General features: G+C 65.9%; 53 protein-coding genes (2 of these 53 cut by a window edge). 45 read left to right on the top strand and 8 right to left on the bottom strand.

The features are described 5' to 3' along the window. On the bottom strand, position 1 holds a 1-nt sliver of the coding sequence (locus BJL86_RS08670; RefSeq protein ID WP_067470999.1) for a peptidylprolyl isomerase. 1,025 nt of this gene lie to the left of the window's left edge; only 1 of the gene's 1,026 nt is visible here; the start codon is cut by the window's left edge — 1 of its three bases falls inside, at position 1; its stop codon lies beyond the left edge, outside the window. 212 nt (positions 2 to 213) lie between these two features. Between BJL86_RS08670 and BJL86_RS08665 the strand changes: the two genes are divergently transcribed. Next, complete coding sequence (locus BJL86_RS08665; RefSeq protein WP_067471001.1) at positions 214 to 897, top strand: MBL fold metallo-hydrolase; 684 nt, start codon at positions 214 to 216, stop codon at positions 895 to 897. Between the two features lie 83 nt (positions 898 to 980). After that, positions 981 to 2,258, top strand: coding sequence for a histidine--tRNA ligase (gene hisS / locus BJL86_RS08660; RefSeq protein WP_067471003.1), 1,278 nt, complete (start codon positions 981 to 983; stop codon positions 2,256 to 2,258). Here hisS and ypfJ read toward each other — a convergent pair. Beyond that, positions 2,255 to 3,169: a KPN_02809 family neutral zinc metallopeptidase gene (ypfJ, locus tag BJL86_RS08655; RefSeq protein WP_067471005.1), complete on the bottom strand. Its 915-nt coding sequence runs from the start codon at positions 3,167 to 3,169 to the stop codon at positions 2,255 to 2,257. The genes hisS and ypfJ overlap by 4 nt on opposite strands. Positions 3,170 to 3,438: 269 nt before the next feature. Here ypfJ and aspS point away from each other — a divergent pair, with 269 nt between their 5' ends. Then, the gene (gene aspS / locus BJL86_RS08650) at positions 3,439 to 5,253 is read left to right on the top strand and encodes an aspartate--tRNA ligase (protein WP_067471007.1); all 1,815 of its coding nucleotides are present in this window, start codon (positions 3,439 to 3,441) and stop codon (positions 5,251 to 5,253) included. A gap of 104 nt (positions 5,254 to 5,357) precedes the next feature. Here the strand turns inward: aspS and BJL86_RS08645 are convergent, their stop codons facing one another. After that, entirely contained in the window at positions 5,358 to 6,698 is a 1,341-nt protein-coding gene (locus tag BJL86_RS08645) for an alkaline phosphatase family protein (protein WP_082908274.1), read from the bottom strand. A 219-nt stretch (positions 6,699 to 6,917) separates the two neighbouring features. On the opposite strand from BJL86_RS08645, the gene BJL86_RS08640 reads away from it, so the two are divergent. From BJL86_RS08640 to secG, 42 genes are all read left to right on the top strand, one after another. Further along, positions 6,918 to 8,333, top strand: a complete 1,416-nt coding sequence (locus BJL86_RS08640; RefSeq protein ID WP_067471330.1) for a replication-associated recombination protein A — start codon at positions 6,918 to 6,920, stop codon at positions 8,331 to 8,333. Between the two features lie 109 nt (positions 8,334 to 8,442). Then, positions 8,443 to 11,103: an alanine--tRNA ligase gene (gene alaS / locus BJL86_RS08635; RefSeq protein ID WP_067471009.1), complete on the top strand. Its 2,661-nt coding sequence runs from the start codon at positions 8,443 to 8,445 to the stop codon at positions 11,101 to 11,103. A 6-nt stretch (positions 11,104 to 11,109) separates the two neighbouring features. Next, positions 11,110 to 11,586: a Holliday junction resolvase RuvX gene (gene ruvX, locus BJL86_RS08630; protein WP_067471011.1), complete on the top strand. Its 477-nt coding sequence runs from the start codon at positions 11,110 to 11,112 to the stop codon at positions 11,584 to 11,586. 65 nt (positions 11,587 to 11,651) lie between these two features. Next, positions 11,652 to 12,821 carry an endolytic transglycosylase MltG gene (locus BJL86_RS08625; protein ID WP_067471013.1) on the top strand — a complete coding sequence of 390 codons (1,170 nt, stop codon included), beginning with the start codon at positions 11,652 to 11,654 and terminating at the stop codon, positions 12,819 to 12,821. A gap of 4 nt (positions 12,822 to 12,825) precedes the next feature. Next, on the top strand, positions 12,826 to 13,668 hold the full coding sequence (locus BJL86_RS08620; RefSeq protein WP_067471015.1) for a shikimate dehydrogenase: 843 nt from the start codon (positions 12,826 to 12,828) through the stop codon (positions 13,666 to 13,668). A 39-nt stretch (positions 13,669 to 13,707) separates the two neighbouring features. Continuing rightward, positions 13,708 to 14,172, top strand: coding sequence for a prepilin peptidase (locus BJL86_RS08615; protein ID WP_082908275.1), 465 nt, complete (start codon positions 13,708 to 13,710; stop codon positions 14,170 to 14,172). A 46-nt stretch (positions 14,173 to 14,218) separates the two neighbouring features. After that, positions 14,219 to 15,427: a chorismate synthase gene (gene aroC / locus BJL86_RS08610; protein WP_067471334.1), complete on the top strand. Its 1,209-nt coding sequence runs from the start codon at positions 14,219 to 14,221 to the stop codon at positions 15,425 to 15,427. 20 nt (positions 15,428 to 15,447) lie between these two features. Then, positions 15,448 to 16,041, top strand: a complete 594-nt coding sequence (locus BJL86_RS08605; RefSeq protein ID WP_067471017.1) for a shikimate kinase — start codon at positions 15,448 to 15,450, stop codon at positions 16,039 to 16,041. 10 nt (positions 16,042 to 16,051) lie between these two features. Continuing rightward, a complete protein-coding gene (gene aroB / locus BJL86_RS08600) occupies positions 16,052 to 17,173 on the top strand; it encodes a 3-dehydroquinate synthase (protein ID WP_067471019.1) in 1,122 nt (373 codons plus the stop codon). After that, entirely contained in the window at positions 17,170 to 18,291 is a 1,122-nt protein-coding gene (locus BJL86_RS08595) for a M24 family metallopeptidase (RefSeq protein ID WP_067471022.1), read from the top strand. Before aroB ends, BJL86_RS08595 begins: the two co-directional genes overlap by 4 nt. A gap of 61 nt (positions 18,292 to 18,352) precedes the next feature. Then, positions 18,353 to 18,916, top strand: a complete 564-nt coding sequence (gene efp, locus BJL86_RS08590) for an elongation factor P (protein ID WP_067471024.1) — start codon at positions 18,353 to 18,355, stop codon at positions 18,914 to 18,916. A gap of 2 nt (positions 18,917 to 18,918) precedes the next feature. Next, positions 18,919 to 19,509, top strand: a complete 591-nt coding sequence (gene nusB / locus BJL86_RS08585; protein ID WP_067471026.1) for a transcription antitermination factor NusB — start codon at positions 18,919 to 18,921, stop codon at positions 19,507 to 19,509. 84 nt (positions 19,510 to 19,593) lie between these two features. Next, positions 19,594 to 20,178: a bifunctional pyr operon transcriptional regulator/uracil phosphoribosyltransferase PyrR gene (gene pyrR / locus BJL86_RS08580; protein ID WP_462675113.1), complete on the top strand. Its 585-nt coding sequence runs from the start codon at positions 19,594 to 19,596 to the stop codon at positions 20,176 to 20,178. Then, entirely contained in the window at positions 20,175 to 21,113 is a 939-nt protein-coding gene (locus tag BJL86_RS08575) for an aspartate carbamoyltransferase catalytic subunit (RefSeq protein ID WP_067471028.1), read from the top strand. Before pyrR ends, BJL86_RS08575 begins: the two co-directional genes overlap by 4 nt. Then, a complete protein-coding gene (locus tag BJL86_RS08570) occupies positions 21,114 to 22,436 on the top strand; it encodes a dihydroorotase (RefSeq protein WP_067471030.1) in 1,323 nt (440 codons plus the stop codon). After that, positions 22,433 to 22,930 (top strand): PH-like domain-containing protein, encoded by a 498-nt coding sequence (locus tag BJL86_RS08565; RefSeq protein ID WP_067471032.1) that lies wholly within the window; start codon positions 22,433 to 22,435, stop codon positions 22,928 to 22,930. Before BJL86_RS08570 ends, BJL86_RS08565 begins: the two co-directional genes overlap by 4 nt. After that, positions 22,927 to 24,138: a glutamine-hydrolyzing carbamoyl-phosphate synthase small subunit gene (gene carA, locus BJL86_RS08560; RefSeq protein WP_067471034.1), complete on the top strand. Its 1,212-nt coding sequence runs from the start codon at positions 22,927 to 22,929 to the stop codon at positions 24,136 to 24,138. The genes BJL86_RS08565 and carA overlap by 4 nt, the downstream gene beginning before the upstream one ends. Next, positions 24,139 to 27,504 carry a carbamoyl-phosphate synthase large subunit gene (carB, locus tag BJL86_RS08555; protein ID WP_067471036.1) on the top strand — a complete coding sequence of 1,122 codons (3,366 nt, stop codon included), beginning with the start codon at positions 24,139 to 24,141 and terminating at the stop codon, positions 27,502 to 27,504. It abuts the gene before it with no gap. After that, on the top strand, positions 27,501 to 28,376 hold the full coding sequence (gene pyrF / locus BJL86_RS08550) for an orotidine-5'-phosphate decarboxylase (RefSeq protein ID WP_067471038.1): 876 nt from the start codon (positions 27,501 to 27,503) through the stop codon (positions 28,374 to 28,376). Before carB ends, pyrF begins: the two co-directional genes overlap by 4 nt. A gap of 214 nt (positions 28,377 to 28,590) precedes the next feature. Further along, positions 28,591 to 28,914 carry an integration host factor, actinobacterial type gene (mihF, locus tag BJL86_RS08545; protein WP_067471040.1) on the top strand — a complete coding sequence of 108 codons (324 nt, stop codon included), beginning with the start codon at positions 28,591 to 28,593 and terminating at the stop codon, positions 28,912 to 28,914. 135 nt (positions 28,915 to 29,049) lie between these two features. Next, a complete protein-coding gene (gene gmk, locus BJL86_RS08540) occupies positions 29,050 to 29,667 on the top strand; it encodes a guanylate kinase (RefSeq protein ID WP_075844920.1) in 618 nt (205 codons plus the stop codon). 17 nt (positions 29,668 to 29,684) lie between these two features. Then, complete coding sequence (gene rpoZ, locus BJL86_RS08535; RefSeq protein WP_067471044.1) at positions 29,685 to 29,975, top strand: DNA-directed RNA polymerase subunit omega; 291 nt, start codon at positions 29,685 to 29,687, stop codon at positions 29,973 to 29,975. Positions 29,976 to 29,980: 5 nt separating this feature from the next. Then, a complete protein-coding gene (gene coaBC / locus BJL86_RS08530) occupies positions 29,981 to 31,267 on the top strand; it encodes a bifunctional phosphopantothenoylcysteine decarboxylase/phosphopantothenate--cysteine ligase CoaBC (RefSeq protein WP_067471045.1) in 1,287 nt (428 codons plus the stop codon). Between the two features lie 121 nt (positions 31,268 to 31,388). Continuing rightward, positions 31,389 to 32,600, top strand: coding sequence for a methionine adenosyltransferase (gene metK, locus BJL86_RS08525; protein WP_067471048.1), 1,212 nt, complete (start codon positions 31,389 to 31,391; stop codon positions 32,598 to 32,600). Positions 32,601 to 32,647: 47 nt separating this feature from the next. After that, complete coding sequence (locus BJL86_RS08520; protein ID WP_067471050.1) at positions 32,648 to 34,726, top strand: primosomal protein N'; 2,079 nt, start codon at positions 32,648 to 32,650, stop codon at positions 34,724 to 34,726. A 121-nt stretch (positions 34,727 to 34,847) separates the two neighbouring features. Next, a complete protein-coding gene (gene def / locus BJL86_RS08515; protein ID WP_067471052.1) occupies positions 34,848 to 35,438 on the top strand; it encodes a peptide deformylase in 591 nt (196 codons plus the stop codon). 4 nt (positions 35,439 to 35,442) lie between these two features. Next, positions 35,443 to 36,390, top strand: a complete 948-nt coding sequence (fmt, locus tag BJL86_RS08510) for a methionyl-tRNA formyltransferase (RefSeq protein ID WP_067471055.1) — start codon at positions 35,443 to 35,445, stop codon at positions 36,388 to 36,390. Beyond that, positions 36,387 to 37,913 (top strand): RsmB/NOP family class I SAM-dependent RNA methyltransferase, encoded by a 1,527-nt coding sequence (locus BJL86_RS08505; protein WP_082908277.1) that lies wholly within the window; start codon positions 36,387 to 36,389, stop codon positions 37,911 to 37,913. The genes fmt and BJL86_RS08505 overlap by 4 nt, the downstream gene beginning before the upstream one ends. Positions 37,914 to 37,930: 17 nt before the next feature. Next, positions 37,931 to 38,590, top strand: a complete 660-nt coding sequence (rpe, locus tag BJL86_RS08500; RefSeq protein ID WP_067471057.1) for a ribulose-phosphate 3-epimerase — start codon at positions 37,931 to 37,933, stop codon at positions 38,588 to 38,590. Further along, a complete protein-coding gene (gene ribD, locus BJL86_RS08495; protein ID WP_067471059.1) occupies positions 38,590 to 39,690 on the top strand; it encodes a bifunctional diaminohydroxyphosphoribosylaminopyrimidine deaminase/5-amino-6-(5-phosphoribosylamino)uracil reductase RibD in 1,101 nt (366 codons plus the stop codon). Before rpe ends, ribD begins: the two co-directional genes overlap by 1 nt. A 5-nt stretch (positions 39,691 to 39,695) precedes the next feature. Beyond that, positions 39,696 to 40,322 carry a riboflavin synthase gene (locus BJL86_RS08490; protein ID WP_067471341.1) on the top strand — a complete coding sequence of 209 codons (627 nt, stop codon included), beginning with the start codon at positions 39,696 to 39,698 and terminating at the stop codon, positions 40,320 to 40,322. A gap of 34 nt (positions 40,323 to 40,356) precedes the next feature. Next, positions 40,357 to 41,709: a bifunctional 3,4-dihydroxy-2-butanone-4-phosphate synthase/GTP cyclohydrolase II gene (locus BJL86_RS08485; protein WP_082908278.1), complete on the top strand. Its 1,353-nt coding sequence runs from the start codon at positions 40,357 to 40,359 to the stop codon at positions 41,707 to 41,709. Next, the gene (ribH, locus tag BJL86_RS08480) at positions 41,706 to 42,185 is read left to right on the top strand and encodes a 6,7-dimethyl-8-ribityllumazine synthase (protein ID WP_067471061.1); all 480 of its coding nucleotides are present in this window, start codon (positions 41,706 to 41,708) and stop codon (positions 42,183 to 42,185) included. Before BJL86_RS08485 ends, ribH begins: the two co-directional genes overlap by 4 nt. Before the next feature lie 89 nt (positions 42,186 to 42,274). Beyond that, positions 42,275 to 42,787 (top strand): PH domain-containing protein, encoded by a 513-nt coding sequence (locus BJL86_RS08475; protein ID WP_067471063.1) that lies wholly within the window; start codon positions 42,275 to 42,277, stop codon positions 42,785 to 42,787. 14 nt (positions 42,788 to 42,801) lie between these two features. Next, positions 42,802 to 44,871, top strand: coding sequence for an excinuclease ABC subunit UvrC (gene uvrC, locus BJL86_RS08470; protein WP_067471065.1), 2,070 nt, complete (start codon positions 42,802 to 42,804; stop codon positions 44,869 to 44,871). Positions 44,872 to 44,881: 10 nt separating this feature from the next. Beyond that, positions 44,882 to 45,790: an RNase adapter RapZ gene (rapZ, locus tag BJL86_RS08465; protein ID WP_075844919.1), complete on the top strand. Its 909-nt coding sequence runs from the start codon at positions 44,882 to 44,884 to the stop codon at positions 45,788 to 45,790. Positions 45,791 to 45,802: 12 nt separating this feature from the next. After that, positions 45,803 to 46,828, top strand: a complete 1,026-nt coding sequence (locus BJL86_RS08460; RefSeq protein ID WP_067471069.1) for a gluconeogenesis factor YvcK family protein — start codon at positions 45,803 to 45,805, stop codon at positions 46,826 to 46,828. Positions 46,829 to 46,944: 116 nt separating this feature from the next. Continuing rightward, positions 46,945 to 47,928 (top strand): DNA-binding protein WhiA, encoded by a 984-nt coding sequence (gene whiA, locus BJL86_RS08455; protein WP_067471071.1) that lies wholly within the window; start codon positions 46,945 to 46,947, stop codon positions 47,926 to 47,928. A gap of 255 nt (positions 47,929 to 48,183) precedes the next feature. Continuing rightward, a complete protein-coding gene (gene gap / locus BJL86_RS08450) occupies positions 48,184 to 49,200 on the top strand; it encodes a type I glyceraldehyde-3-phosphate dehydrogenase (protein WP_067471073.1) in 1,017 nt (338 codons plus the stop codon). A gap of 121 nt (positions 49,201 to 49,321) precedes the next feature. Further along, positions 49,322 to 50,533, top strand: a complete 1,212-nt coding sequence (locus tag BJL86_RS08445; RefSeq protein WP_067471346.1) for a phosphoglycerate kinase — start codon at positions 49,322 to 49,324, stop codon at positions 50,531 to 50,533. A 28-nt stretch (positions 50,534 to 50,561) separates the two neighbouring features. Next, on the top strand, positions 50,562 to 51,365 hold the full coding sequence (tpiA, locus tag BJL86_RS08440) for a triose-phosphate isomerase (RefSeq protein ID WP_067471075.1): 804 nt from the start codon (positions 50,562 to 50,564) through the stop codon (positions 51,363 to 51,365). A 205-nt stretch (positions 51,366 to 51,570) separates the two neighbouring features. Further along, positions 51,571 to 51,810 carry a preprotein translocase subunit SecG gene (gene secG / locus BJL86_RS08435; RefSeq protein ID WP_067471077.1) on the top strand — a complete coding sequence of 80 codons (240 nt, stop codon included), beginning with the start codon at positions 51,571 to 51,573 and terminating at the stop codon, positions 51,808 to 51,810. Between the two features lie 128 nt (positions 51,811 to 51,938). Here the strand turns inward: secG and pgl are convergent, their stop codons facing one another. The 5 genes from pgl to tkt form a co-directional block, all read right to left on the bottom strand. Further along, positions 51,939 to 52,694 carry a 6-phosphogluconolactonase gene (pgl, locus tag BJL86_RS08430; protein ID WP_067471079.1) on the bottom strand — a complete coding sequence of 252 codons (756 nt, stop codon included), beginning with the start codon at positions 52,692 to 52,694 and terminating at the stop codon, positions 51,939 to 51,941. 30 nt (positions 52,695 to 52,724) lie between these two features. Further along, positions 52,725 to 53,645, bottom strand: coding sequence for a glucose-6-phosphate dehydrogenase assembly protein OpcA (locus BJL86_RS08425; RefSeq protein ID WP_231887081.1), 921 nt, complete (start codon positions 53,643 to 53,645; stop codon positions 52,725 to 52,727). Then, positions 53,642 to 55,204: a glucose-6-phosphate dehydrogenase gene (zwf, locus tag BJL86_RS08420; protein ID WP_231887082.1), complete on the bottom strand. Its 1,563-nt coding sequence runs from the start codon at positions 55,202 to 55,204 to the stop codon at positions 53,642 to 53,644. Before zwf ends, BJL86_RS08425 begins: the two co-directional genes overlap by 4 nt. Positions 55,205 to 55,297: 93 nt before the next feature. Beyond that, positions 55,298 to 56,398, bottom strand: coding sequence for a transaldolase (tal, locus tag BJL86_RS08415; protein WP_067471083.1), 1,101 nt, complete (start codon positions 56,396 to 56,398; stop codon positions 55,298 to 55,300). Further along, on the bottom strand, positions 56,398 to 57,671 hold the 3' portion of the coding sequence (tkt, locus tag BJL86_RS08410; protein ID WP_067471085.1) for a transketolase. 844 nt of this gene lie beyond the right edge of the window; the window shows 1,274 of its 2,118 coding nt (coding positions 845–2,118); the start codon falls outside the window, past its right edge; it ends in the stop codon at positions 56,398 to 56,400. Before tkt ends, tal begins: the two co-directional genes overlap by 1 nt.

Here is a 57,671-nt window from a genome sequence, read left to right as displayed (position 1 = left end):
CTAACTCTCCCGGTCTGCTCGGCTAGCGTTGTAGCTAGCTAATAGGGTGCAATGAGGAGGTCCGGGTGCCACTCGGAGCCAGCGACACCGCACCTCGTCCAGCGAACCAGCCTAGCGCCAACAGGCTTAGTCCCGTGGAACCAAGGGCTATGTTCCGGCAAAGGATCGGGTAATTTTTCTCGCTCAGGCGATAAGACAAGGAGAGTGGACGGCATGAAGATCCTCGGTTTCCCAGCAGGAATGTTCCAGACCAACTGCTACATCGTCGTTGGAGAGGATTCGCGCTGCGTCGTCATCGACCCCGGTCAGGACGCTGCGCCACGGGTTCACGAGCTTCTGGAATCCGGCGGGCTCACCCCGGAGGCAGTGTTGCTCACACACGGTCATCTCGATCACACCTGGAACGTCCGTGAGGTCGCCGATCATTATGAGATCCCGACGCTGATCCATCCCGACGACCGATTCATGCTCACCGATCCGGCCAAGGGGATGTCCGCGGACACCGCGAGCTTTCTCCAGGGACAGGAGTTCGCCGAGCCGAAGGTGGTGGTGGAGATGTTTGACGGCGAGGAACTCGAATATGCGGGCCTTCGATTCAGCGTCGACCATGTCCCGGGGCACAGCGAGGGCTCGGTGTCCTTCACGACGACCGCCGATATCGAGGCCGACGGCGGGGCGATGTCCGATGTGACCGTGATGTTCGGAGGGGACGTGCTGTTCAATGGCGGAATCGGGCGAACCGATCTGCCCGGAGGGGACCACGAGGTGCTCCTCGCCTCGATCGCGAAGAAATTCCTGTCCAGGGACGATGACGTTGTCGTCCTGCCCGGCCACGGACCGCAGACGACGGTCGGCCAAGAGCGAGCGGCTAATCCCTTCCTACGCGGCCTCGGCTAGCCCCAGCACGCATTCTCTCACGCCGGCGGTGTACGCTACCTGGTGTTTTAAGGTTAAAGTTCCCTCTCCTGGAAAGGTCCTCGGTGTCTGGTTCTGAGTCGAAGGGCAAGAAGACCAAGCTCAGCGCGCCCAAGGGTGTCCCGGATTACGTGCCGCAGGAATCGGCCGAGTTCCTCGCGGTGCGCGGCGCCATCCTCACCGCCGCCGAGCGCGCCGGGTACGGGTACATCGAGTTGCCGATCTTCGAAGACACCACACTCTATGCGCGCGGGGTAGGTGAATCGACCGACGTCGTCAGCAAGGAGATGTACACCTTCGCTGACCGCGGCGACCGTTCGGTGACGCTGCGACCCGAGGGCACCGCGGGAGTGGTCCGCGCGGTCATCGAGCATGGTCTCGACCGCGGGCAGCTTCCGGTCAAGTTGCGCTACGCCGGGCCGTTCTTCCGCTACGAACGGCCGCAGGCCGGCCGCTACCGCCAGCTCCAGCAGGCGGGGATCGAGGCTATCGGTATCGACGATCCGGCGCTCGATGCCGAAGTCATCGCCATCGCAGACGAGGGCTACAAGCGTCTCGGTCTCACCGGTTACCGGCTCGACCTCACCTCGCTCGGAGATGCGCAATCGCGCCTGCCGTACCGGGAGAAGCTCCAGTCTTTCCTCTCCGAACTGGATCTCGACGACGCGACTCGGGAGCGCGCGGCGATCAATCCGCTGCGTGTGCTCGACGACAAGCGCCCGGAGGTACGCGAGCAGCTCGCCGACGCCCCGCTCATGCTCGATAACCTCTCCGACGAGGCCGCGGAGCATTTCGCCGAGGTGCGCCGCCACCTCGACGCGATGGGTGTCGCCTACACGATCAACCCGCGGCTGGTGCGTGGGCTCGACTACTACACAAAGACCACGTTCGAATTCGTCCACGAAGGCCTCGGTGCTCAATCCGGCATCGGCGGTGGCGGACGTTACGACGGGCTCATGGCGCAGCTCGGCGGACAGGAACTCTCGGGAATCGGCTTCGGAATCGGTGTCGACCGAACGATGCTTGCGCTGCGCGCCGAAGGCGTCGACGTGGCTCCGGCTTCCCGGGTCGACGTGTACGGCGTTGCGCTCGGGACCGAGTCGCGTGCGGCGATGGTCCCGCTCCTTGCCGAGCTTCGTGACGCCGGGCTGCGCGTCGACATGGCCTATGGAAACCGCGGCATGAAGGGCGCGTTCAAGGGCGCGGACCGCTCCGGCGCCGCGCACACGCTGGTACTCGGCGAGCAGGAAATCGCCGAGGGCAACTGCATCATCAAGAACATGGCGGACGGCCAACAGCGCACCGTCGCGTTGGGCGAGGTCGTCGCGACGCTCGCCGGCTAGATCTGGGCGTCAAAGGTGTTGCAGGAGTCGACGGAGCCGTTGCGGTACCCGTTGACGAACCACGTGCGCCTCATGTCGGACGAACCATGGGTCCACGAGCTCGGGTCGACGCGGCCCGAGCCGAGGCTCTGGATGTGATCGTCGCCGATCGCCTCCGCGGAACGGACGATCTCGTCGATATCGGACTCGGTGAGGGACTCGAGCAGCGGCAGATCGCCTCCCGGGGCGGCGGTCGTCGTCGCATAGTGCGCCCAGATACCGGCATAGCAGTCCGCCTGCAGCTCGACCCGGACCGCTCCCGAACTCTCGCCCTGCGGGTCCTGTTGGGACCGTTGTATATCGCCGAGCAGTGTTTGCACGTGGTGGCCGAACTCGTGCGCGACCACGTACATCTGTGAGGCGGGGGCGTTCGATCCGCCTAACTGCCCCGCGAGTACCTGGTCGAAGAACTCCGGGTCGAGATAGACGTTGTTGTCTGCGGGACAGTAGAAGGGCCCCATGGCCGAATCCCCGGTGCCGCAACCGGTGGAGATCTGCCCGGAGAACAGGTTTGTGTGCGCCTGCTCGTAGCGCATGCCGGTCTGCTCCGGTAGCTGCGCGGTCCACACGTCCTCGATGCTCTCGGTCGTCGCGACGATGCGGCACACGGTGTCGGTGTTGGCCACCTCGAGCGTGCAGGAATCGATCTGCTCCTGGAACTGCTGCGCCGAGGCGTCGGTCCCCATGTTTCCGCCACCTCCCAGGGCGCCGGTATTGACGCCGAGTTCGGATGGGTTGATCCCGAACATCACGGCTATGAGCACGACCACGATGCCGCCGACGCCGCCGCCCACGGCGACCCCGCGACCGCGCCCGCCGCCTCCTCCGGACACGCCCGAGGTGTCGAGATTGCCCTGCCTTCTGAACGTCATGGGGATTCTCCTCGTGTGGAACGTCGGCGCGGGTGCGCGGGATGGGATCGGGCCGGTGCCCCGGCGGGTGCTGCCCGCCGTGATGCGCCGTAGGATTGGCTATTGTACTGAGCGCGCCGCGTGGGCTTGAGTCACGCTAATTAAGCCACGTCCGGCGTCATAGGAAAACCAGAACACCTAAAAACCAACGACCGTCGACGGTAGACCGCGGCCGGGCAGTGCGCCGGCCGGCAGGACGAGCGCCGGCGGGAGTGAGGAAAGGAAGCCTCGTGCTGCGTACCCACTCGGCAGGACAGCTGCGCGCCGGCGATGAGGGCACCACCGTGACCCTCGCCGGCTGGGTGGCCCGTCGCCGCGACCACGGTGGCGTGATCTTCGTGGATCTCCGCGACTCCACCGGAATCGCCCAGGTCGTGTTCCGCAACGAGGATGTCGCCGACGCAGCGCACCGCCTGCGTTCGGAGTACTGCATCCTCGTTACCGGAACCGTCGAGACCAGGCCCGCCGGTTCGGAGAACCCGAACCTGCCGTCGGGAGACGTCGAGATCAACGTCGAGAAGCTCGAGGTGCTCGGCGAGTCCGCTCCGTTGCCGTTCCAGCTCGACGACGAGGTCGGCGAAGAGGCGCGCCTGCGCTACCGCTACCTCGACCTGCGCCGCGAAGGTCCCGGCAAGGCGCTGCGCCTGCGCTCGAAGGTCAACGCCGCCGCCCGCGAGGTCCTCGGCGAGCATGATTTCGTCGAGATCGAGACGCCGACGCTGACCCGCTCGACCCCCGAGGGCGCCCGCGACTTCCTCGTGCCGGCGCGCCTGCAGCCGGGCACGTTCTACGCGCTCCCGCAGTCGCCGCAGCTGTTCAAACAGTTGCTCATGGTGTCCGGCATGGAGCGGTACTACCAGATCGCGCGCTGCTATCGCGACGAGGATTTCCGCGCCGACCGCCAGCCCGAGTTCACCCAGCTCGACGTGGAGATGAGCTTCGTCGACCAGGACGATGTGATCGCCCTCGCCGAGGACATCCTCGCGAACGTGTGGAAGACCGCCGGCTACGAGATCACCACGCCGATCCCGCGGATCACCTACGACGAGGCGATGCGCCGCTTCGGCTCCGATAAGCCCGACCTGCGTTTCGATATCGAGCTCGTCGAGTGCACCGAGTACTTCAAGGACACGACGTTCCGCGTGTTCCAGGCGCCGTACGTCGGCGCAGTCGTGATGGAAGGCGGCGCCTCGCAGCCGCGCCGCCAGCTCGACGCGTGGCAGGAATGGGCAAAGCAGCGCGGTGCGAAGGGACTGGCGTATATCCTCGTCGGCGAGGACGGAGAGCTGTCCGGCCCCGTCGCGAAGAACATCACCGACGCCGAGCGCGCGGGTATCGCCGAGCACGTCGGCGCGAAGCCCGGCGACTGCATCTTCTTCGGCGCCGGCGGCGTGAAATCCTCGCGCGCCCTGCTCGGCGCGGCGCGCGGCGCCATCGCCGAGAAGCTCGGACTCATTCGCGAGGGCGACTGGGCGTTCACCTGGGTCGTCGACGCACCGATGTTCGAGCCCGCCGAAGAGGCCACAGCTTCGGGCGACGTCGCGCTCGGCAACTCGGCGTGGACCGCCGTGCACCACGCCTTCACCTCACCGAAACCGGAATTCCTCGATACGTTCGACACCGATCCCGGTTCCGCCCTCGCCTATGCCTACGACATCGTGTGCAACGGCAACGAGATCGGCGGCGGTTCGATCCGTATCCACCGCCAGGACGTGCAGGAGCGCGTGTTCGGCGTGATGGGCATTTCGGCAGAGGACGCCCAGGAGAAGTTCGGCTTCCTGCTCGACGCGATGTCCTACGGCGCCCCGCCGCACGGCGGAATCGCGTTCGGCTGGGATCGGATCTGCTCGTTGCTCGCGGGCACCGATTCGATCCGCGACGTCATCGCGTTCCCGAAGTCCGGCGGCGGCGTCGATCCGCTCACCGACGCACCCGCGCCGATCACCCCGGCACAGCGCAAGGAGTCCGGCATCGACGCAAAGCCGAAGGCGCGCGGACCGAAGCCGGCCGAAGGCGCGGCGGACGGCGAAGAAACGGCGAAGTAGCCACCGGCCTCCTCCCGCCATTGGCGCATATGACGGCGGAGGCGCGTGGCCCCCTGGGGGTTCACGCGCCTCCGCAGTCATTTATGGGTTGTGTCGGTCCTGCGCTAGAACGAGAAGGCCTCGGCGGCGGGGGAGGCATCCATGTCCTGCCACGACAGCCCGAACGCATGGGCCGCAGTGGCGGCGACATCCCGGGTGGTCACCGGACGGTCGATGACCTGACCTCGACGCACCGAGGCGTGCCCCCCTGTGATGAAGAACGGTATCGGCAGGGTGACCTCGTGGCCGTGATTGCCCGGGATCGGATTCGACACCGGGGTCGGGTCGGAGAAGCGCCACCCGTGGTTGCACGTCGCAACGAGATCTCCGCCGCGCTCGCCGAGGCGGAGCTCGTCCCCGGTGTAGACCTTGTTGACACCCGGGTGGGCGAGAACGACCTCACGAAGCCGTGCGATCGCTGCGTCCTTGCCCTCGGGGGCTCCAAGGTAGGCGAACGTGTCGGCGCCGCCGTTCTGCGCGATCCCGAAGCGGCCTCGCAGAGCCGGATCCCGATCGGTGAGCTCCTTGGCCGACACCAGATCGAACGGGGTGGACCAATCCATCGAGTGGTCGGCGAGCACGAGAATCGCGGTGCGATCCCACGAACCGTTTGCCCGCATGAACTGCTCGAGCTCCCACAGCTTGTGGTCGGTGTTGAACAGTGCCTGATTGCGGGCGAGGCGCCACGAGGTGCCGCTGAAATCCATGTGGCCGAATCGATCGATGTCACCGAGATTGACGAAGGTGAACCGCGGGCTGTGATCGTCGATCGTGACCTTGAGCGCTTCGATCGTGAAGTGGTCGAGGGCGTGATCGGTCACGGGCAGCAACGGCCCGGGCGTCCAGTGGACCGAGGCCTTGCCGTCGAGGATCGTGTAGAGGTAATCCTTGCTCACGACCGAGGCGGTGGTGAGGCCGCGCTCGTTACGAATGCGCTCGAGAACGGTCGGGTATGTGATGTCGTCCGAGCGGTCCATCGTGCGCTCGTCGCCCGCTCCGTGGTCCCAAATGCTGTTCGACGGAACCCCGTTGCGGTCCGGAAAGGTTCCCGTGACCATCGCGGTGTGGTTGGGGAGGGTCTCGGCGATCATGTGCGCCTTCGCGTTCGAATAACGCGTACCCTGAGAAGCCCAACGCCACAGCGTAGGTGTTTGTTCGGCGTTGAGTTCGTCTGGGCGCATGCCGTCGCACACGATGACCATGAGATCGAGATCCTCGGCAGGCAACGAGCCGGGCGCCGCGAATGCCTTCGGAGCGGACGACCCGGCAAATTGCACCAGGCCGAGCGAGGCGAGGGCGGCACCTCCCAGACCCAGCGCCGTGCGCCTGTTCACCTCGTTCGGTGAGGCGGAGGCCCGCTGGGCGCGCGCCTGACGGTCGTGGTCGCAATCATGAAGGTCGCACATTGAGTGAGTCGAATCCTGTCTCGTAGGGACATAGGCCGATAGAAATCCAAGCTCAACGTGCGAGAGTTCTCAATGGAATGAGCAATTGTTTAGTCAGATGTTCACCTAGTACCCCTCGATTCGGTGAAAAGGAGCGGCGCCGTCGCAGAGTGCGAGATGTCGTCGGGCGGCGCAAACGATTAGCGTGGAGCGAAGCAGTCCTACTTTCCGGAGGTGGAGATGAGTACCCCGCGCGGCGCCGATTCCGCCGATTCCGTCGGACTCTTCGCCGTCGACGAATCCGGAGCGAGCAACGCAGGGGCACCTGAACCGGCGCCTCGGGCGCGTGCCGGTGTGGCATCGGCCGCCGATCCGGTGGATCCGGGCGCGCCGCTCGCTGTGCGGATGCGGCCGCGCACGCTGGACGAGGTACTCGGTCAGTCCCATCTCCTCTCTGATAATTCCCCGCTGCGCCGCCTGGTCGAGGGGCGCGGGGCCAGCTCGCTCATCCTTTTCGGTCCTCCGGGAACCGGCAAGACCACGCTCGCCTCGCTCGTCGCCGCGGATTCCGACCGTCATTTCGTCTCGCTCAGCGCACTCAGCGCCGGCGTCAAGGATGTGCGTGCCGTCATCGATTCCGCTCGCACCCGGCTCGCGCACGGGACGCGCACCGTACTGTTCATCGACGAGGTCCACCGCTTTTCGAAATCGCAGCAGGACGCCCTTCTCGCGGCAGTGGAGAACGGCATCGTCCTCCTCGTGGCAGCGACGACGGAGAATCCGCACTTCTCGATCATCTCGCCTCTGCTGTCGCGTTCTCTGATCGCCGAATTGCAGTCTCTGGGTGAGGACGCGATCTCCGACGTCATCCTCAGGGCGTTGTCCGACGAGCGCGGATTGGGCGGCCGGCTGGGTCTCGACGAGGATGCGCGCGACGACATCGTGAGGCTCGCCGGGGGAGACGCTCGTCGCTCGCTCACCATCCTCGAAGCCGCGGCAGGGGCGGCTCGGGGGGAGTCCATCACGGCCGAGGACGTGGAGACGAGCCTCGATGCGGCGCCGGTGCGTTACGACCGCGATGGCGACCAGCACTACGACGTGACCAGTGCGTTCATCAAGTCGATTCGCGGTTCGGATGTTGACGCCGCGCTGCACTATCTCGCGCGGATGCTGGTCGCGGGGGAAGATCCGCGGTTCGTCGCACGGCGGCTCATGGTGCACGCCTCCGAGGACATCGGGATGGCCGACCCGACAGCGTTGCAGGCGGCGACAGCGGCGTCGCACGTCGTGGAAAAGGTTGGCATGCCCGAGTGCCGGATTGCGCTCGCGCAGGCGACGATTCACCTCGCGACGGCGCCGAAATCGAACGGCGTGATCAAGGCGATCAACGAGGCGATGGGCGATGTGCAGGCCGGGCGCATCGGCCAGGTGCCGAAGGTGCTGCGCGACGGCCACTACAAGGGCGCGAAGGGCCTTGGGCACGGTGTCGGCTACAAATATCCGCACGACTACGCACCGGGAGTCGTCGGGCAGCAGTACCCACCGGACGAGCTACTCGGTCGCGACTACTACACACCCACCGAACACGGTCACGAACGGGAACTTTCGACCCGCGTGGCAAAGCTTCGGGCGATCGTTCGCAAGTTCCGCAAGTGAGCTCGGGCGAGCGCCCGATGCCGGACGGCGGTTCTCGCAGGTTCCCACTGTAGGATTTAGCCGCAGCACGCACCACACGTTCAGCATGCGGGGAAGGTTAGGCAGCACAGTGCAGACCCATGAGATTCGTCGTCGCTTCATCGAGCACTTCACGAAGAACGGACATACCGAGGTCCCGAGCGCGTCGCTGCTGTTGGATGACCCGAACCTGCTGTTCGTCAACGCCGGCATGGTGCCTTTCAAGCCGTACTTCCTCGGCGCGCAGACCCCGCCCTTCGACACGGCGGTGTCGATCCAGAAGTGCGTGAGAACCCTCGATATCGACGAGGTCGGGATCACGACCCGCCACAACACGTTCTTCCAGATGGCCGGCAACTTCTCGTTCGGTGATTACTTCAAGGAAGGCGCGATCACCAACGCGTGGTCGCTGCTCACGGACTCCGTCGACGACGGAGGCTTCGGCATCGACCCCGATCGCCTTTGGGTCACCGTCTACCTCACCGACGACGAGGCGGCGGATATCTGGCGCGATAAGGTCGGCATCCCGGCCGAGCGGATCCAGCGCCGAGGAATGGCCGATAACTACTGGTCCATGGGTGTTCCCGGTCCCTGCGGCCCGTGCTCGGAAATCTTCTACGACCGCGGACCCGAATACGGCGCCCCGGGCGGGCCCGAGGCCGACGAGGACCGCTACATCGAGATCTGGAACCTCGTGTTCATGGAGAACGAGCGTGGCGAGGGCTCGGGCAAGGACTCTTTCGAGATCCTCGGTCCGCTGCCGAAGAAGAATATCGATACCGGCATGGGCATCGAACGCGTCGCATTCCTCCTGCAAGGAGTGGAGAACGTCTACGAAACCGATCTTCTTCGCCCCGTAATCGAGACCGCGGAAAAGCTCACCGGCGCCGTGTACGGCCGAACCCACGAAGACGACGTCCGCTTCCGCGTTATCGCCGACCACACCCGCACCGGCTACATGCTCATCGCCGACGGCGTGACGCCGGGCAACGAGGGCCGCGGGTACATTCTCCGCCGCCTGTTGCGCCGCATCGTCCGCTCGGCCCGGCTGCTCGGCGCGGAAGGCGAGACCATGGCCGAGTTCATGGCGGTGGTCCGTGACTCGATCGGTCCGTCCTTCCCCGAGACCGTCGACATGTTCGACCGGATCGCCAAGGTCGCCGTGGCCGAGGAGACCGCATTCCTCAAGACCCTCGAGTCGGGTACAGCGCTTTTCGAGCGGACCGCCGAGTCCACCAAATCCGCCGGCCGGAAGATGCTGAGCGGCAGCGAGGCGTTCACCCTGCACGACACTCACGGGTTCCCGCTCGACCTGACCCTCGAGATGGCCGCCGAGGCGGGTCTGGAGGTCGATGAGGCCGGGTTCCGCGAGCTCATGGCCGAGCAGAAGGCACGCGCCAAGGCAGACTCCAAGTCGAAGAAGCACGCTCACGCCGACCTCAGCGTCTATCGCCCGTTCCTCGATCTCGGTGACACCCGTTTCCTCGGCTACGACGAGCTCACCGGCGAGGGGGAGGTCGTCGGCCTGGTGCGCGACGGCGAAGCGGTCAACGAGGTCGCCGAAGGCGATTCGGTGGAGATCATTCTCGACCGCACCCCGTTCTATGCGGAGGCCGGCGGTCAGCTCGGCGACCGCGGACTCATCACCACGGACTCGGGCGCCCGCGTCGAGGTCGGCGACGTCCAGAAGATCGGCAAGCGGTTGTGGGTTCACCGCGCAACCGTCACCAGCGGGGGCCTCGAACTCGGCCAATCCGCCGCCGCCGAGGTCAATCCCCTGTGGCGCAAGGGCGCCAATCAGGCTCACTCTGGAACCCACATGGTCCACGCGGCACTGCGTCAGATCCTCGGGGATGACGCCGTGCAGGCGGGATCGCTCAACCGTCCGGGCTACCTGCGATTCGACTTCTCCTCGACGGACGCCGTCCCCTCGGACGTGCTCGCCCAGATCGAGGAGCTGACAAACTCCGCCATCGACGCCGACCACGAGGTCAACACCATCGAAACCTCGCTGAAGAAGGCGAAGAACATGGGCGCCATGGCTTTGTTCGGCGAAAACTACGGCGACGAGGTTCGCGTCGTCGAAATCGGCGGACCGTTCTCGATCGAGCTCTGCGGCGGCACCCACGTCTCCTCGAGCGCCCAGATCGGGCCCGTGGTGTTCCTCGGGGAGTCCTCGGTCGGTTCCGGTGTGCGGCGCGTCGAGGCCTACGTCGGAATGGACGCGTTCCGGCACCAGGCACGCGAGCGCGCGGTGTTGTCGGGTCTGGCTACCGCGCTCAAGGCGCCGGCCGATCAGGTCCAGGACCGCGTCGATTCGCTGTCCGACAGGCTCAAGAACGCCGAAAAGGAGATCAACTCACTGCGCTCGGCTCAGTTGGCCGCCAACGCCGGACAGCTTGTCGACAAGGCAGAACGGGTCGGGGAACTCTTGCTGGTTTCAGAGACGGTTCCCGAGGGCACCTCGGCCGGCGACCTGCGACAGCTTGCGCAGGACCTCAAGGGCCGCCTGGGGTCGGAGCCGGGCGTCGTCTTCCTCACCGCGAAGGACGGCGACAAGGTGCCATTCGTTCTCGGCGTGACCAAGGCCGCGCAGGACACGGGGCTCAAGGCCGGCGACCTCGTCAAGGCGATCGCCGAGCCTCTCGGCGGCCGCGGCGGCGGCAAGCCCGACATGGCACAGGGCGCCGGCACGAACCCGGACGGCATCGGCGCGGCGACCAGCCGGCTGCGTTCGGCTCTACAGGGGTAGCGGCCGGTGGCATTGAGCAGAGGCCGACGTCTCGGCATCGATGTGGGCCTTGCCCGTATCGGAATCGCCGCCTCGGATCCGGACAGCATTCTCGCCACTCCGGTGGAGACACTCCACGTGAGCGACGGGCCCGAGAACGAGGCGGCGCAGTGGGGCAAGGAGATCGCCCGGGTGCTCGAGCTCGCGCACGAATACGACGCGGTCGCCGTGGTCGTGGGCATACCGGCAAGCCTTGCAGGGCGGCACACGCAGTCCACCGAGATGGCGAGGTCTTTCTGCGAGCAGCTGGAGACGCTTCTGCCCGAAGGGATTGAGCTGTTCACCTCCGATGAGCGCTTGAGCACTGTTCAGGCGACCGGGCAACTGCGCTCGGCGGGCAAGAATGCGAAAAAGCAGCGTTCGATTATCGACCAGGCCGCTGCCGTGGCCATTTTGCAAAGCTGGATAGATTCGCAGCGCGCCGCACCGGACGCACTGCCCTGAGAGCAACACAGGTTAAACTCCCAGAAGAATTTTCATCCGAGTTTCGCTGACACGTTAGGGACCCGATGTCTAAGTCAAACGGAGCAGCCCGTACCGCAGGGCCGATTCGCGCGCTGTTGATCGCCGCGTTGATCGGCGTACTTCTGGCGGCCGCATTGCTGGTCTACCGGAGCGGCAACAGCGGGAGCTCCGCGGCGGATTACGACGGACAAGGCGAGGGCACGGTGATGCTCCGCGTCTCGGAGGGCGAATCCCTGGGCGAGGTCGGCGAAGAACTCGAAAACCTCAACGTCGTCAAGTCGGCGCAGGCTTTCAATGAGGCGGCAAACCTCAACACGGCGCTAGGCGGACTTCAGCCGGGCTATTACCAGCTGCGCGAGGAGATGAAGGGCTCGGTCGCCGCGGCATTGCTCGCCGACCCGAATTCCCGTGTCGGCTGGTTGCAGGTTCCGGCCGGTTCTCGGCTCAAGGACACCACCGTCGTCGGTGGACCCGGTGCCCAGGGAATCTACACACTCATGTCCGAGGCTTCCTGTCTCCGGGCCGAAGATGCCAACGAGGCGCCCCAGTGCAAGAGCGCGGAGGAATTCCGACAGGTCGCGGAAACCGCGGACCCTGCGGCGCTCGGTGTACCCGAGTGGGCGATCAACGAGGTCTCCAACGCGCCCGACCCGTCCCGCCGCCTCGAGGGCCTGCTGTCCTCGGGCAACCACGACTTCGACCCGACGGGTTCGGCGGAGGAGATCTGGCGTGAGCTCATCGATTCTTCCACCGCACAATACGAGGAATCCGGCCTCGTGCAGTCGGCCGCGAACATCAACATCACCCCGTACGAATTGGTGACGGCGGCCTCGCTCATCCAGCACGAGGCCGGTGCCGCCGACTACGGCAAGGTCGCCACCGTCATCCTCAACCGCCTGGCCGAGCCCATGCGCCTGCAGTTCGACTCGACGGTCAACTACACCCAGGACGACCAGGAAGTCGCGACGACCGATGACGCCCGCGGCGAAGAGAACCCATGGAATACCTACGCCAAGGACGGACTGCCGTACGGTCCGATCGCGAGCCCTTCCATGGAAGCGATCAGCGCGATGGAGAACCCCGAGCCCGGGCCCTGGCTCTATTTCGTCACCGTCAACGTCGACGGCACCACTGAATTCACCGAGGATTACAACCAGCACCTTGCCAATCAGCAGGCCGCGGTAGACTCGGGCGTGCTGTCCAGCGGTCGCTGATCGCATGGCGGATTCCACAGCTGCGAAAGCGGCAGTGCTGGGAGACCCCGTCGCCCATTCGCTCTCACCGATCCTGCATACCGCAGGGTATGAGGCGTTGAGCCTTGCCGCCTGGAGCTACGAGGCGATTCGTTGCCCCGAAGGTGCGCTCGCCGGCATCGTCGGTTCGGCCGAGGATGAATACCGCGGATTCTCGGTCACCATGCCCGGCAAGCCCGAGGCGCTCGCGTTCGCCGACGAGGTCACCGAACGCGCACGGCTCGTCGACTCCGCCAACACTCTCGTCCGCACCGGCGCCGGCTGGCTCGCGGATTGCACCGACATCGACGGCGCGTTCGCGGCACTATCGGCTCACGAAGATCTACCGCCGAGCCCGACTATCGTTCTACTGGGGGCCGGAGGCACCGCGCGGCCGTTCATCGCGGCAATCGCACGAATTCCGGGCGCGTCGATCATCATCGCGACGAGGCGCCCCACCGCCGGCGGAGCGCTGGAGTGCGCGGCACGGTTCGGCGTCGAGGCGAGGGACGTTCGCCTCACCGATCCCGAACTCCCGGCTCTCATCGAATCCACAGACCTCGTCGTCAACACGATTCCCGAAACGGGAGCCCTGGAACTCACCGAACTCGTCCGTCCCGCCGCGCGGCTCGTCGACGCGCTCTACCACCCGTGGCCCACCCCGTTGGGAGCCGCAGTACTCGCCGGAGGCGGAAAGGTCGTCGGCGGCGACACGATGCTGCTCGGACAAGCGCTCGGACAGTTCGAGTTGTTCACCGAAGAAGCTGCACCTGCCGAAGCAATGCGGCTGGCTTTGCGGAACGCCCTAGAGGAGCGTTCTAGCAGGTAGCGCCCCCACCATTTTCCGTCAGCGCTATATCCTCGCCACGTGCACATCGACGGCGCGGCCCTTGCAACCTTTACGTTCGTTGTCCCGTGGGCACTGCTCGTTACCCTCGTCGATCTTCGGCACCGAAGGATTCCGGTGCGGCTCCAGCTCGCGGGCATTGCCGTATCGGCGATCGCGGTGGGAGCGCATGCCGTTGGTGATGTTCCGGGGCCTTCGGTGCTTGTATTCGCAGCCTGCGGGGCGCTCGCCCTCGCCGCACTCTATTTCACGTTGCGATTGCTCGCCCCGCATCACCTCGGGGGCGGAGACCTTCGCATCGCCCCGGCCGTCGGCGCGCTCGGCGGAATCGGGGAAGTCGACGGCATCGTTGTCGTGGGCATCGGACCGTTCGCCATCACAGCGGTGATCGGTATCGTTCTCCTCGCGGGGAGGGGCCCACGTTATGTTGCGCACGGGCCGTCCATGGTGGGCTGCGCGGTTCTGGCGACAGCGCTCGGCGGATAGAAATCGACCCAACTACCCGAATCGCCCTCGTACGGGGGTTCGTGGGATACTTGACCCCGTGCTCAAGTGGACTACTGCAGGAGAATCGCACGGCCAGTCACTGGTGGCCATGGTCGAAGGCATGGTCGCCGGCGTCGGCATCGTGCGCGAAGATATCGCTACCCAACTCGGCCGTCGCAAGCTCGGCTATGGGCGCGGCGCCCGGATGAAGTTCGAGCAGGACGCGTTGCGTCTGCTCACCGGTATTCGCCACGGCAAGACGATCGGCTCGCCCATCGCCATCGAGATCGGCAATACCGAGTGGCCCAAGTGGGAGCAGATCATGTCCGCCGATCCGATCGATCCCGCGGAGATCTCCGATCAGGCACGTGCGGCAAAGCTCACTCGACCACGCCCTGGGCACGCCGACTACGCCGGAATGCTCAAGTACGACTTCGACGACGCCCGCATGGTCCTCGAACGCGCGAGCGCGCGCGAGACCGCATCTCGCGTCGTCTGCGGCACGATCGCGCGGAACTTCCTGCGTGAATTGTTCGGCACGGAGGTCATCTCCCACGTCATCTCCATCGGCGAGTCCGCGCCCTACGAGGGACCGACTCCCGAACCTTCCGATCTCGCCGCGATCGACGACAGCCCCGTACGCGCCTTCGGCTCGGAGGCCGAGACGGACATGATCTCCCGAATCGAGGCCGCGAAGAAGGCCGGCGACACCCTGGGCGGCGTCGTCGAGGTCATCGTCGATGCCCTACCAATCGGCCTGGGATCGCACATCTCGGGCCCCGAGCGCCTCGATTCTCAGCTCGCCGGCGAGCTCATGGGAATTCAGGCCATCAAGGGCGTCGAGGTCGGCGACGGCTTCACCACCGCCCGCCGCCGCGGCTCCCAGGCACACGATGAGATCTACGTCGATGATTCAGGGGTGACGCGCTCGACAAACCGTGCCGGTGGTCTCGAAGGTGGAATGACCAACGGACAACAACTGCGGGTACGCGCAGCGATGAAGCCGATTTCGACGGTGCCGCGCGCGTTGTCGACGGTGGACATGTCCGATGGGTCGAAGGCGTCGGCGATCCACCAGCGCTCCGATGTATGCGCGGTTCCCGCGGCCGGTGTCGTGGCCGAGGCCGCGGTGGCCTGCGTTGTTGCCCGCGCCGTGCTCGCGAAGTTCGGAGGCGATTCGATCGCCGAGACCCGCCGTAACTTCGAGGCATACCGGGAGCGCGTGTCCGAGCGCCTCGCATTCGGCGAAGAGTAGTGGGCAGAAACCTCCACGCCATGTCCTCACCACGTTCGATTGCGAGACGCGACGGCTCGCGGTGGCCGGAACCGTACGTCGTCATCGGAATGCCGGGCTCCGGCAAGACGACCGTCGGCAAGCGGCTCGCCAAGACCCTCGGCGTACCTTTCGCGGACACCGACCATCTCATCGAGGTCGACCAGCACAGCTCAATCCCGGAAATTTTCTCCTCGCGGGGAGAGGGCTATTTCCGCGATACCGAAGAGCGCATCGTCGCCGAGACCCTCGCTTCGGCCACAGGCGTCGTGTCCCTCGGAGGGGGCGCGATCATGCGGGAGGCAACCCGCACACGGCTCCACGATTTCACCGTCGTCCATCTGACGATCGGTGTTGCCGAGGGTTCGCGCCGCAGCGGAGGCGGGAATCGGCCTCTGCTCGCGGGTTCCGACGTGCTCGCCCGGTATCAGCAGCTCCACACCGACAGGGCGCCCCTCTACAAAGAGGTCTCGACCATCTCCGTTTCAACCGAACGACGCAGCACTGGCAAAGTGGTGAGAGAGCTCGTCGAGTTCCTCGACCCGGTGTTGGCGACGGAACTCGCAGAAGAATCGAATGACGACAAACACACATGAGGAGTAGGCGTTGACAGAGCGCGCAGATGAACCGGTACAGGTTCGAGTCGAATCCGCCCATCCTTATACCGTGACCATCGGCCGGGGACTGCTGCCGGAGATCATCAAGGCCTGCGGGGCATCGCATCGCGTCGCAATCATCTATCAGCCACCGCTCGCCGAAACCGCCGAGGGTCTCCGAGAGGCTCTCGAAGAGTCCGGATACGAAGCCCATCGCCTCGAGATCCCAGACGCGGAGAATGGCAAGGATCTCACGGTCGCCGGCTACTGCTGGGACGTTCTCGGACAGATCGGGCTTGGCCGCCGGGACACCGTCATCGGCCTGGGCGGCGGTGCAGCCACCGACCTCGCCGGGTTCGTCGCGGCGACGTGGATGCGCGGAGTCAACGTCGTACAGGTACCGACCACTCTGCTCGGCATGGTCGACGCCGCTGTCGGCGGTAAGACCGGGATCAACACCGATGCAGGCAAGAACCTCGTCGGTGTCTTCCACGAGCCCACCGCCGTGCTCGTCGACACCGCGACGCTGGCCACGGTCCCTCCCAACGAGATCGTCTCGGGCATGGCAGAGGTGATCAAGTGCGGCTTCATCGCGGACCCCGAGATCCTCGACATCATTGAGCGTGATCCCAAGGCTGCGCTCGACCCGGAGGGCGAGACAATGGTCGAGCTCATCCGTCGCAGCGTGCAGGTGAAGGCCGACGTCGTCGGTAAGGATCTCAAGGAGTCGGATCTGCGCGAGATCCTCAATTACGGACACACCCTCGGACACGCCATCGAGCGGCGCGAGAGCTACCGCTGGCGACACGGCGCGGCCGTCGCCGTCGGGATGTGCTTCGTGGCGGAACTGTCCAGGCTCGCGGGCCGTCTCGACGACGCGACCGCGGACCGCCACGCGGCGGTCCTCAAGCTCGTCGGGCTTCCCACCGGCTACGACGAGGGCGCATTCTCGCGCCTGCTCGAGTTGATGCAGGGCGATAAGAAGAACCACTCCGGCATGCTGCGCTTCGTCGTTATCGACGGCCTCGCCAAGCCGAGCCGCCTCGAAGGCCCGGATCCCACCCTCATGGCGGCGGCCTATTCCGCGATCAGCGAGGGGCACACCACCAGTGGGGGAGGAATCTTCCTATGAGCACCGCGACTCCCGACTTCGCCGCCCGCCGCGCGCGTGTCCTCGAGCACCTCGCCAAAGATTCCGACGGTGAGAACTTCGACGGCCTGCTCATCACCGACCTGAACAACGTCCGGTACCTCACGGGTTTCAGCGGCTCCGCCGGCACTGCGTTCCTCGCCACCGACGGGCAAACCTTCTTCGCCACGGACAGCCGCTACGCCGAGCAGGTCAAGACCGAGCTCGATCCGGGCGTCGAGGTGGAAATTACCAGCAACTACGCGGGAAGCGTCGTCTCCGCGGCGCTCGGCACCCGCGGTGGTCTCGTCGGCATCGACGATGCGAACCTCACCGTCGCCCAACTCGCCGGATTACGCGACGAGTTCGCAGCGCTCGCCCACGGCATCGAATTCCATTCCGCCGGGGGCCACGTCGAGCAGGCACGGCGCATCAAGGATGACGTCGAGGTCGAGATCATCGCTCGGGCATGCACGGTCGCCGACGAGGCGTGGACCGCACTGGTCGAGGCAGGCCAGATCACGGCGGGACGCACGGAGCGCCAGGTTGCCGCCGATCTCGAGTGGCACATGCGACAGGCAGGCTCGGACGGCGTTTCCTTCGATACCATCGTCGGATCCGGCCCCAACGGCGCGCTCCCGCACTATCACGCCGGCGACCGCGAGCTCGCTTCCGGCGACTTGGTGGTCGTGGACTTCGGCGCATACGTGTTCGGATACGCCTCGGACTGCACGCGCACGGTGGGGATCGGCACGCTCGGCGACTGGCAAAGAGAGATCTACGAGGTCACCCTCGCCGCACAGAGGGCCGGCACGTCCGCCGTCATCGACGGCACTACCTGCAAGGACGCAGACTCGGCGGCGCGTGAGGTGATTTCCGACGCGGGCTTCGGCGAGTACTTCGGGCATTCGCTCGGTCATGGCGTTGGCCTGGACGTTCATGAATCGCCTGGGTTATCTCAGTCCAGCAGCAGTACACTATTGCGCGGCGACGTGGTGACCGTCGAGCCGGGCATCTACCTTCCCGGTCGCGGCGGCGTGCGTATCGAGGACACCATGGTGGTGACAGACGGTGCGCCGCGCGTACTGACCACCACCTCGAAGGAACTGCTCGAGCTGTAGCGGCCGCGAGCACATGAACTAGACAACAGCAGACACAATTGGCAAGAGCTAGGAGAGACATATGGCGTCAACCGCCGATTTCAAGAACGGGCTCGTTCTCAAGGAGGACAACGAACTCTGGCAGATCGTCGAGTTCCAGCACGTCAAGCCGGGCAAGGGCCCCGCATTCGTAAGGACGAAGCAGAAGAACGTCGTCTCCGGCAAGACCATCGACAAGACCTACAACGCGGGCGTCAAGGTCGAGACGGCCACCGTCGATCGCCGTGACATGCAATACCTGTACCGCGATGGCGAGGACTACGTGCTCATGGATTCGGAGACGTTCGATCAGCTCAACGTCACCCCGACCGTGATGGGCGACGGCGCCCGCTTCCTCCTCGAGAACGAGACCGTGCAGGTGTCCATGCACGAGGGCCTGCCGCTATTCGCCGAGATGCCGGTCGCGGTGAACCTCGTGGTCGAGCAGACCGACCCGGGCCTGCAGGGCGACCGCTCCACCGGCGGCACCAAGCCGGCCACTCTCGAGACCGGCGCCGAGGTACAGGTCCCGCTGTTCATCAACACGGGCGACAAGCTGCGCATCGACACGCGTGACGGCAGCTACCTGAGCCGGGTGAACGACTAAGAATGGCCGAGCCCGCACACGGCCCTTCGGCCGACCCCTATCGCCGCCGGGGCACACGTTTCCGTTCCCGGCGGCGCGCGGCATCGCTGCTGTTCGAGGCGGAAATGCGTTCCGTCAATGCGACCGAGCTCGCCCAGGAGCGGCAGGAGCTCGGCGCGCTCAACGCCGAGATCGGTGAGGTCTCGCCGTTCGCGCGGTCCATCGTCGAGGGCGTCGACGAGCACCGCTCCACGATCGACGACGCGATCTCCGACCACCTCGATGGATGGGTACTCGACCGCATCCCCGCGGTGGACCGCGCGATCCTTCGTGTCGGCGCCTGGGAACTGCTGTACGGCCCCGCCGAGACGCCGCGAGCCACGATCATCGATCAGGCGGTACTTCTGACGGCGGACATCGCAGCAGAAAAGTCGATGGCCTACGTCAACGCCGTGCTTGACCAGATCGCCGGGTTGGCCGACCACATCAAGGCCGCCGAGGCCGCCGTCGCCGCGATGGACGAGTCCGGCGCGGAGCACTCCGATGCCCACTCGGACAACGTCGATTCTCCGATGTCGGACGGGGACGGCGACACACCGACGTCGGACGCCTGATAATCTCGTAATTGCTGGTTCGCCAGCGTCGACTTCAACCGCATCAATTCCTTTAACAAGCCGTCCCGTGAGGCGGACAAGGAGGTGAGGCCGGTGAATGGTGACGTGGAACTGATGTCCGCGCAGGACCTCTCACGCACGATTTCCAGGCTTGCTCATCAGATCATCGAGCGCACGGAGCTCAGCCCCGACACGGATTCGCTGCCCGTGTTGCTCGGCATTCCCACGCGCGGCGAACCACTCGCGCGCAGGCTCGCGCAGCGCATAGCCGATTTCTCCGGGGCCAATCCGCCCGTCGGCGTTCTCGATATCACCCTGTATCGCGACGACATCCATTCTCGCCCGCTGCGTGCCGCCGGTAGGACGACCATGCCGAAGACGGGTATCGATGCTCGCACGGTGATCCTCGTCGACGACGTCCTCTATTCGGGCCGCACGGTCCGCGCCGCGCTCGACGCGCTTCGCGACGTCGGCAGGCCAGACAGGGTTCAGCTTGCAGTGCTTGTCGACCGCGGCCACCGCGAACTTCCCATCCGCGCCGACTATGTCGGCAAGAACGTCCCCACCGCGCGCCACGAGGACGTGTCGGTGACGCTCGAAGAGACCGACGGCGCCGACGCCGTTCTGCTCGATCGCGGCAGCGCCGAGGCGGAAGGGGAGTCCAAGTGAGGAACCTGCTTTCCGCCGCGGACCTGAACGCCGACGAGATCCACGCCCTCCTCGACGAGGCCGGCGAACTCAAGGATTCGCTGCTAGGCCGAGAGGTACGCAAACTTCCCACGCTGCGCGGCCGAACCATCATGACGATGTTCTACGAGAACTCCACGCGCACCCGCGTCTCCTTCGAGACAGCCGGGAAATGGCTGTCGGCCGACGTCATCAACGTATCGGCGTCCACGTCCTCGGTATCGAAGGGCGAGTCGCTCCGCGATACCGCGCTCACTCTATCCTCCATCGGCGCGGACATGCTCATCGTCCGCCATCCCGCGTCCGGGGCCGCGCAGCAGCTCGCCGGCTGGATGGCCGCCGAGGGCACACGCACGACCATCGTCAACGCGGGCGATGGGATGCACGAACACCCGACCCAGGCACTGCTCGACGCGATGACGATCCGCGAGAAGCTCGGCGGGTTCGCCGGGCGCAAGGTCGTCATCGTCGGCGACATTCTGCATTCGCGCGTGGCCCGATCGAACGCGATCCTCCTCGACACCCTCGGCGCCGAGGTCGTGCTCGTCGCGCCGCGCACGCTGCAGCCGGTCGGGGTCGACACGTGGCCGGTGCGGATGAGCGACGACCTAGACGCCGAGCTCGTCGACGCCGACGCGATCATGATGCTGCGCGTGCAGGGCGAACGCATGAACGGCGGGTTCTTTCCCTCGCCCCGCGAATACGCCGTGCGCTACGGTCTGTCCGCGGCGCGAGCGGCTCGGCTTCCCTCGCATGCGGCCGTGCTACACCCCGGTCCGATGGTGCGGGGAATGGAGATCGGTTTCTCGGTTGCCGACGCCCCGTCGTCAGCCGTGCTCGACCAAGTGACCAACGGTATCCACCTACGCATGGCGGTACTTCTGCGCTCGCTGGTCCACTCGGAAGGAAACGCGTAAGTGACTCAACAGAACGCAGACAATAATTCGCTCCTGCTCAAGGGGGTCCGCCTCTACGGCGAGGGCGACGCGGTCGATGTGCGCATCGACGCGGGTGTGATCACCGAGATCGGTCCGGGCCTCGCCGCGGAGGACGCCACCGTCGTCGATCGCAGTGGGCAGGTCGCGCTCCCGGGCTTTGTCGACATGCATACCCACCTGCGCGAGCCCGGCCGGGAGGATACCGAGACCATCGAGTCCGGCTCCCGCGCCGCGGCGAGCGGCGGCTACACGGCCGTCTTCGCGATGGCGAACACGCAGCCGGTCGCCGACAACCAGACGATCACCGATTCGGTGTACCGCATCGGCCGGGATGTCGGGTTGTGCGATGTGCATCCGGTCGGCGCGGTCACCGTCGGGCTCGAAGGCGCCCAGCTCGCCGAAATGGGGCAGATGGCGGCCGGAGAGGGGAAGGTGAAGATCTTCTCCGACGACGGCAAATGCGTGCACGAGCCCATGATCATGCGGCGCGCTCTCGAGTACTCGGCCTCGCTCGGTGTTCTCATCGCCCAGCATGCCGAGGAGCCGCGGCTTACCGTCGGCGCGGTCGCGCACGAGGGCCCGAATGCGGCTCGGCTCGGCCTCGCCGGGTGGCCTCGTGCTGCCGAGGAATCCATCGTCGCGCGCGACGCGCTGCTGGCGCGTGACGCCGGAGCGCGAGTGCACATCTGCCACGCCTCGACGGCGGGGACCGTGGAACTACTCAAATGGGCAAAGGCGCAGGGAGTCGACATCACTGCAGAAGTGACGCCGCACCACCTCATCCTCGATGACTCGAAACTCGACACCTACGACGGCGTCTTTCGCGTCAATCCGCCTCTGCGCGAATCCAGCGACGCGGAAGCACTGCGCCGGGCGCTCAAGGACGGAGTGGTCGACTGCGTCGCCACTGATCACGCTCCCCACGCCAGCCAGGAGAAATGCTGCGAGTTCGCACAGGCGCGCCCCGGAATGCTCGGGCTCGAGACGGCGCTGCCCATCGTGGCGCAGCTTTTCGTCGAATCCGGCGAGTGCGACTGGCGATGGGTCAGCCGAGTCATGAGCGAGCGCCCGGCACAGATCGCCGGACTCGCCGATCAGGGCAGGCCCCTCGAGGTGGGCGAACCCGCCAACATCGCCGTCATCGACGATAAGCGCGAATGGACCGTGACACCGGACGGTCTGCAGAGCCTCTCGGAAAACACCCCGTACGCGGGAATGACCTTCCAGGCCGCGGTGTCGACGACGATCCTCCGCGGCAAGGTCACTCATCAGCGCGAGAACGAAGGGGAGCAGAACCGATGACCCAGAACACCTGGACCGCGATCATCGCGGCCATCATCGTCGTCATCGCGGCGCTGCTCATGTGGAAGGGCTGGACCAAGCGGAAGAAGGCGCAGGCCGGCGTGCTCGGCACGCTTCCCACCGTGCCGGCCGCCCTCGGCGAACCGACGCTTGAACCGCTCAGCGGTGTGTACGTGGGTTCGACGACCGCCGGGCACTGGCAGGACCGTGTCGTGCAGGAACCGCTGGGATTCCGCAGCGCGGGCGACCTCATCGCCTACCCGGAAGGCATCCTGCTCAACCTTGACGGCGGGCAGATCTGGATCCCCGACGCGGACCTACGCGCTGTTCGCACCGATTCGCGCATCGCGAACAAGGTCGTGCCCGGCAAGGGAATCCTCGTATTCACCTGGACCGCGGAAGGCAACGGTGATCCCATCGACATCGACACCGGCTTCCGCGCGGATGATAAAGACAATTACTCGGCTTGGACGGCATTGAAGGAGAGCAAATGAGCAGCCTCACGCAGGCACCGGGCGGTGGCTTGATCCCCGATCCGGCCGTATTGGTACTCGAAGACGGCAGCATTCATCGCGGCTTCACCTACGGCGCGCAGGGCGAAACGCTCGGCGAGGCGGTGTTCACCACCGGCATGTCCGGTTACCAGGAGACGCTGACGGACCCCTCGTACTGCAGGCAGATCGTCGTCGCGACGGCCCCGCAAATCGGTAACACCGGTTGGAACTCCGAGGACGGCGAATCACGCGTCGATGGCGCCACCGATTCGTCAGGCAAGGTGTGGGTTTCGGGCTTCGTGATCCGCGACAGCTCCCGCCGGGCATCTAATTGGCGCTCGGAGCGCACCCTCGAATCGGAGCTCGCCGAGCAGGGCATCGTCGGTATCAGCAGCGTGGATACCCGCGCCATCGTGCGCCGACTCCGCGACCACGGTTCGATGAAGGCAGGGATCTTCTCCGGCGAAGCGCTCACCGGCAATGACACCGAGGCGCTGCTGGAGAAGGTCCGCGGCCAGGAATCGATGGCCGGCGCAAACCTCTCCGCCGAGGTGTCGACGACCTCGGCCTATGTGGTCGCCCCGAAGGAGTCGAAGCTTCGCGTTGCGGCGCTGGACCTCGGCATCAAGTCGAACACGCCCCGCATGCTCGCGCAGCGCGGCATCGAGGTTCACGTGCTGCCGCACGATGCCACCCTCGACGACATCAAGGCGATCAATCCCGACGGCGTGTTCTTGTCCAACGGCCCGGGCGACCCGGCCACGGCGGACGCAGCGGTCGAGCTCACCGCGAAGGTGCTGGGGGAGAAGATCCCGTTCTTCGGCATCTGCTTCGGCAACCAGATCCTCGGCCGCGCGCTCGGCCTCGACACCTACAAGATGCAGTTCGGACACCGCGGCATCAACGTTCCGGTCAAGGAACTCGCGACCGGAAAGGTCGCCATCACCTCGCAGAATCATGGCTTCGCGCTCAAGTCGCCCGAGGGCGGCGAGTGGGATTCGCCGTTCGGTAAGGCGAAGGTCACCCACGTGTGCGCGAACGACGACGTCGTCGAGGGCGTCGCGCTCGCCGACGGCAGCGCCTTCTCGGTGCAGTACCACCCGGAGGCCGCGGCGGGACCGCACGACGCCTCCGACCTGTTCGACAAGTTCTTCGATCTCATGTCCGGCCGCAAGGGTGCGACCGGAACCGGAAAGGCGGCCCAGTAAATGCCACGTCGTGAAGACATCAAGCACGTCCTGGTCATCGGCTCCGGGCCGATCGTCATCGGACAGGCATGCGAGTTCGACTACTCCGGCACCCAGGCCTGCCGCGTGCTACGCGAAGAGGGAATCCGCGTCACGCTGGTCAACTCGAACCCGGCGACGATCATGACCGACCCCGAGTTCGCCGACCACACCTACATCGAACCGATCACGCCCGAGTTCATCGACAAGGTCTTCGCCAAGGAGGCCGAGGAGGGCACGCCAGTAGACGCTGTTCTCGCGACACTCGGCGGCCAGACGGCGCTCAATGCAGCAATGCAGCTCGATGCCAAGGGGATTCTCGCCAAGCACGGCGTCGAACTCATCGGCGCGGATATTCCCGCGATCAATCGCGGCGAGGACCGCCAGACGTTCAAGGACATCGTCGCCAAGGTCGGAGGCGAATCCGCCCGTTCGCGCGTGTGCTACACGATGGACGAGGTCTACGATTCGGTTGCCGAACTCGGACTGCCCGTCGTTGTCCGGCCTTCGTTCACGATGGGCGGGCTCGGATCCGGCCTCGCGTACACCAATGATGACCTCGAACGGATCGCCGGCGGCGGTCTCGCCGCGTCGCCGACGGCCAACGTGCTCATCGAGGAGTCGATCCTCGGCTGGAAGGAGTACGAGCTCGAGCTCATGCGTGACGGCAAGGACAACGTCGTCATCGTCTGCTCCATCGAGAATGTCGATGCACTCGGCGTCCACACCGGCGATTCGGTGACCGTAGCCCCGTCGATGACCCTCACCGACCGCGAGTACCAGCGCATGCGTGACGTCGGAATCGACATTCTGCGGGAGGTCGGCGTCGCCACGGGTGGCTGCAACATCCAGTTCGCCATCAATCCCACCGACGGCCGCCTCGTCGTCATCGAGATGAACCCTCGCGTGTCCCGCTCGTCGGCCCTGGCGTCCAAGGCGACCGGCTTCCCGATCGCCAAGATCGCCGCGAAGCTCGCCGTGGGCTACACGCTCGACGAGATCGACAACGACATCACCGGAGAGACTCCCGCGTGCTTCGAGCCAACTCTCGACTACGTCGTGGTCAAGGCCCCGCGCTTCGCGTTCGAGAAGTTCCCCGGTGCGGACGACACACTCACCACCACCATGAAGTCCGTCGGCGAAGCCATGTCCATCGGACGTAACTTCCGCGAGGCGCTCGGCAAGGTTCTCCGCTCGCTGGAGACCAAGCCATCCGGCTTCTGGACGCTCGACGACGAGCGGGTGGCGCCGGGCCGCTCCACCGATGTCGCCGCCGTGCTCGACGACCTTCGGACGCCGACTGAGGGACGCATCTACGACTGCGAGCTCGCTCTCCGTCTCGGAGCGAGCGTCGAACAGGTTCACGAAGCGTCGGGGATCGATCCGTGGTTCCTCGAGGAAATCGCCTATCTCATCGAGCTGCGCGCGGCTCTGCTCGACGCCCCCGTTCTCGACGAGGACCTGCTGCGATTTGCCAAGCACAACGGGCTGTCCGACGCACAGATCGCCGCGCTGCGCCCGGAGTTCGCCGGCGCCGACGGGGTGCGCCAGCTTCGCCACCGTCTCGGTATCCGTCCCGTGTACAAGACCGTCGACACGTGCGCAGCCGAATTCGAGGCTAAAACGCCCTATCACTACTCGACCTACGAGCTCGACCCCGCCGCCGAAACCGAGGTCGAGGCGCAGACCGAGCGGCCGAAGGTCATCATTCTCGGCTCGGGCCCGAACCGCATCGGCCAGGGAATCGAGTTCGACTACTCGTGTGTTCACGCCGCGCAAACGCTGTCGGCCAAGGGATACGAGACGGTCATGGTCAACTGCAACCCGGAGACGGTATCCACCGACTATGACACCGCGGACCGCCTGTACTTCGAGCCGCTCACGCTCGAGGACGTGCTCGAGGTCTACTACGCGGAAACCGAGTCCGGAACTGTCGAGGGTGTGCTCGTGCAGCTCGGTGGCCAGACCCCGCTGGGGCTCGCCGCAGCGTTGCAGGAGGCGGGCGTGCCCATCCGCGGCACCCTTCCCGAGGCGATCGACCTCGCCGAGGACCGCCGCGAGTTCGGCGAGGTCCTCACCGGTGCCGGTCTCCCCGCCCCTGCATTCGGCACGGCGATCTCCTATAACGAGGCGAAGGACATCGCGGCGCGGATCGGCTACCCGGTCCTCGTCCGCCCGTCCTACGTTCTCGGAGGACGCGGCATGGAGATCGTGTTCGACGAGGCCTCGCTCGAGTCCTACATCGACCGGGCCACCGATCTGAGCCCGGACCACCCTGTACTCGTGGACCGCTTTCTCTCCGACGCCATCGAGATCGACGTCGACGCGCTCTACGACGGCACCGAGATGTACCTCGGCGGCGTGATGGAGCACATCGAGGAGGCCGGCATCCACTCCGGCGACTCGGCGTGCGCGCTCCCGCCGATCACCCTGGGACGCGAGGACATCGACCGCGTGCGCAAATCGACCGAGGCCCTCGCCAAGGGCATCGGGGTGCGCGGCCTGATGAACGTGCAGTACGCGCTCAAGGACGACATCCTCTACGTACTCGAGGCGAACCCTCGCGCCTCCCGAACGGTACCGTTCGTGTCCAAGGCCACGGGCGTGCAGATGGCCAAGGCGTGTTCGCGGATCATGATGGGCGAGTCGATCGCCGACCTCAAGGCCGACGGCACATTGCCACAGTCCAGCGACGGCGGCTCCATCTCCGTCGACGCGCCGGTCGCTGTGAAGGAGGCGGTGCTCCCGTTCAACCGCTTCCGCACGCCGTCAGGCCGGATTGTCGACTCGCTTCTGAGCCCGGAGATGAAGTCGACTGGCGAGGTCATGGGAATCGCCTCGGACTTCGCCATCGCCTTCGCCAAGGGCCAGCTCTCCGCCGAGGGCTCCCTTCCGTTGTCGGGCAGCGTCTTCGTCTCGGTCGCCAATACCGAGAAGCGGTCCGTGCTGTTCCCCGCGAAGCGGCTCGCCGACATCGGCTTCACCGTGCTCGCCACGGAGGGAACCGCGCTCATGTTGCGCCGCCACGGTATCGAGTGCACCGTCGTGACCAAACTGACCGAATCGGGTTCGGCACCCCTCGATGAGGACGGCAACCCGAAGCCCACGATCATCGACTACATCAACAACGACGAGGTCGACCTGGTCATCAACATCCCCGCCAACACCGGAGCCAACCGCGCAGACGGCCACGAGATCCGCTCTGCCGCCATCAGCCGCAAAGTCCCATGCATGACGACGGTGCAGGCGGTTACCGCGTGCGTGCAGGGCATCGAGGCCATGCAACGCGGTGAAGCGGGCGTGAGCCCACTCCAGGAGCTCCACTCGATCGGATCCGCCGACCGATGAGCGCCTCGACAACCGTAGAGCCCTACGGCAGGAGAGTACGGGACGCGGTCGCCACGCGCGGCTCGCTGTGCCTGGGGATCGACCCGCACCCGAACCTCCTCGCCCAGTGGGGTCTCGCCGATGACGCCGGGGGAGCGAGGGAGTTCTCTCTGCGCGTTCTCGAGGCGGCCGGGGATCTGGCGGCGTCCATCAAACCGCAGGTCGCTTTCTTCGAAGCCTACGGTTCGGCGGGAATGGCCGTTCTCGAGGAGGTATGTGAGCGCGCCCGCGACACGGGTGCACTCGTCATTGCCGACGCCAAGCGAGGCGACATCGGTTCCACGCTCGCGGCCTACGCGCGGGCGTGGCTCGGGGCGGACGCACCGTTCTATTGCGACGCGCTGACCTTGTCTCCGTACCTCGGTGTCGGTGCCCTCGCGCCAGCCTTCGACCTCGCCGCCGACACGGGCAAGGGGCTCTACATCCTCGCCGCCACGTCCAATCCGGAAGCCGTGAATCTGCAGAACGCAACTCTCACGAGCCCCTCAGAAAGAGGGGGAGAGAGCACGGTGGCACAGGCGGTTGCGGACGAGGTGCGGCAACAGAATCTGGCGGTGCGCGGAGGCTCCGACCCTTCGTTTGGACTGGTACTCGGAGCGACGGTCAAAAACCCCCCGCAAGTGGGTTCGGAACACGGTCCGCTGCTGGTCCCGGGCTTCGGAGCACAGGGAGGCACGCCGTCGGACGTGCGGCGTGTATGCGGGTCGAATCTGGACGCCGCGATGATCAACGTCTCCCGCAGCGTTTTGAGCGAGGGGCCGGATGTGGAGAAGTTGAGAGCCGCCACGTCCGGCGTCATAAAAGAACTTTCCCAGTTGGGAAATTCCGACTAACCCGCGGCTTTCTCCTGGTAAATCTTGATTTGCCAGGTACCGTGTACCCCGACGAAGTTGTTTCGGTTCCCGGCAGAAGCGCTTTTCCGCCGCTTGGCGGGAAATGCTTCGCATCATTGCCAGGGGCGATTAACTTTGACCGGTGTGCATGCCTTACCGTTGGCAGTCGCACATCAACGACAACGAACGAATCACTCGAACTTACGGAGGAATTGTGGCCCTTCCCCAGCTGACCCCAGAAGAGCGCGCTGCCGCTTTGGAGAAGGCGGCTGCTGCCCGTCGCGCCCGCAAGGAGCTCAAAGAGAGCCTGAAGCGAGGCGGTACCGACCTGAAGCAGGTGCTCAAAGACGCCGAGACCGATGAGATCCTCGGCAAGATGAAGGTGTCCGCCCTTCTCGAGGCTCTCCCGAAGGTTGGCAAGGTCAAGGCACAGGAGATCATGCAGACCCTCGAGATCGCCCCGACGCGCCGCCTCCGCGGCCTCGGCGATCGTCAGCGTCGCGCCCTCCTGGAGCACTTCGACTTCGAGGTCGACTAAGACTCGTCCACACTGGGGCGGCTGCGAGGCGCAGAGGCACAAAGCCTGCTGCCTCTTCGCAGCCGCCCCAGCTGTTTTCTGTAGATAGCGGACGCGCGCCTACAACGAGAGCTCGCGCGCTCCCATAGTGAAAGGATCGGTGTGGCTAGCCAAGACGGCCAAGGTTCCGCCGATCCGGCCCGCACGAGGGGTCGGCTGGTTGTCCTGGCCGGCCCCTCTGCCGTTGGTAAATCCACGATCGTGGCCGGATTACGCGACCGAATCGACAACCTCTACTTCAGCGTCTCGATGACCACACGCGCGCCCCGCCCAGGGGAAGTGGACGGTCGCGATTACTACTTCGTGAGTAAAGAAGAGTTCGAGGCGGCGATCGCCTCCGGACGCATGCTCGAGTGGGCGGAGATCCACTCTGGCATCCAGCTGTCCGGCACGCCGGCGGCTCCAGTCGAAGAGGCGCTCGACGCCGGACGTCCCGTGCTCGTCGAGGTGGACCTGGCTGGCGTGCGTGCCATCAAGTCCACCGCGCCCGATGCGCACTTCGTGTTCCTCGCCCCGCCGTCATGGGACGAGCTCGAACGCCGGTTGCGGTCGCGGGGCACCGAGACCGCCGAGGTCGTCGAACGACGGCTGGCCACCGCGCGGGAGGAAATGGACGCCCAGGACGAGTTCGACACCATCGTCGTCAACGACGACATCTCTGAATCCGTGGACGAGCTGGTACAGTTGCTAGTCGGTCCAGGCCTGGACAAGTAATACGCAGGAGGAATTTCGTGGCTGCTTCCGGTGATGAGACCAAGACCTCATCCGCACCGCTGTACGACACCCCGGTGGGCATTACCAACCCGCCGATCGACGAGCTGCTCGAGCGCGCCTCGAGCAAGTACTCGCTGGTGATCTTCGCAGCAAAGCGTGCACGTCAGATCAACGACTACTACAACCAGTTTGCCGACGGCATCCTGGAGTACGTCGGCCCGCTCGTGAACCCCTCCGCGCAGGAGAAGCCGCTCACCACGGCCCTGCGCGAGATCCACCATGACATGTTGGAATACTCCGAGCAGTAACTGAAATGGTGGATCAGCCGGGTTGGGAAGGCGGCACCAAGGGCCGCGTCATCGTCGGCGTCGGCGGCGGGATTGCCGCGTATAAGGCGTGCCAGCTCGTCCGACATTTCCGCGAGCGCGGCCACCACGTGGTGGTCATTCCCACCGAATCGGCGCTCCGCTTCGTCGGCGCGGCCACGTTTGAGGCGCTCTCGGGCAACCCGGTATCCACCGACGTGTTCTCCGATGTCCCGTCGGTGAGGCACGTGAATCTGGGCAAGCAGGCGGATCTTGTCGTGGTCGCGCCGGCGACGGCCGATCTACTCGCCCGCGTTGCCCAGGGTCGAGCAGATGACCTGCTCACCACGACGCTTCTCACCGCGTCGTGTCCCGTTCTCTTCGCCCCGGCGATGCATACCGAAATGTGGGAGCATCCGGCGACGAGGCGGAATGTCGCGACGCTGCGCGCCGATGGCGCCACCGTCATGCCCCCGGCTTCCGGCCGCCTCACCGGTACGGACACCGGTGCCGGCCGGCTGCCCGAAGCCGATGAGATCGGCCGGCTCGGTGAGCTCTTGCTCGATAATCCGGGCGCGCTTCCTCAGGACATGATCGGCCTGTCCGTCCTCGTCACCGCCGGGGGGACACTGGAAGAGCTCGATCCCGTTCGCTATCTCGGGAACAGGTCGTCGGGAAAACAGGGCCATGCCATCGCAGCGGTCGCCGCTGCACGCGGGGCGAATGTCACGCTGATCACCGCAGCACAGCATCTTCCCGACCCGGCTGCAGTAGAGACCCATCGGGTTATCTCCGCGCATGAGATGCAAGAGGTCCTGATGGAAAAGGCGCCGGGCGTGGACATCGTCGTCAAGGCCGCCGCCGTCGCGGACTTCCGTCCGGAGTCAGTCTCCGAGTCGAAGCTCAAAAAGGGTGCGGACGATGAGCCCGAGACGATTCGCCTCCGTCGAAACCCCGATTTGCTTGCGGGACTCGTGAACGCTCGCGCCGAGGGAGCGGTTCCTTCCGACGTCACTCTCGTTGGTTTCGCGGCTGAAACCGGAGACGCCAACGGCTCCGTGTTGGACCACGGGCGGGCGAAACTCACCCGCAAGGGGTGCGATCTGCTCATCGTCAACAAGGTTGGGCGGACCGAGGCGTTCGGGCAGGACACCAACGCCGGTTGGATTCTGCGCCGCGGCGGTGGAGAAGAGGCAGTACCGACGTCCGGGAAATATTCCGTCTCCGCGCGGATCTTCGACGCCGTGCTCACGTTCCGCCGAGAGCGTGCCGACACCGCCTCCGACACGGAGTAGACAGTTCCGTCTAGGCTGTTATTCGTAGATCGATAGCGCGCACTACGGTGCGGCACCAAATATCAATGGCTAAAAGGGGCGAATCCGTGGGATTCGTCGAGCGTAGGAATAGGAGTCGGGAGTGGATCAATCACGCCGCCTGTTTACCAGTGAGTCTGTCACCGAAGGTCACCCGGACAAGATCTGCGATGCGATCTCGGACTCGATTCTCGATGCGATGCTGGAGCAAGACGCCAATGCCCGTGTCGCCGTGGAGACGATGGTCACCACAGGTCAGGTCCACGTAGCGGGCGAGGTGAAAACGACCGGTTACGTCGAGATCCCCGATATCGTGCGCAAGCGCATCCTCGATGTCGGATACGACTCCTCGGAGAAGGGCTTCGACGGCACCACCTGCGGCGTGTCCATTTCGATCGGTGCGCAGTCCCCGGAGATCGGGCAGGGCGTGGACACCTCGCACGAGGCGCGCACCGAAGGCGACTCCGAGGATGCGATCGCCAAGCAAGGCGCCGGCGACCAGGGCCTGATGTTCGGGTATGCGTGCTCGGACACGCCCGAGCTGATGCCGCTTCCCATCGCGCTCGCGCACCGCCTCTCTCGCCGCCTCACAGAGGTACGCAAGGACGGAACGCTGCCGTACCTGCGTCCTGACGGCAAGACCCAGGTCACCATCGAGTACGACGGGGAGAAGGCCGTTCGCCTCGACACGGTGGTCATTTCGACTCAGCACGATCCGGAGATCGATCTCGACACCACGCTCACCGACGACCTCACCGAGAAAGTCCTCAAGCCGGTGCTCGCCGATGCGGCGGACAACATCGACACCTCCGACTACCGCCTGCTCGTCAACCCGACCGGGCGCTTCGTGCTCGGCGGCCCGATGGGCGACGCTGGTCTGACCGGGCGCAAAATCATCGTCGACACCTACGGCGGCATGGCCCGTCACGGCGGCGGCGCATTCTCCGGTAAGGACCCGTCAAAGGTCGACCGCTCCGCGGCGTACGCGATGCGCTGGGTGGCGAAGAACATCGTCGCCGCCGGTCTGGCAGAGCGGGCCGAGGTGCAGGTCGCCTACGCCATCGGCAAGGCGAGCCCGGTTGGCTTGTTCGTCGAGACCTTCGGCACCGAGACGGCGCCGGTGCAGGACATCCAGAACGCGGTCTCGAAGGTGTTCGACCTTCGTCCAGGCGCGATCATCCGCGACCTCGACCTGCTTCGGCCGATTTACTCGCAGACCGCCGCCTACGGCCACTTCGGTCGCACCGACGTCGATCTCCCCTGGGAGCGCACCGACCGCACCGAGGAACTCAAGGCGGCCATCGGTAACGGATAGAAGTAGCGGCGCCCGCCTCCGGCGGCGCCGTGCTACAACTACACACGATGGCAAAACCCAGTTCAACGCGCGTCCCGGCTTCGGACAAGCCGGTGGCGCGCGTTTTGCCGCTCCTGGGGCTGCCCCAGCTTGATCGTCTCTTCGATTATCGGGTCGACGAGAAGGACGCCGTCAGCGTGCAGCCGGGCGTGCGCGTGCGCGTGCGATTCGCCGGGCGGCTCGTCGACGCCTTCGTATACGAGCGGGCGGATACCTCGGAACATCCCCGAGAGCTGCATTACATCGACCGTATTGTCTCCGACGAAGTGGTCGTGACCCCCGAGATATTCGCACTCGTCGACCGCGTTGCCGCGCGGTGGGTGGGTGCACGCTCGGACGTGTTCCGGCTCGCGATTCCGCCGCGGCATGCGACCGCGGAACGCTCCGTCGCCCCTGCCGATGTGGCGACCGGCGAGGACGCGGGCACCGAGGACCATGCCCAGGTGAATCCGCCGGAGCTGTCCGAGGCGTGGTCCGCTTATCCGCGCGCCGCCTCGTTCGCGTCCGCGATGACTTCGGGCAAACCCGTGCGCGGAACGTGGACGCCCGCGCCGGGGGAGGATTGGGCGGCGCGGCTTGCCGAACTGGCGTTCTTCGCGGCCACAGGCGACCGGCAATCGATTATCGTTGTTCCCGACCAGCGCGACGTCGACATCGTCTCGTCCCGCTTGAAAGAGGCGGCGAGCGACTACGGGCGCGCACCTGGCGACATCGTCGAACTCACTGCGAGCCTCGGTCCCCAGGCGAGGTACACCCGGTGGCTCAAGGTTCTTCGCGGCCACGCGAAGGTGGTCGTCGGCACGCGAAGTGCAGTCTGGGCGCCGGCGCGGCACCCGGGCATCATCATCGTGTGGGACGACGGAGACGACTCACTCGCCGAGCCGCGTGCCCCGTACCCGCATGCGCGGGAAGTGGCGACGTTACGGTCGTCCCTTGCACATGCACCTTTGCTACTGGCGGGACCGATTCGTACGCCCGAGGTCGCGGCGCTCGTGGAAGCGGGTTGGGCGCCGGAGATCACCGCGGCCCCGGAAACCAAGCGACAACTTCCGAGGATCGTTGCCGTCACCAACGCCGATCCCGTGCAGGCCCGCGATGTCGCGGGCGGCCACACTCGGCTCCCGACCGTGGCGATGACGATGGCCCGGCAGGCGCTCGACCGAGGGCAGCCGGTACTCGTGCAGGTGCCGCGGAGCGGCTACATTCCCCGGCTTCTCTGCCAGCAATGCCGCACGCCCGCTCGTTGCCGTCGCTGCAATGGCCCGCTGGCTATCGGGGAGGCGAACACCGACGGCGCCGGCGCACTAGTGTGTGGCTGGTGCGGCGTGCACGACGTGTCCTACAGCTGTCCCGAATGCGGTTCGCGCAGGCTACGCGCCGGCGTGGTTGGGGCCTCGAGGACTGCGGAGGAACTCGGTCGCATGTTTCCCGGCACCAGAATTGTTCGAGTATCCGGATCCGAGAAACTTTCCACTGCACCCGAAGGGCCCATGCTCGTCGTATCCACCCCAGGGGCCGAACCCACTCCCGAGCGCGGCTACGGGGCTGCGCTCCTCCTCGATGCGTGGTCGTTGCTGAGCAGGCCGGACCTGCGCGCCACCCAGCAGGCATTTCGGCGCTGGGTCGGCGCGGCGAGGCTCGTCGTTTCGCACACCGACGGCGGGGAGGTGTTCTGTTCCGCCGAGGCATCCACCGATATCGCGCAAGCGCTGATCCGCTGGGACGTCGATGGTTTCGCCCACCGTGAGCTCGCCGAACGGCGCGAGGTCGGGTTTCCGCCAGCCGCGCACCTGTTCGCCATTGATGGTGCCTCCTCCGACGTCATGGCTGTGTCCGACTATGTGGAGGACCATGGCGCGGAGCGACTCGGATTCGTGCCGGAGATCCTGGGTCCGGTGGATGTGCCGTCGGCGGAACCGCTGCCAGGGGCCGCCCCGGACGAGATTCCTGAACGCGTACTCGTGCGGATCCCGCCCAATCAGGTGGACCAGGTTTCGCACGCGTTGCTCGCCGCGGTGATCTCTCGGGCCACCCGTCGAGACGGCAGCCCCGTGAGGATCCGCCTCGACCCGCTGCACATCGGCTAGCCCCGCGCTGGATGAGGCCGTGTGGCACCGATTCGCGGTCAGGCCAGGCCACGGCAATAGAATGGGGATAACGTGGCGACCGTGATCGCGCGCCTGACAACGAAGGGACGTACCTACTCACATGGCTATTCGACCGATCCGGCTCTATCCCGACGCCGTCCTGCGCACTCGCGCCGATGAGGTGCCGGAGATCGACGCAGGAGTGCGCAAGCTGGTCGCAGACATGTGGGACACGATGGATCACGCCGAGGGCGTCGGGCTGGCGGCGCCACAGGTCGGGGTGTCCCGCCGCGTGTTCGTCTACGACGACAACGAAGGGCACCGCGGTGCGCTGGTCAACCCGCGCTACACCGTGCCCGGGTCTGACAGCGAGTTCGACTACGAGGGCTGCCTATCCGTGCCCGAGATCGGCGGGGAGATCGATCGACCGCTGGAGATCGATGTGACCGGTCTCGACGAGAGCGGCGACGAGGTTCGATTCCACGCCGATGGGCTGCTCGCGCGAATCTGTCAGCACGAGATCGACCACCTCGACGGCATCATGTTCATGCAGCGCCTCACCGGGGACGCCCGTAAGGAAGCGATGGCCGCGATTCGCAGCGCCGAGTGGTTCGGCATGCCCGCCATCATCGGGGACCTTGTCTTCGAAGAACTCGGCACCGCAGAGGTCGAGGCCCGGCAGCTCTCCGTCGCCGACGCTCAGGATCGATAAACCGATGAGAATCGTATTCGCAGGTACTCCGGAAACAGCGGTTCCTTCCCTCAAGGCTCTCATCGACAGCGACGGGCACGAGATCGCCGCGGTGATCACTCGGCCGGACGCGCCGAAGGGGAGAGGACGCACGCTGCATCGTTCACCGGTCGGCGAGGTCGCGGACGCCGCCGGTATCGAGGTACTCACCCCGACGAGCGGCCGGGATCCCGAGTTGGCATCCGCGCTCCGCGAGCTCGATGTCGAGGCCGCTGCAGTCGTCGCCTACGGCAATATCCTTCCCCAGGACGTGCTCGACATTCCTCGTCACGGCTGGGTCAACCTACACTTCTCCCTCCTCCCCGCGTGGCGCGGCGCCTCTCCGGTCAACGCGGCAATCGCCGCCGGTGACGAGATCACCGGCGCGAGCACGTTCCGCCTCGAGGCCGCGATGGATACCGGCCCGGTGTACGGCACTATCACAGAGACCATCGGAGCCCAGGACACCGCAGGCGAGCTGCTCGAACGGCTCGCCGAGTCGGGCGCGGGCCTGCTTGTCGCCACGTTGAACGGAATCGAATCCGGCGAACTCGTCGCCGTCGAACAGCCTTCCGACGGAGTGTCCTACAGCGGGAAGATCAGTTCCGCCGACGCACGCATTCGATGGGACCTGCCTGCTTTCGCCGTCGATCGGCACATCCGATCCATCACACCGGTTCCGGGAGCATGGACCGAGCTGGACGGCCAACGCTTCAAGATCGGAGCTGTAACCCTGCCTGGAGGAGACTCCCTTCCCGAGCAGGCCGCCGGACTCACCGCTGGTGAGCTCAATTGGACGAAGAAGTCGCTCTTCGTCGGGACCGCGTCCGGACCCATCGTGATCGATCGACTACAGCCGCCGGGAAAGAAACTCATGAACGCCATGGACTGGGTACGAGGTAGCCACATCGAACCGGGGGCACGATTCGCATGAGCGACGACAATCGCAAGCGCGCCGGCAGCGGTTCCGGCGGCAGACATGGTCCGAAGAAGCAGGGCTCCGGGCCCAGTCGCGGAAATTCTTCGAAGGGGCGGGGTGGGGAACGCGGACGCGGAGGCGACCGCTCGCACCGTCAAGATCGACAGCGGGGCGGCGCGAGCACCGGTCGGCAACCGCAGCTCAAAGATCCCCGCGCCGTGGCGCTTGACCTTCTCACGTCCGTACGCGAACGCGGCGCATACGCCAATCTCGAACTTCCCTCGCTGCTTCGCAAGGCAAAGCTCGACGAGCGCGATACCTCGCTGGCCACCGAATTGTCCTACGGCACGACGCGCGCACAAGGACAGCTGGACCGAATCATCGCCAAGGCGGCAGGACGCTCGCCGGCGAAGATCGACGCGGAGGCTCTCGACGTGCTGCGTCTCGGCGCCTACCAGCTCCTCTACACCCGTGTAGCCCAACATGCGGCAGTCGATACAACCGTAGAGCTCGCGAAGCGTGAAGGGCTCATTCGCGCGGCCGGGTTCATCAACGCCGTAATGCACAAGATCACCGCCCACGACCTGGCCGGCTGGACGCAGATCCTGCAGCAGGGGATCACAGATCCATTTGAGCGTATGGCTATCGGAACCGCGCATCCGGAGTGGATCGTGCGCGCCTTCGCCAATGCGCTCGGGAAGGACGCAGCGGAGCTTCCTCAGCTTCTCGCTGCGGATGACGCGCGTCCGAAGGTGCACCTCGCCGCACGTCCCGGCGCGATCACCGCCGAGGAACTGGCGCTCATCACCGGTGGGGACGAAGCGGAACTGTCGCCGTACGCGGTTCATCTTCCCTCGGGATCCCCTGGCGAACTCGAGCCTGTGAAAGAGCACCTCGCCGCGGTACAGGACGAAGGCAGCCAGCTGGTCGCGCTCGCCGCGGCGAACATGCCGCTGGAGGGCGAGGATTCCGGCCGGTGGCTCGACCTGTGTGCCGGGCCTGGCGGCAAGGCGACGATGCTTGGTGCGCTCGCCGATATCGCCGGCGCCGAGGTCACCGCGATCGAGGTCGCCGCACACCGCGCCAAGCTCGTCGAAGGTGCCACCGACGGGCTACCCGTTCGGGTGAAGGTCGCCGATGGGCGCAAGCCGGGCCTGGAGCCCGGTTTCGACAGGGTGCTCGTCGACGCCCCGTGCACCGGACTCGGCGCGCTGCGGCGTCGTCCGGAGTCCCGCTGGCGCCGATCCCCGGACGACGTGACCGAGCTGACGGCTCTGCAAAAGGAATTGCTCGCGAGCGCGCTCGAGCTCGTGCGCCCGGGCGGGGTCGTCGTATACGCCACCTGTTCTCCGCACCTGCCGGAGACGGTCTCCGTGGTGAATGACGCCGTCCGGCGTCATTCTGCGGAGCTCCTCGACGTACGCGAGGGCCTTCCCGAGGCGCTTGCGGGCGAAGAGGGCCCCTGGGTCCAGCTGTGGCCGCACCGCCACGGCACCGACGCGATGTTCATGTGTGCGCTGCGGCGCTCCGACGCCTAACCAATACGATGGGAACCATGAGCCATCCAGTAGTGATCGCCCCGTCCATCCTGTCCGCCGATTTCGCCCGCCTCGACGCAGAGATTCAGCGCATCCCGGATGCCGATTGGATTCACGTCGACGTCATGGACGGCCATTTCGTGCCGAACCTGACCATCGGCCCACCGGTCGCGAAGGCGATCAAGAAGGTGACCGACAAGCCGCTCGACTGCCACCTGATGATCGAGGACCCGGGCCGCTGGGTCGGCGACTACGTCGAGGCCGGCGCAACTAATGTGACGTTCCACGTCGAGGCGACGAACGATCCGGTCTCCATCGCGCGCAAGCTCCGCGAGTCCGGATGCGGGGCGGGGCTCACGTTGAAGCCCGGCACGTCGGCGGAGAACTACCTCGAGATGGTGTCCGAATTCGATCTCGTGCTCATAATGAGCGTCGAGCCCGGCTTCGGCGGCCAGTCGTTCATGCCCGACATGCTCGACAAGGCGCGCGCGTTCCGTGCGGAGATCGATCGCCTGGGCCTAGACACGCGACTGCAAATCGATGGCGGGATCTCGGCCGACACCATCGCGCAGGCCGCGGCGGCCGGTTGCGATACCTACGTCGCGGGATCGGCCGTCTACGGCGCCGAGGACCCGAACGAGGCCGTCCGTACGCTGCGCTCGCTCGCCACGAGCTGATGTCCTCAGGATCCCGTCCGCCGAAAGCCGTGCGGGAGCGTTTCGCGCCGTACATGGACCTGGCGGCGCGGACCGCCGAGGGGAAGTGGGGCACGACCCGGCCCAATCCGACCGTCGGCGCGGTCGTACTCGATGCAGACGGGAACATCGTCGCCACCGGCTCGACCGAACCGGCCGGCGGGCGCCACGCTGAGGTCGTCGCCCTCGACGAGGCGGGGGACCGCGCACGCGGCGGCGCCATCGTCGTCACGCTCGAGCCGTGCAACCACACCGGGCGCACCGGGCCGTGCGCGGAGCGCATTCTCGACGAAGGCCTGGCCACCGTGGTGTACGCGGTTGCCGACCCCAACCCCGTTGCCTCCGGCGGAGCCGATCGCCTCGCCGCCGCCGGGCTCGACGTGTACGGCGATGTCGGTATGACGGCGGACGGCCGCGGCGCCGATGTCCTTCGCGGCCCGCTGGGATCCTGGTATCACCTCGCCAGGACCGGGCTTCCGCAGGTCACCTGGAAATACGCGGCGTCCCTCGATGGCCGCTCCGCCGCCGAGGACGGCACCAGCCAGTGGATCACCGGCCCCGAAGCGCGGACGCATACCCTCGCGCGGCGCTCGCATCATGACGCGATCGTCGTCGGCACCGGCACAACGATCGCCGACGATCCGTCGCTCACGGCGCGCGACGCGGAGGGACGGCCGCTCGAGCGGCAACCACTGCGGTGCGTGATGGGGGAGACCGAGGTACCGGACGGTGCGCGCGTGCGGGGTGAGGACGGCCGATTCCTGCACTTACAAACCAGGGATCCGCTCACCGCGATTCGAACCATCGCCTCCGCCGCCGGGCCTGGCGGCGAATCCGTTCTCCTCGAGGGCGGCCCGCATCTCGCCGGAGCATTCATGCAGGCGGGGATGGTGGACCGGATCGAGGCCTACATCGCACCCGCCCTACTCGGAGCGGGCACGTCGGCGCTAATCGGGGCCGGGGTGGACACCATAGGGCAGGCGCACAGGTTTACCATCGAAACCGTAGAAATGATCGGATCGGACCTGTTCGCGGTACTCACACCGCGCCTGCGGATACCGATCGAGCAAAGGGAAGGATGACGGACGTGTTCACTGGCATCATTCGCCAAATCGGCGAGGTCACTTCCATCGAGACCGATGCAGACATCGTTCGTATGCGCATCAGTGGGGCAGAGGTTCTCGGCGACGCCTCCCTCGGCGATTCCATCGCGACCTCGGGTGTGTGCCTGACGATCACCGAACTTCCCGGCGATGGCTCGTTCGTCACCGAGCTCATGGGCGAGACTATGGAGCGTTCGGCAATGTCGCAGGTACAGGTCGGTTCTCAGGTCAACCTCGAGCCGGCCGCGCAGCTCCATTCCCGTCTCGACGGGCACATCGTGCAGGGCCACATCGACGGCACCGGGACACTGGTCCACCGCAGTAGTGGCGATAAGTGGGATGTGCTCCGCTTCTCCATTCCCGCGGAGCTCGCGCCGCTCGTCGTCGAGAAGGGCTCTATCGCCGTGTCGGGTGTCTCGCTCACCGTCTCCGCGGTCAGCCCCGCCGACTCGGACGAGCACTGGTTCGAGGTTTCGCTTATCCCGGTTACCCTTGCCGACACGACCCTGGGACAATTACGAGACGGGGACGCGGTGAACCTCGAAACCGACGTTGTGGCCAAACACATCGCACGGCTCACCGAGTTCTCCACGAACGCCCGACAGACCTAGCACCATTCACTCGAACCCGGCGGGAGCGCGGCAGATGCGCACCCGACACCGCAACCGAAAGTCGAGGTTGACGCACACCGTGACGCCTTCGCAGCCCGCCACCGATTCAGTCGACGGCACCCATGACGGGGTCCCGTTCGACTCGATCGAACGGGCCATCTCCGATATCGCCGCCGGCAAGGCCATCATCGTGGTCGACAACGAGGACCGCGAGAACGAGGGCGACCTCATTTTCGCCGCCGACGCAGCGACGCCAGCGCTCATGGGCTTCCTCGTGCGCTATTCCTCCGGCTATGTCTGCGTCGCTCTCCAGGGCTCCGCCTGCGATCGACTCGGCCTTCCGCCGATGGTCAAGAACAACACCGATCCGCATGGCACCGCCTACACCGTCACCTGTGACGCCGCCGAGGGCGTGACCACGGGTATTTCCGCCGCCGACCGCGCCCACACCGCGCGCGTTTTGGCCGATCCCGCAGCGACCGCGGCCCACCTGTCGAGGCCCGGTCACGTCGTTCCGTTGCGGGCGCGTGACGGCGGAGTCCTCGAGCGCCCCGGCCACACCGAGGCAGCGGTGGACTTCGCGCGCCTGGCCGGACGCTCCAGCTCCGGCGTCATCTGCGAGGTGGTGTCGGAGGAGGATCCGACGACCATGGCGCGCACCCCCGAGCTGCGCCGGATCGCCGACGAGCACGACCTTGCCCTGGTGTCGATCGACGCGTTGCGTGCGTGGCGCAGGCGAAACGAGACCCAGGTCGAGCAGGTCGCGGCGGCGTCGCTGCCCGTGCCCGCCGGCAACCTCACGGCAATCGGCTTCCGAGATTCGATCACCGGAGTCGAGCACGTCGCGCTCGTTGCCGGGGAACTTGCCGAGGGCCGTTTCGTCGGTCCCGAGCCAGTCCTCGCGCGGCTGCACTCCGAATGCCTCACCGGCGACGTGTTCCATTCCCTGCGCTGCGACTGCGGCGCGCAACTCGAAGCGGCGGTCGAAGAGATCTGCGCCGCGGGCAGGGGAGTGATTGTCTACCTGCGCGGACACGAGGGGCGGGGGATCGGGATCGCCGCGAAGCTCGCCGCGTACCACCTGCAGGACGGCGGCACCGACACCGTCGACGCGAACCTCGAGCTCGGTCTGCCCGCCGACGCACGCGACTACTCGGTGGCCGCCCAGGTTTTACGCGAGCTCGGCGCCGAGAGCGTCCGGCTCATCACGAACAACCCGAAGAAGGTGTCCGCCCTGGAACTCGGCGGGATCGTCGTGTCCGAGAGGGTGCCCAGCCCGGTCAACCAAACACCGGAGAACACACGCTACCTGCAAACCAAGCGGGACCGGATGGGGCATCTCCTGCAGGATCTCGCCGATGGCGAAGAACGGGGGAACGCGCGATGAGCGGCGCGGGACGTCCGGAAGCCACGGTTTCCGACGCGAGTGGGCTGAGGATCGGAATCGTACGCACGGCGTGGAACGCCGAACTCACCGAGCAACTTCGTCGCCGCGCGCTCGCGGTCGCGGAGGCGGCCAACGCAACGGTCGTCGAGGCGCAGGTTGCCGGCGCTGTCGAACTTCCCATCGTTGCGCAGCAGCTCGCACGCCAAACGGATGCGGTCGTCGCACTTGGTGTCGTGATCCGCGGGGAAACGCCGCATTTCGACTATGTCTGCGATTCGGTGACCGATGGGCTCACCCGGATCGCGCTCGACGAGTCCGTTCCAGTCGCCCACGGAGTGCTCACGGTGAACTCGTACGAACAGGCCGTCGCGCGAGACGGCCACCCCGGCTCCGCCGAGGACAAGGGTGGCGAGGCCGTCTCCGCAGCTCTCGGGGCGGCGCTCGAGCTACGCAGACTTCGCCTGCTCTCCGGCTAGCAGGACTGTCGTCCCACTGGACTATCGTGGCCAGTAGGCACCTCGCACACCCGATTATTCGGTCCGATGTTTTTTCGAAGGAGCTGCACGTGAGCGGCGAAGCGCAACAGTCGAACTCCGACACCCGCGATGCGGAGTGGGAGCTCGAGTACCGCCCGAAGAAGCTGCGTGTGTGGACCGTCGCCATCGCGGTGGCCGTACTCGTCCTCCACATCATCTGGGCCCTGATACTCACCGCGGGCCGCGATACCGGGGTCCACATCGGCGGCGCCGACCAGCTCGCGTTCGTGGTCATCGGCATCATCCTCGCCGGATTGATCCTGTTACTGCTCCGCATTCGGATCCGAGCGGGATCCGAGGGCGTGGAACTCACCGGGCTGTTGGCGACGAAACTCTACCGATGGGACGACATCGTCGGATTCACCTTCCCACTTTCGGCACAATGGGCGCGCCTCGAGCTTCCCGCATACGAGCACGTGGGAATCCCCGCGATCCAGGCGATGGACGGAGACGCCGCCGTAACCGCCATGCACGCCCTCCGCGATGTCGCACACACGTACAAGCCCAGCGCCGCGGACCCCGAAAACGTCGCCGACCGCTAGACCGCGGAAGCACGATGGATCCACAAAGCTACCGCCCCGCCGCAGGAACAATACCCACGGACCCCGGGGTCTACCGTTTTCGCGACGAACACGGACGAGTGATCTACGTGGGCAAGGCCAAAAACCTTCGCTCGCGTCTGGGGAATTATTTCCAGGACCTCACCCTCTTGCACCCGCGCACGCGCCAGATGGTGACGTCGGCGGCGTCTGTCGTCTGGACCGTCGTGGGCACCGAGGTCGAGGCACTTCAACTCGAGTACACCTGGATCAAGAAATACGATCCACGCTTCAACGTCCGCTACCGCGACGACAAGTCGTATCCCATGCTCGCCGTCACCCTCAACGAGAAGTACCCGCGGTTGTTCGTCTATCGCGGGCCTCGACGCAAGGGCGTGCGCTACTTCGGTCCGTACTCGCACGCCTGGGCGATCCGCGACACCCTCGACACCCTGACACGCGTCTTTCCGGCACGCACGTGCTCCGCTGGGGTGTTCAAACGACACGGTCAACTAGGCAGACCGTGCCTGCTCGGCTACATCAACAAATGTAGTGCTCCGTGCGTCGACCGGGTGAGTGCCGAAGAGCACCGTGCGATCGTGATGGAATTCTGCGACTTCCTCTCCGGCAATACTCGCCCGATTGTCAGGCGCCTTAGCAAAGAGATGTCCGCGGCAGCAGAGGACCTCGATTTCGAACGTGCCGCCAGGCTGCGCGACGACCTCGGCGCCATCGAACGCACGATGGAGAAGCAGAACGTCGTCCTCCCCGACGCCGCGGACGCCGACGTGGTCGGTGTCGAAATGGACGAGCTCGAAGCAAGCGTCCAGGTATTCCACGTCCGCTCCGGACGAATCCAGGGGCAGCGGGGCTGGGTGGTCGAGCATTCCCACGGTGTCGGTGCCGATGGCGAGTTCCGCCCGGAAGATGCGGCGCCCGACGTCATCGCCGATTTTCTCGGGCAGTTCTACGGGACGGAGGCCGAGCAGGTGGCCACGGCCGATGAGCCGGTGGGCGTTGCCGTTCCCCGCGAGGTTCTCGTCCCTGCGCTACCCGCGGAGGCGGACGCGCTCTCCGAGGTTCTTACGGGACTGCGCGGATCGAAGGTCTCTTTGCGAGTACCGCAGCGGGGAGAGAAAAAGAGTCTCGCCGAGACGGTTCACCGCAATGCGGTGGAGGCGCTCAAGCAGCACAAGCTACGCAGGAGCGGCGACCTGACGACCAGGTCGGAGGCGCTCGCCGAGATCGCGGAAAATCTCGGCCTGGACCAGGCACCACTGCGCATCGAGTGCATCGACATCTCGCACACCCAGGGCACCGATGTCATGGCCTCGCTCGTGGTGTTCGAAGACGGGCTGCCGAAGAAGTCCGATTACAGGACCTACCGCATCACCGAGGCCGCAGGGGACGGGCACTCCGACGACGTCGCGTCCATCGCCGAGGTCACCAGGCGGCGATTCCGTCGGCACCTCCAGGCTCCCACGGACACACCCGACGACATCTACGAAACAGCCGAGGGCGGCGCGGTAGTCGAGGACACGGTTCCCACGGCGTCATCTCGAAAATTCGCCTACCCACCTCAGCTTTTCGTTGTGGACGGCGGCAAGCCGCAGGTCGAGGCGGCACAAGATGTTCTCGACGAACTGGGTGTCACCGACGTGCCCGTCGTGGGGATCGCCAAGAGACTCGAGGAGATCTGGGTTCCCGGGGAGGAATTCCCCGTGATTTTCCCCCGGCAGGGGCAGGGGCTGTACATGCTCCAGCGGCTGCGCGACGAGGCGCACCGCTTCGCCATCCGCGCGCACCGCGGCGCGAGAAGCAAGCGCATGACCTCCTCGCGACTCGACGAGATCCCCGGTCTAGGTCCTACGCGGCGCAAGGCGTTGATCGACAAGTTCGGCTCGATCGCAGCGATCTCCGCGGCAAGTATCGACGATCTGCAGGACGTCCACGGAATCGGACGCAAGGCAGCCGAGACCATCGCAGACGCCTTGAGCACGGAATCACCGACCGAACGCGGAAAAATGAAAGACTTGAGCTCAGACGCCGACGAAGCGGCGCCCGGCGGGGCACCGAAAGAAAGTTGAGGTCGAGGCGATGGCCCGTACACCACACAATCCTTTTCCCACGACGAATCCGATGCTTCCCGATCAGGAGTTTCTGCTTGTCACCGGAATGAGCGGGGCCGGCAAGAACGCGGCGTCGAAGGTCCTCGAGGAATTCGGTTGGTACGTGGTAGACAATCCGCCCATCGAGACGTTCCCGGCACTCGCCCAGGTCGCGACAAAACCCGACGAGCCGATCATGCGGCTCGCGGTGGTCCTCGACGTGCGCACCCTCGGCCTGATGAACAACCTCAACCTCGTGTACCGGTTTATCGCCGCATTCGGAAAACAGCTTCGGGTTCTGTTCCTCGATGCTTCCGAGGATTCGCTCGTACAGCGGTTCAATTCCGTGCGGCGACGTCATCCCCTCCAAACCGGAGACGGGATCGTCGACGGCATCAACAAGGAGCGCGACCACCTCACCGGCTTGTTCACGCGCGCCGACGTCGTCGTGGACACCTCTTCGCTATCGGTGCACGATCTGCGCCGCAGGCTCGAGGTTCCGTTCGGCAATCCCGAGTTCGGTTTCCAGGTGATAGTCGAATCCTTCGGTTTCAAATATGGCGTCCCCAGGGACGTCGACCTCCAGCTCGACATGCGGTTTCTTCCGAATCCATATTGGGTGCCCGAACTCCGGCGTTATTCCGGCCGTGACGCCGCGGTCTCCGAGTACGTATTGTCCGATCCGAGTGTCGAGGACTATCTCGAGAGCGCGGAGAAGATGGCCGAGATCGCGATGGAGGGGTACCGCCGCGAGGGAAAGCGCTACATGATCCTCGGGGTCGGATGTACCGGCGGAAAGCATCGAAGTGTGGCGGTTGCAGAACAGCTCGGTAAGCGCCTACGCACACTGGACAATGTCGAGGTCGCCGTCGTGCATCGCGACCTCGGCCGGGAATAATAGAGGCACCATATGCATCCTGATTCTCCTTCCGCCCGAAAGATCTCCCGCACCAACGAGTCGGTTGAACCCGACCTGGACGTGGGCTCGCTCGTCGCCTTCGGCGGAGGGCACGGACTGGCGGCGACGTTATCGGCAGCTCGGCGAGTCGCCTCAAAACTCACAGCGGTCGTGACTGTCGCCGACGACGGCGGCTCTTCCGGTCGGTTGCGCCGTGAACTGGGAATCTTGCCCCCGGGCGACCTGCGAATGGCACTGTGCGCCCTCGCGGGAGAATCGGAGGAGCACCAGGATCTCGCCTCGCTGTTCCAGCATCGCTACGGGGGAAACGGCGCTCTGGCGGGCCACGCCGTGGGCAATCTCGTTTTCGCTGGTCTGTGGGAGCAACTCGCCGATCCGGTCGCCGCACTCCGGGTAGTAGAGGACCTGCTGGGCTCAGTCGGCAGCGTCATGCCAATGTCGCCGGTCGCGCTGGATATCGCGGCGGACGTCTTCGGTCTGGAGGCCGACCCGCGGGTGGTTCGCACGATCGTCGGGCAAGTGGCGGTCGCATCGACACCAGGTCAGGTGCGACGAGTTCGACTCATCCCTTCCGACCCTCCCGCCACGCCCGGTGTGGTGGACGCCATTTCAGAGGCGGACATGGTCGTTCTCGGTCCGGGATCCTGGTTCACCTCGGTGATACCCAACGTTTTGGTGCCCGAAATCTCCACAGCACTTGCCCAGACTTCTGCAACGAAGGTCCTCGTGCTCAATCTCGCTCCGCAGCCGGGGGAGACGGCAGGGTTTTCGACCGAGAGACACCTCCACGTCTTACGCCAGCACGCGCCCGGGCTCGATTTCGACGCCATCGTTCTGGACCCTCGCACCGGCCTGAGTGAAGGGGAAATGGGACAGGTCAACCGCACGGCGGAATCGCTGGGAGCGCGAGTTGTGATGGCGGAGGTCGCAAAAAACTCCTCGAACGGCGGGATCCGGCCGATTCACGATCCGGATGCGCTCGGTGCGGCGCTGGGGCGCATCGGGCGCACCGACTGAATCGCTTCCCCCGGGCCGAAACCGAGACGATATCGACGGTGCGCCGCACACGGTGCACCCCAGTTACTTACACTTGTGAGCGCATATCTGCGCACAAGCACATTAAGGAGCCATCAATGTCGCTGACCGCCCAGGTCAAGCAAGAACTCGTGCGTGTTCACGACAACCGCGAGTCTGCCCGGCGCGCAGAGGTGGCCACGATCATCCGTTACGCCGGAACCCTGCAGCCCATGTCTCACCGCCTTGTCATCGAGGTGGAGGTCGAGAACTCCGACATCGCCCATCGCCTTTCGGGCGAGCTCGATTCCCTTTTCGGGGCCCGTCCGGAGATTCACCAGATCGGCACTGGCACGGGACGCAGCGGCCACAAGCACGTTCTCCGCATTCTCGATAAGGGCACCGATATCGTCCGCCTCCTAGGACTCGTCGACGGGAGGGGCTTCCCCGTCAAGGGTCTGCCGCCGGCCCTCGTCCGCGGCGCCTTGCACGACGCGCAGGCCGTGTGGCGAGGCGCGTTCCTCGCCCACGGCTCGCTCACGGAGCCCGGCCGGTCAGCGGCGCTGGAGATCACGGCGCCGAGCACCGAGGCCGCGATGGCCCTGGTCGGAGCGGCACGGAGACTGGACGTCACCGCGAAAGCCAGGGAGGCGCGCGGATCCGACCGAGTGATGATCCGCGATGGCGAGGCCATTTCGACGCTGCTCGGCGTGATCGGCGCTCCGAAGACCAAGGACGCGTGGGACGATTCCCGCTCGCGGCTCGAGGTACGAGCCACCGCGAACAGGCTGGCGAACTTCGACGACGCGAACCTCCGCCGCTCCGCCCGGGCGGCAGTAGCCGCCGCGGCCCGCGTGGAACGGGCACTCGACATTCTCGGCGAGGACGTTCCCGACCACCTGCTCACGGCAGGTGAGCTCCGCACCACGCATCGCCAGAGTTCGCTCGAAGAGCTCGGACAGCTCGCCTCGCCGCCGATGACCAAAGACGCGATAGCCGGGCGCATCCGGCGCCTCCTGTCCATGGCCGACCGCAAAGCAGCGGAGCTCGGGATTCCCGACACCGATTCGGCGGTGACCGAGGAACTCCTCGACGAGGAGTGAACTCCGACGTCATGATTCCGGGATGCCTCCCGCAACGACGTGGGCAAGTTCGCTAGGGTGGAGGCCGTGGGCTGCGTAAATCGCGGCAGTACCCGCTGGACCACCACCTACTCGTGGCGGTTGTTCGCCACCGGGCCCATACGGGTCACGGAGGATCGAGGCAATCGGTTCCATCGGGGCGCATCCCGAGTGGGCAGCCCCCGCAACGGACCCAGTAAAAGCTCAAGACTTTTCACATATCTCTAGGAGTAAGTCGTGACCATACGCGTAGGCATCAATGGCTTTGGCCGCATTGGCCGTAACTTCTTCCGCGCAGTCGAGGCCCTTCGCGCCGCCGGCAACACCGATATCGAGATCGTGTGTGTCAACGACCTCACCACGAACGACGCCCTGGCGCACCTTCTCAAGTACGACTCGGTACTCGGACGCCTCGGCGAGGACGTCACGTACGACGACAACTCGCTGACCATCGGTGACCGCAAGATCGGCGCGCTCGCCGTGAAGGAAGGCCCGGCGGCGGTGCCGTGGGGCGACTACGGTGTCGACGTCGTCGTCGAGTCCACCGGTATCTTCACCGACGCGGAGAAGGCCAAGGGACACCTCGAGGGCGGGGCAAAGAAGGTCATCATCTCCGCTCCGGCGAAGAACGAGGACATCACCATCGTCATGGGCGTCAACGACGACCAGTACGACGGTTCGCAGACCATCATTTCCAACGCCTCGTGCACCACGAACTGCCTGGCGCCGGTCGCCAAGGTGCTCAACGACGAGTTCGGCATCGTCAAGGGCCTGATGACGACGGTCCACGCCTACACCGCCGACCAGAACCTGCAGGACGCCCCGCACAAGGACATGCGCCGCGCCCGTGCCGCCGCGATCAACATGGTGCCGACCTCCACCGGTGCAGCGCAGGCCGTGTCGCTCGTGCTCCCGGAGCTCAAGGGGAAGTTCGACGGCTACGCCGTCCGCGTTCCGCTGCCCACCGGCTCCCTCACCGACCTCACCGCAGAACTCGAGAAGAAGGCCACCGTCGAAGAGGTCAACGCCGCGATGAAGGCGGCCGCCGAGGGCCCGCTCAAGGGCATCCTCAAGTACAACGAGGACCCGATCGTGTCCTCGGACATCGTCACCGATCCGCACTCGTCGATCTTCGACGCACCGCTGACCAAGGTCATTGACGGACAGGTGAAGATCGCCTCCTGGTACGACAACGAGTGGGGCTACTCCAACCGCCTCGCCGACCTCGTCTCGCTGGTCGGTAAGTCGCTGTAGATACCGCACCGGTACCCATCGACTCTCAGAAGAGTCCACTCACAATGCCCAAGTCGCGTGCAGAATATCCGCGACTTGGGCATTGTTCTCTATCACCAATCCCAACGATTTCGAGGTACTCATGAACGTCAATACTCTCGACGACCTGCTGTCCGCCGGCGTCTCCGGCCGCAAGATCCTCGTACGCTCGGACTTCAACGTTCCGCTCGACGGGTCGACCATTACCGACACCGGCCGCATCACCGCGTCCATCCCGACGCTCAAGGCTCTCCTCGACGCCGGTGCGGCACTCGTGATCACGGCCCACCTGGGCCGCCCCAAGGGTGAGGCCGACTCCGAGTTTTCGCTCGGCCCCGTTGCCGAGGAGCTTTCGTCACAATTGGATCAGTACGTGCAGCTCGCCGAAGACGTTGTCGGATCCGATGCACGTGAGCGGGCGAACGGTCTCACCGACGGAGACGTGCTGCTCGTCGAGAACGTCCGTTTCGATCCGCGCGAGACGTCGAAGGACGATGCGGAGCGCGCGGAGTTCGCCAAAGAGCTCGCCTCTCTCGTGGGCGAAGACGGCGCGTTCGTCTCGGACGGGTTCGGCGTGGTCCACCGCAAGCAGGCCTCGGTGTTCGATGTCGCCTCGATTCTCCCGTCCTACGCCGGCAAGCTCGTCCAGGCCGAGGTGGACGTGCTGCAGTCGCTCACCGGCGACACCAAGCACCCCTACGCCGTCGTGCTCGGCGGCTCGAAGGTATCCGACAAGCTTGGCGTCATCGAGTCCCTCGCGCCAAAGGTTGACACGCTCGTCATCGGCGGAGGTATGTGCTTCACATTCCTCGCGGCCCAGGGCTACAGTGTCGGCTCGTCCCTGCTGCAAGACGACATGATCGACACGTGCAAGGACCTGCTCGCTCGGTTCGGCGACGTGATCGCGCTTCCGTCCGACGTCGTCGCCGCCGAAGGTTTCGCCGCGGACGCCCCGCACGAAACGGTGGCCGTCGACTCCATCCCGGAGGGCAAGATGGGACTCGACATCGGACCGGAGTCCGTGAAGGCCTTCGCCGAGAAGCTCGGCGCCGCGAAGACGATCTTCTGGAACGGCCCGATGGGCGTGTTCGAGTTCCCGGCCTTCGCACACGGCACTCGAGGTGTCGCTGAAGCCATCATCTCCGCAACCAAGGACGGCGCGTTCTCCGTGGTCGGTGGAGGGGACTCCGCCGCCGCGGTGCGCACCCTCGGCCTCGGCGAGGAGAACTTCTCACACATCTCCACCGGAGGCGGAGCCTCCCTCGAGTACCTCGAGGGCAAGGAACTGCCGGGCGTTACTGCGCTCGCCAAGTAATCGCTTCGAACCGAAAAGGAAGGCAGCCATGTCCACCAGTTCGCGCACGCCGCTCATTGCCGGCAATTGGAAGATGAACCTCAACCACCTCGAGGCCATCGCGCTCGTCCAGAAGGTGTCCTTCGCACTCCCGGACAAGTACACCGAGAAGGTCGACGTTGCGTTCATCCCGCCGTTCGTCGATATTCGAGGGGTCCAGGTCGTCGTCGAGGGAGATAAGCTCCCGTTCGCGTACGGAGCTCAGGACGTCTCGGCACATGTTTCGGGCGCCTACACCGGAGAGGTCTCGGCGTCGATGCTTGCGAAGCTCGGCTGCACCTACGTGGTTGTCGGTCATTCCGAGCGCCGCGATTACCACGCCGAAACCGACGAGCTCGTCGCGGCCAAAGCAGCCAAGGTGCTCGAGGCAAAGATGACGCCGATCGTCTGCGTCGGCGAGAAGCTCGAGATCCGCGAGGCCGGCACACACGTCGACTTCGTCGTCAAGCAGCTCACGGGTTCGCTTGCGGGCCTGAGTGCCGAGCAGATCGGCAACTCCGTGATCGCATACGAGCCGGTGTGGGCCATCGGCACGGGAAAGACCGCCTCCGCAGCCGATGCCCAAGAGGTGTGCGCCGCGATTCGTTCGGCGCTCGCCGACATCGCCGGCGCAGAGGTCGCTGCGAAGGTGCGTGTGCTCTACGGCGGTTCGGTCAATTCCGGCAATATCGGCGAACTCATCACCCAGGACGATGTCGACGGCGGCCTCGTCGGCGGCGCGTCTCTCAAGCCCGACGAGTTCGCCCAGTTGTCCGCGATCGCCGCGGACGGCCCGCTCGGCGGCTCCAAGTAACGCCACAGGCCGCGCCGCTGCCGTACCTCAAGGGTGCCGGCGGCGTGGCGATTGGCAGGGAGGCAAGCGGAATCGGTAGAGTTGACCGAGTTGTGCGCGCACCCTCGCGGAATCGTCCGTCTGGGATGAGCGCCGGTCGACGCTTAAGTCGCGTGAGCTGCGGAGTCCCCGCAGCCCTCGCTACTGGGAAAGGAAGCGGCAGCGAATGAAGATCGCGCTGGAAATCCTGCTCGTCCTGAGCAGCCTGTTGTTGCTGTTCCTCGTGCTCATGCACCGGGGTAAGGGCGGCGGCCTGTCCTCGCTGTTCGGCGGCGGCATGCAGTCGAGCCTCTCGGGTTCGAGCGTCGTCGAGCGCAACCTCGACATCTACACCGTCGCGGTCGGCCTCTTCTGGCTCGCATGCATCCTGGTCTACGGGCTGGGCGTTACCTTCGAGTTCCTCTAGCCTTCCGCGTCTTTCGTAGGCGCTCGGCACAGAACTTCACACATCTATGACGGCGGACGCCGGTTCTCCCCAGGAGTTCCCGGCGTCCGCCGTCATTTATCTATGCGCCACCCATGCGGGCGCAGCCGCTACCGTCCCGGATTATCTGCAGCCGCGCTCTCGTCGAGGAACCAACGCGTCGAGACCGTCCCGCGTGCCCCGGCTGCCGGCCACTGCTGCGGGTCCGCGCCGCCGAGCGCCGCTGCGGCGGCTTCCGCTTTCTCCGCCCCGGCGACGAGGAAGAACACGTGCGCCGAGCGGCGCACGACACCCAGCGAGTAGGTCATCCGCTCGGGCGGGGGCTTGGGGCAATCGTGCACGGGCATGATGTCGGAAGCATCAGCGGCAACCTGCGGGCTGTGCGGGAACACCGAGTTCACGTGCCCTTCGCCGCCCATGCCGAGGAGGAACAGATCGAACGTCGGTCCGTCGCCGGCTGGAAGCGGGTGAGCGGCTGCAAAGCTCGCGGCCGCCTCATCGACGTCCGCTGCACCGTCATCGCCGGGCGCGGGCCAATCGACGACAGTCAATCCGGATACGCGATCAAGTAGCGCTTCGCGGATCTGTGCGGAGTTTCGCTCGGGGTCGTCGCGTGGAACAAACCGTTCGTCCCCGAAGTGCACCTCGACACCCGTCCAGTCGATGTCCGCGTCGGCGAGCTTTCGCGCCGTGCGAAGGCCTGCGCCACCGCCGGTGAGGCTGATGCGCGCCGGTCGGCCCTCGGATTCGCGGGTGTCCGCGAGAACCTTGGCGATGGCGTCAGCCGCAGCGTCGGCAAGTGCATCGACATCCGTGTGCACGAACGTGTCCGGGGCGGGAAAGTGAGTGGGATCGAATCCTGGCATGGCGGGCCTCCTCGGCGGGGGAAGAGCGGATCAGCGGTCAGACGACGAGCTGTGTATGACTCGGTCCAGACCCGTGAGCGCCTCGGCGTATATCTCGTCGGAATCCATCCGGCGCAGGTCCTCGGCGAGGCATTCGGCCACAGACCGGTCGGGCAGCGGGGCGCGCATCGGTTCCTGTCCGGTGATGCGCACCTCCACGGTTCTGGAATTGATGCCCTCGATGACGATGTTCCCGCTCTTCCGCTCGAGCACGACCATCTGCTTGCCGACGGCGCGGCGCACGTCGATGCCCAGGCGCGCGGCGAGCCAGCCGCAGGCGAGGTCGATGGATCCCGCGGACTCGGGGCCGCCGACGGTCGCGGCGGTGATCTTCTCGTAGGGCGGCTGGTCGAGCAGCGAGGTCATGAGCGCGCGCCACGGGGTGATACGCGCCCACGCGAGGTCCGTGTCGCCGGGGGAGTAACCGGACGCCCGCTTGGCGAGCGCGTCGGTGGGGTGGCCCTCGGCGTCCGAATCGGTGATACGGCGTTGACAGAGCTGCCCGATCCGATCGGCGGCGAGATTGGTCGGGGAGTTCCGGGGCCACCACGCGGCCACCGGGGTGTCGGGAAGCAACAGCGGCGTCGCGAGCGCCGCACCCTGAGTGGTGAGCCCGCCGCTCGTGCGTAGCACGATCACCTCGGAAGCGCCGGCATCGCCGCCGACGCGAATCTGTGCGTCCAGCCGATTGGCGGCGGCTCGGTTGCCGCGAATCACGACGATGACGCGGCACGGATGCTCCCGAGAGGCGTTGTTCGCCGAGCGGATCGCAGATTCGGAGCCAACGACCTCGTTGGTGACCACGATGAGTGTGAGCACGCGGCCGATCATCGGCAGACCGGCATTCTCGCGTAGCTTGACCAGCCGTTTGTTGAGCGCCGCCGTCGAGGTGTTGGGAAGATCGATGATCATGGTCGCCTCCAGCTCCGGCCGTCGCGTTGCAGCATCTTGTCGGCGCTGCTGGGCCCCCAGGTTCCGGCCGCGTAGGTTTCGGGCCGCCCGCGCGACGCCCACTCGTCGAGCACGGGGTCGAGCAGCATCCAGCTCAGCTCTACCTCGCGGGATTCGGGGAACAGCGAGGGCGCCCCGAGCAGCACGTCGAGGATGAGCCGTTCGTAGGCCTCGGGGGAGTCCACAGTGAAGGATTCACCGTAGTCGAAGTCCATCGACACATCGCGCACCTCCATCGTCGTCCCCGGGGTCTTGGAGCCGAAGCGCAGCGTCACGCCCTCGTCGGGCTGGACGCGGATCACGAGGGCATTGGAGCCGAGTTCCTCGGTCATCGTCGAGTCGAAGGGCAGGTGCGGGGCGCGGGCGAATACCACGGCGATCTCGGTGACACGACGCCCGAGCCGCTTGCCGGTGCGGAGGTAGAAAGGGACCCCACCCCAGCGCCGGTTATGCACCTCGAGGGTGATCGCCGCGTAGGTCTCGGTGGTCGAGTTCGGATCGTAACCCTCCTCCTCGTGAAGGCCGAGCACCTTTTCGCTGCCCTGCCAGCCCGCCCCGTACACACCCCGCGCCGTCGTGTCCTCGATGGGCTCGGCCAGGGCCGCTGATTCGAGCACCTTGATTTTCTCCTCGCGCAGCGCCGCCGCGGAGAAGTTGATCGGTTCCTCCATCGCCACGAGCGCCATGAGCTGGATGAGGTGATTCTGGATGACGTCGCGCGCCGCGCCGATTCCGTCGTAGTATCCAGCGCGCCCGCCGAGACCGATGTCCTCGGCCATTGTGATCTGCACGTGGTCGACGTAATTGCTGTTCCACACGGGTTCGAACAGTTGGTTGGCGAAGCGCAGCGCCATGATGTTCTGGACGGTTTCCTTACCGAGATAGTGGTCGATACGGAACACCGATTCCTCGGGGAACACCGCGGCGACGACGTCGTTGAGCTCGCGGGCGCTGTCGAGGTCGTGTCCGAACGGCTTCTCGATGACAACTCGGCGCCACGAGTCGTTTCCGGGCTCGGCGACACCGGTGCGGTCGAGTTGCCGGCACACCACCGGGAAATCGTCCGGAGGGATCGACAGGTAGAAAGCGATGTTTCCGGCGGTCTTACCGGCGGAGCCGAGCTCGTCCAGGGTTTCGGCGAGGCTGTCGAAGCCCTCGTCGCCGTCGAACGTGCCGGTCACGAATCGCAGCCCTTCGGCGAGGCGCTCCCACACGTCCTCGCGGAACTTGGTGCGCGAGCGTTCCTTGGCGCACTGCTTGGCGAATTCGGCGAACTCGTCGTTACCCCATTTGCGGCGCCCGAAACCGATGAGCGCGAACCCCGGCGGCAGCAGGCCGCGGTTGGCCAGGTCGTAGATCGCCGGTATGAGCTTCTTTCGCGACAGATCCCCGGTTACCCCGAAGATGACGATCCCGCACGGCCCCGCGATGCGCGGCAGCCGCCTGTCACGCGGGTCGCGCAGTGGATTTGTCCACGCCTCGTCCGCGACGTCCTCGTGTACGTGTCCCTCAGAGCTCACCGGCCCCATGCCCTTTCTCGGCAATGCAAATGGCTAAATGCACGATGACGGCGGAGCCCGGAGAATTCGGTGCCTCCGCCGTCATACACCTGGTTAAACCTGTGCGCGCACGGCGTCGTAGAGATCGTTCCACGCCTTGATGAACTTATCGACGCCCTGGGTCTCCAGGAGGGCGAAGACCTCGTCGAGGTCGATTCCCTCCTCGGCGAGTCGCGCGAACACCGACCGGGAGTCCTCCTCGGTGCCGCGGACCGTGTCGCCGCCGACCTCGCCGTGCTCGGCGAACGCGGTGATCGTGTCCATCGGCAGCGTGTTGACCGTGCCGTGGGTGACGAGCCCGGTGACATACATCGTGTCCGGGTAGTCCGGGTTCTTCACTCCGGTCGACGCCCACAGCAGACGCTGCGGCTGGGCACCGGCGCTGGCGAGCTCCTTCCAGTCCGCGGTGCGCGTGATGTCCTGGAACTCCGCGTGGCACAGTCGCGCGCCGGCGAGACCCGCGAGACCGCGCAGCTCGGAGTCCTCGGACAACCGGCAGTCGACCTCGGTGTCGAGGCGCGAGACGAATACCGAGGCCACCGAATGGATAGCCGAGATGTCGTGTCCGTTCGCATGCGCGGCGGCAAGGCCGGAGATGTAGGCCTGCGCGACCTTCCGGTACCGGTCGGGGGAGAAGATGAGCGTGACGTTGACATCGACGCCTTCCGCGAGCACCCGGCTGATAGCGGGGAGCCCCTCGAGGGTCGCCGGGATCTTGATCATCACGTTGGGGCGATCGACCGAGGCGGCCAGCTCGAGCGCCTGGGCGACGGTGGCCTCGGTGTCATGCGCGAGCCGCGGATCGACTTCGAGGGAAACACGACCGTCGACCCCACGGGAGTTGTCGTAGATCGGGCGAAGCACGTCGCAGGCGCGGCGCACGTCCTCGGTCGTGAGTTCGCGGACCACATGGTCGACGAGCTCGTCACCCTGGGCGTCTCCGGCGCTCGAGATGGCCTCGGAAATAGCCCCCGAGTAGGCGTCACCATCGGCGATCGCCGCCTTGAAGATCGCGGGGTTCGTCGTCACGCCGACGATGGCCAGATCCCTGGTGTACTCCTCGAGCGTGCCCGAGTCGATGAGATCCCGGTTGAGATCGTCGAGCCAAATGGAAACGCCCGACGCCGCAAGGGCGGCAAGGTTGGCGTTGGTCATCAGTTGTCCTCTCGGCCGCGTGCGGCCTTCGCCGCGTCGATCGATTCCTCCGCGGCCGCGACCACAGCTGCGGGGGTAATGCCGAACTCGTTGTACAGCGTCTGGTAGTCGGCGGAAGCACCGAAGTGTTCGAGCGAAACCGCCCGCCCGTGGTCACCGAGGAGTCGGTACCACGGCATCGCGATGCCCGCCTCCACCGAAACGCGCGCGCGAACCTCAGGCGGGAGCACTTCGTTGCGGTACGCCTCGTCCTGCTCGAGGAACCAGTCGTAGCACGGCACCGACACTACTCGTGCTCCGATTCCACGTCCGCCGAGTTCCTCGGCGGCTTCGAGCGCGAGGGCAACCTCGGACCCCGTGGCGAGAAGAATGACGTCGATGCCCTCCTCCGAGTCGCGGAGCACGTAGCCGCCGCGCTCGACGCCATCGCGGGCGGACTCCTTCGTACCTTCGATGACCGGAACGTTCTGGCGGGTGAGCGCGAGCCCCTTGGGGCCCGGTTTGCTCACCGCGGCGGCCCAGGCGGCGGCTGTCTCGTTGGCATCGGCCGGACGAAGGATCGACAGGTTCGGGATCGCCCGAAGCGCTGCGAGCTGTTCCACCGGCTGGTGAGTCGGGCCGTCCTCGCCGAGGCCGATCGAATCGTGCGTCCACACGTAGGTCACGTGTGTGTTCTGCAGGGCCGCGAGGCGGACGGCGGGCCGCATGTACTCGGAGAAGATGAGGAATGTGCCGCCGTAGGGGAGCGTGTTCCCGTGCAGTGCGATGCCGTTGAGCACCGCGGCCATGGCGTGCTCACGGATACCGAAGTGGAGGTTTCGGCCGTACGGATTCGCCGAGAATGACGACGTCGAAATCGACTCGGGGCCGAAGGAAGCGGCGTCCTTGATCAGCGTGTTGTTCGATCCGGCGAGGTCGGCGGAACCGCCCCACAGCTCGGGCAACGTGGCGGCGAGCGCCTGGATCGTCGCCTCCGAGGCCTTGCGCGTCGCGATGCCCTTGGTATCGGGCTCCCAGGTCGGCAGTTCGCCATCCCAGCCCGAAGGCAGGTCACCCGCGCGGAGCCGGTCGTATAGCGCCTTGCGCTCCGGATTGGCGTTGGCCCACTGCGCGAACAGCTCGTCCCACTGTGCGTGCACGCGGGCGCCGCGCTCGAGCGCCTCTCGGGTGTGCTCGATCACGTCCGCGGCGACCTCGAACGGCGCGGTGCCCTGCAGACCGACCGCCTCGCGCACGGCCTCGACCTCGTCGGCGCCGAGTGCGGCACCGTGGG

Source organism: Dietzia timorensis, from assembly GCF_001659785.1.
In the GTDB taxonomy this organism is placed as follows: Bacteria; Actinomycetota; Actinomycetes; order Mycobacteriales; family Mycobacteriaceae; genus Dietzia; species Dietzia timorensis.
Note: the sequence above shows the minus strand (reverse complement) of the source record. Positions and strands in the feature narration are given on the sequence as shown.

Bases quoted from the DNA above. Each gene is read 5' to 3' on its own strand.
- pyrF (WP_067471038.1), top strand. From the start codon at position 27,501: ATGAGCGCCTCGACAACCGTAGAGCCCTACGGCAGGAGAGTACGGGAC.
- ribD (WP_067471059.1), top strand. From the start codon at position 38,590: ATGTCCTCAGGATCCCGTCCGCCGAAAGCCGTGCGGGAGCGTTTCGCG.
- tpiA (WP_067471075.1), top strand. From the start codon at position 50,562: ATGTCCACCAGTTCGCGCACGCCGCTCATTGCCGGCAATTGGAAGATG.
- BJL86_RS08640 (WP_067471330.1), top strand. From the start codon at position 6,918: ATGAGTACCCCGCGCGGCGCCGATTCCGCCGATTCCGTCGGACTCTTC.
- BJL86_RS08485 (WP_082908278.1), top strand. From the start codon at position 40,357: ATGCGCACCCGACACCGCAACCGAAAGTCGAGGTTGACGCACACCGTG.
- BJL86_RS08565 (WP_067471032.1), top strand. From the start codon at position 22,433: ATGACCCAGAACACCTGGACCGCGATCATCGCGGCCATCATCGTCGTC.
- secG (WP_067471077.1), top strand. From the start codon at position 51,571: ATGAAGATCGCGCTGGAAATCCTGCTCGTCCTGAGCAGCCTGTTGTTG.
- BJL86_RS08425 (WP_231887081.1), bottom strand. From the start codon at position 53,645: ATGATCATCGATCTTCCCAACACCTCGACGGCGGCGCTCAACAAACGG.
- fmt (WP_067471055.1), top strand. From the start codon at position 35,443: ATGAGAATCGTATTCGCAGGTACTCCGGAAACAGCGGTTCCTTCCCTC.
- BJL86_RS08595 (WP_067471022.1), top strand. From the start codon at position 17,170: ATGAGCACCGCGACTCCCGACTTCGCCGCCCGCCGCGCGCGTGTCCTC.
- whiA (WP_067471071.1), top strand. From the start codon at position 46,945: ATGTCGCTGACCGCCCAGGTCAAGCAAGAACTCGTGCGTGTTCACGAC.
- carB (WP_067471036.1), top strand. From the start codon at position 24,139: ATGCCACGTCGTGAAGACATCAAGCACGTCCTGGTCATCGGCTCCGGG.
- efp (WP_067471024.1), top strand. From the start codon at position 18,353: ATGGCGTCAACCGCCGATTTCAAGAACGGGCTCGTTCTCAAGGAGGAC.
- tal (WP_067471083.1), bottom strand. From the start codon at position 56,398: ATGACCAACGCCAACCTTGCCGCCCTTGCGGCGTCGGGCGTTTCCATT.
- BJL86_RS08505 (WP_082908277.1), top strand. From the start codon at position 36,387: ATGAGCGACGACAATCGCAAGCGCGCCGGCAGCGGTTCCGGCGGCAGA.
- def (WP_067471052.1), top strand. From the start codon at position 34,848: ATGGCTATTCGACCGATCCGGCTCTATCCCGACGCCGTCCTGCGCACT.
- BJL86_RS08645 (WP_082908274.1), bottom strand. From the start codon at position 6,698: ATGTGCGACCTTCATGATTGCGACCACGACCGTCAGGCGCGCGCCCAG.
- nusB (WP_067471026.1), top strand. From the start codon at position 18,919: ATGGCCGAGCCCGCACACGGCCCTTCGGCCGACCCCTATCGCCGCCGG.
- ribH (WP_067471061.1), top strand. From the start codon at position 41,706: ATGAGCGGCGCGGGACGTCCGGAAGCCACGGTTTCCGACGCGAGTGGG.
- BJL86_RS08460 (WP_067471069.1), top strand. From the start codon at position 45,803: ATGCATCCTGATTCTCCTTCCGCCCGAAAGATCTCCCGCACCAACGAG.
- coaBC (WP_067471045.1), top strand. From the start codon at position 29,981: ATGGTGGATCAGCCGGGTTGGGAAGGCGGCACCAAGGGCCGCGTCATC.
- pgl (WP_067471079.1), bottom strand. From the start codon at position 52,694: ATGCCAGGATTCGATCCCACTCACTTTCCCGCCCCGGACACGTTCGTG.
- rapZ (WP_075844919.1), top strand. From the start codon at position 44,882: ATGGCCCGTACACCACACAATCCTTTTCCCACGACGAATCCGATGCTT.
- carA (WP_067471034.1), top strand. From the start codon at position 22,927: ATGAGCAGCCTCACGCAGGCACCGGGCGGTGGCTTGATCCCCGATCCG.
- BJL86_RS08620 (WP_067471015.1), top strand. From the start codon at position 12,826: ATGGCGGATTCCACAGCTGCGAAAGCGGCAGTGCTGGGAGACCCCGTC.
- BJL86_RS08605 (WP_067471017.1), top strand. From the start codon at position 15,448: ATGTCCTCACCACGTTCGATTGCGAGACGCGACGGCTCGCGGTGGCCG.
- BJL86_RS08520 (WP_067471050.1), top strand. From the start codon at position 32,648: ATGGCAAAACCCAGTTCAACGCGCGTCCCGGCTTCGGACAAGCCGGTG.
- BJL86_RS08625 (WP_067471013.1), top strand. From the start codon at position 11,652: ATGTCTAAGTCAAACGGAGCAGCCCGTACCGCAGGGCCGATTCGCGCG.
- rpe (WP_067471057.1), top strand. From the start codon at position 37,931: ATGAGCCATCCAGTAGTGATCGCCCCGTCCATCCTGTCCGCCGATTTC.
- BJL86_RS08445 (WP_067471346.1), top strand. From the start codon at position 49,322: ATGAACGTCAATACTCTCGACGACCTGCTGTCCGCCGGCGTCTCCGGC.
- ypfJ (WP_067471005.1), bottom strand. From the start codon at position 3,169: ATGACGTTCAGAAGGCAGGGCAATCTCGACACCTCGGGCGTGTCCGGA.
- uvrC (WP_067471065.1), top strand. From the start codon at position 42,802: ATGGATCCACAAAGCTACCGCCCCGCCGCAGGAACAATACCCACGGAC.
- BJL86_RS08665 (WP_067471001.1), top strand. From the start codon at position 214: ATGAAGATCCTCGGTTTCCCAGCAGGAATGTTCCAGACCAACTGCTAC.